General features: G+C 62.4%; 37 protein-coding genes (1 of these 37 only partly in view). 26 read left to right on the plus strand and 11 right to left on the minus strand.

The window, feature by feature from the left end; all coding sequences use genetic code 11:
* Positions 1-270 precede the first annotated feature (270 nt).
* The 7 genes from proS (at position 271) to AA309_RS01415 (ending at position 10,755) form a co-directional block, all read left to right on the plus strand.
* Positions 271-1,599 (plus strand): proline--tRNA ligase, encoded by a 1,329-nt coding sequence (gene proS, locus AA309_RS01385; protein WP_047187188.1) that lies wholly within the window; start codon positions 271-273, stop codon positions 1,597-1,599.
* Positions 1,600-1,605: 6 nt separating this feature from the next.
* Positions 1,606-2,880, plus strand: a complete 1,275-nt coding sequence (locus AA309_RS01390) for a lipoprotein-releasing ABC transporter permease subunit (protein ID WP_047187189.1) — start codon at positions 1,606-1,608, stop codon at positions 2,878-2,880.
* Positions 2,881-2,882: 2 nt separating this feature from the next.
* The gene (locus AA309_RS01395) at positions 2,883-3,578 is read left to right on the plus strand and encodes an ABC transporter ATP-binding protein (protein WP_047187190.1); all 696 of its coding nucleotides are present in this window, start codon (positions 2,883-2,885) and stop codon (positions 3,576-3,578) included.
* Positions 3,579-3,968: 390 nt separating this feature from the next.
* A complete protein-coding gene (gene dnaE / locus AA309_RS01400) occupies positions 3,969-7,442 on the plus strand; it encodes a DNA polymerase III subunit alpha (RefSeq protein WP_047187191.1) in 3,474 nt (1,157 codons plus the stop codon).
* A 196-nt stretch (positions 7,443-7,638) separates the two neighbouring features.
* Positions 7,639-8,691, plus strand: coding sequence for a type III polyketide synthase (locus AA309_RS01405; RefSeq protein WP_047187192.1), 1,053 nt, complete (start codon positions 7,639-7,641; stop codon positions 8,689-8,691).
* Positions 8,688-9,194, plus strand: coding sequence for an isoprenylcysteine carboxyl methyltransferase family protein (locus AA309_RS01410; protein WP_047187193.1), 507 nt, complete (start codon positions 8,688-8,690; stop codon positions 9,192-9,194). Before AA309_RS01405 ends, AA309_RS01410 begins: the two co-directional genes overlap by 4 nt.
* Before the next feature lie 19 nt (positions 9,195-9,213).
* Entirely contained in the window at positions 9,214-10,755 is a 1,542-nt protein-coding gene (locus AA309_RS01415; RefSeq protein ID WP_342027920.1) for a DHA2 family efflux MFS transporter permease subunit, read from the plus strand.
* A gap of 66 nt (positions 10,756-10,821) precedes the next feature.
* Here AA309_RS01415 and AA309_RS01420 read toward each other — a convergent pair whose 3' ends face one another.
* On the minus strand, positions 10,822-12,105 hold the full coding sequence (locus AA309_RS01420) for an MFS transporter (RefSeq protein ID WP_084730789.1): 1,284 nt from the start codon (positions 12,103-12,105) through the stop codon (positions 10,822-10,824).
* 116 nt (positions 12,106-12,221) lie between these two features.
* Here AA309_RS01420 and AA309_RS01425 point away from each other — a divergent pair, with 116 nt between their 5' ends.
* From AA309_RS01425 to AA309_RS01500, 16 genes are all read left to right on the plus strand, one after another.
* Positions 12,222-13,184 (plus strand): LysR family transcriptional regulator, encoded by a 963-nt coding sequence (locus AA309_RS01425; protein ID WP_047187195.1) that lies wholly within the window; start codon positions 12,222-12,224, stop codon positions 13,182-13,184.
* Between the two features lie 226 nt (positions 13,185-13,410).
* The gene (locus tag AA309_RS01430; protein ID WP_047187196.1) at positions 13,411-14,427 is read left to right on the plus strand and encodes a 30S ribosomal protein S2; all 1,017 of its coding nucleotides are present in this window, start codon (positions 13,411-13,413) and stop codon (positions 14,425-14,427) included.
* Positions 14,428-14,534: 107 nt separating this feature from the next.
* Positions 14,535-15,464, plus strand: a complete 930-nt coding sequence (gene tsf, locus AA309_RS01435) for a translation elongation factor Ts (RefSeq protein ID WP_047187197.1) — start codon at positions 14,535-14,537, stop codon at positions 15,462-15,464.
* Positions 15,465-15,633: 169 nt separating this feature from the next.
* Entirely contained in the window at positions 15,634-16,347 is a 714-nt protein-coding gene (gene pyrH, locus AA309_RS01440) for a UMP kinase (RefSeq protein ID WP_084730790.1), read from the plus strand.
* Positions 16,348-16,421: 74 nt separating this feature from the next.
* Complete coding sequence (gene frr, locus AA309_RS01445) at positions 16,422-16,982, plus strand: ribosome recycling factor (protein ID WP_047187198.1); 561 nt, start codon at positions 16,422-16,424, stop codon at positions 16,980-16,982.
* Positions 16,983-17,028: 46 nt separating this feature from the next.
* Complete coding sequence (locus tag AA309_RS01450; RefSeq protein ID WP_047187199.1) at positions 17,029-17,796, plus strand: isoprenyl transferase; 768 nt, start codon at positions 17,029-17,031, stop codon at positions 17,794-17,796.
* 26 nt (positions 17,797-17,822) lie between these two features.
* Positions 17,823-18,656, plus strand: a complete 834-nt coding sequence (locus AA309_RS01455) for a phosphatidate cytidylyltransferase (RefSeq protein ID WP_244470214.1) — start codon at positions 17,823-17,825, stop codon at positions 18,654-18,656.
* Between the two features lie 6 nt (positions 18,657-18,662).
* Positions 18,663-19,829 carry a 1-deoxy-D-xylulose-5-phosphate reductoisomerase gene (gene dxr / locus AA309_RS01460; RefSeq protein ID WP_047187201.1) on the plus strand — a complete coding sequence of 389 codons (1,167 nt, stop codon included), beginning with the start codon at positions 18,663-18,665 and terminating at the stop codon, positions 19,827-19,829.
* Between the two features lie 32 nt (positions 19,830-19,861).
* Positions 19,862-21,004: an RIP metalloprotease RseP gene (gene rseP / locus AA309_RS01465; protein ID WP_047187246.1), complete on the plus strand. Its 1,143-nt coding sequence runs from the start codon at positions 19,862-19,864 to the stop codon at positions 21,002-21,004.
* Between the two features lie 211 nt (positions 21,005-21,215).
* Entirely contained in the window at positions 21,216-23,576 is a 2,361-nt protein-coding gene (gene bamA, locus AA309_RS01470; protein WP_150117350.1) for an outer membrane protein assembly factor BamA, read from the plus strand.
* A 45-nt stretch (positions 23,577-23,621) separates the two neighbouring features.
* Positions 23,622-24,686, plus strand: coding sequence for a UDP-3-O-(3-hydroxymyristoyl)glucosamine N-acyltransferase (gene lpxD / locus AA309_RS01475; RefSeq protein ID WP_047187203.1), 1,065 nt, complete (start codon positions 23,622-23,624; stop codon positions 24,684-24,686).
* A 37-nt stretch (positions 24,687-24,723) separates the two neighbouring features.
* A complete protein-coding gene (gene fabZ / locus AA309_RS01480) occupies positions 24,724-25,188 on the plus strand; it encodes a 3-hydroxyacyl-ACP dehydratase FabZ (RefSeq protein WP_047187204.1) in 465 nt (154 codons plus the stop codon).
* Positions 25,188-25,997: an acyl-ACP--UDP-N-acetylglucosamine O-acyltransferase gene (lpxA, locus tag AA309_RS01485; protein ID WP_047187205.1), complete on the plus strand. Its 810-nt coding sequence runs from the start codon at positions 25,188-25,190 to the stop codon at positions 25,995-25,997. The genes fabZ and lpxA overlap by 1 nt, the downstream gene beginning before the upstream one ends.
* A 6-nt stretch (positions 25,998-26,003) precedes the next feature.
* The gene (locus tag AA309_RS01490; protein ID WP_052954415.1) at positions 26,004-26,921 is read left to right on the plus strand and encodes an LpxI family protein; all 918 of its coding nucleotides are present in this window, start codon (positions 26,004-26,006) and stop codon (positions 26,919-26,921) included.
* The gene (gene lpxB, locus AA309_RS01495) at positions 26,914-28,104 is read left to right on the plus strand and encodes a lipid-A-disaccharide synthase (protein ID WP_047187206.1); all 1,191 of its coding nucleotides are present in this window, start codon (positions 26,914-26,916) and stop codon (positions 28,102-28,104) included. Before AA309_RS01490 ends, lpxB begins: the two co-directional genes overlap by 8 nt.
* A gap of 413 nt (positions 28,105-28,517) precedes the next feature.
* A complete protein-coding gene (locus AA309_RS01500; RefSeq protein WP_047187207.1) occupies positions 28,518-28,766 on the plus strand; it encodes a hypothetical protein in 249 nt (82 codons plus the stop codon).
* A 51-nt stretch (positions 28,767-28,817) separates the two neighbouring features.
* Here the strand turns inward: AA309_RS01500 and gltA are convergent, their stop codons facing one another.
* Both gltA and gltX read right to left on the minus strand, forming a co-directional pair.
* The gene (gene gltA, locus AA309_RS01505) at positions 28,818-30,107 is read right to left on the minus strand and encodes a citrate synthase (RefSeq protein ID WP_047187208.1); all 1,290 of its coding nucleotides are present in this window, start codon (positions 30,105-30,107) and stop codon (positions 28,818-28,820) included.
* A 175-nt stretch (positions 30,108-30,282) separates the two neighbouring features.
* Positions 30,283-31,713 carry a glutamate--tRNA ligase gene (gene gltX / locus AA309_RS01510; RefSeq protein ID WP_047187209.1) on the minus strand — a complete coding sequence of 477 codons (1,431 nt, stop codon included), beginning with the start codon at positions 31,711-31,713 and terminating at the stop codon, positions 30,283-30,285.
* Between the two features lie 142 nt (positions 31,714-31,855).
* On the opposite strand from gltX, the gene AA309_RS01515 reads away from it, so the two are divergent.
* Positions 31,856-34,126 (plus strand): ComEC/Rec2 family competence protein, encoded by a 2,271-nt coding sequence (locus AA309_RS01515; RefSeq protein ID WP_052954416.1) that lies wholly within the window; start codon positions 31,856-31,858, stop codon positions 34,124-34,126.
* Here the strand turns inward: AA309_RS01515 and lexA are convergent.
* Complete coding sequence (lexA, locus tag AA309_RS01520; protein ID WP_047187210.1) at positions 34,104-34,808, minus strand: transcriptional repressor LexA; 705 nt, start codon at positions 34,806-34,808, stop codon at positions 34,104-34,106. The two genes, AA309_RS01515 and lexA, sit on opposite strands and share 23 nt — an antisense overlap.
* Positions 34,809-35,514: 706 nt before the next feature.
* Between lexA and AA309_RS01525 the strand changes: the two genes are divergently transcribed.
* Both AA309_RS01525 and AA309_RS35710 read left to right on the plus strand, forming a co-directional pair.
* The gene (locus AA309_RS01525) at positions 35,515-46,791 is read left to right on the plus strand and encodes a cadherin domain-containing protein (protein WP_047187211.1); all 11,277 of its coding nucleotides are present in this window, start codon (positions 35,515-35,517) and stop codon (positions 46,789-46,791) included.
* A gap of 83 nt (positions 46,792-46,874) precedes the next feature.
* A complete protein-coding gene (locus tag AA309_RS35710) occupies positions 46,875-49,892 on the plus strand; it encodes a Calx-beta domain-containing protein (protein WP_052954417.1) in 3,018 nt (1,005 codons plus the stop codon).
* Positions 49,893-50,236: 344 nt separating this feature from the next.
* Here AA309_RS35710 and AA309_RS01535 read toward each other — a convergent pair whose 3' ends face one another.
* The 7 genes in view from AA309_RS01535 to AA309_RS01565 are tightly spaced (at most 55 nt apart) and all read right to left on the minus strand, a layout consistent with a single transcriptional unit that may run on beyond the window.
* Complete coding sequence (locus AA309_RS01535; protein WP_047187212.1) at positions 50,237-51,493, minus strand: molybdopterin molybdotransferase MoeA; 1,257 nt, start codon at positions 51,491-51,493, stop codon at positions 50,237-50,239.
* Positions 51,490-51,966: a cyclic pyranopterin monophosphate synthase MoaC gene (gene moaC / locus AA309_RS01540; RefSeq protein WP_047187213.1), complete on the minus strand. Its 477-nt coding sequence runs from the start codon at positions 51,964-51,966 to the stop codon at positions 51,490-51,492. The genes AA309_RS01535 and moaC overlap by 4 nt, the downstream gene beginning before the upstream one ends.
* Entirely contained in the window at positions 51,963-52,763 is an 801-nt protein-coding gene (gene trpC, locus AA309_RS01545) for an indole-3-glycerol phosphate synthase TrpC (RefSeq protein ID WP_047187214.1), read from the minus strand. The genes moaC and trpC overlap by 4 nt, the downstream gene beginning before the upstream one ends.
* A gap of 10 nt (positions 52,764-52,773) precedes the next feature.
* Positions 52,774-53,787 (minus strand): anthranilate phosphoribosyltransferase, encoded by a 1,014-nt coding sequence (gene trpD, locus AA309_RS01550; RefSeq protein WP_047187215.1) that lies wholly within the window; start codon positions 53,785-53,787, stop codon positions 52,774-52,776.
* Positions 53,788-53,805: 18 nt separating this feature from the next.
* Positions 53,806-54,423 carry an anthranilate synthase component II gene (locus tag AA309_RS01555; RefSeq protein ID WP_047187216.1) on the minus strand — a complete coding sequence of 206 codons (618 nt, stop codon included), beginning with the start codon at positions 54,421-54,423 and terminating at the stop codon, positions 53,806-53,808.
* A 55-nt stretch (positions 54,424-54,478) separates the two neighbouring features.
* On the minus strand, positions 54,479-55,999 hold the full coding sequence (trpE, locus tag AA309_RS01560) for an anthranilate synthase component I (RefSeq protein WP_047187217.1): 1,521 nt from the start codon (positions 55,997-55,999) through the stop codon (positions 54,479-54,481).
* A 3-nt stretch (positions 56,000-56,002) separates the two neighbouring features.
* Positions 56,003-57,671, minus strand: the 3' portion of a protein-coding gene (locus AA309_RS01565; RefSeq protein WP_244470215.1) for a SurA N-terminal domain-containing protein. It continues 218 nt past the right edge of the window; the window shows 1,669 of its 1,887 coding nt (coding positions 219-1,887); its start codon lies off the right edge, out of view — the gene reads right to left on this strand; its stop codon occupies positions 56,003-56,005.

Raw genomic sequence — 57,671 nt, forward strand, 5'->3', positions numbered from 1 at the left:
TCCTCCCGAAACTCGGACCGCAGCCTCTGCCTCTTTGAAGGTCTGAGACGTTAGCTGCTCGTTTATAAGTGACTTACCTTACGTTGTCATCTTTTTTAGGCACCCTGTGATGCATTTTGCGACACTTGTTGTATCAATCTTTGGTCTAATCCATTGCGTCGCAGGCCAGGACAGGCAATGGCCGCTTGTCTTTTCGCCATGGCCTGTGTTGTGTGCTGGAAACGAGTCGTGACTCACTGTCCCATTCCTGACCGAGACTGAAGGCGTCCTATGCGTTTGAGCCGCTATTTCCTCCCCATTCTCCGCGAGACGCCGAAAGAGGCGGAGATCGTCTCCCACCGCCTGATGCTGCGGGCTGGCCTGATCCGCCAGGAGGCCGCAGGCATCTATGCCTGGCTGCCGCTAGGTCTGAAAGTGCTCAACAAGGTCAACGCCATTGTTCGCGAGGAGCAGAACCGCTCCGGTGCCATCGAACTGTTGATGCCCACAATTCAGTCGGCGGACCTGTGGCGTGAGTCGGGCCGCTACGATGCCTATGGCAAGGAGATGCTGCGCATCCAGGACCGCCACGAGCGCGAGATGCTCTTCGGTCCAACGAATGAGGAAATGATCACCGAGATCTTCCGGGGCTACGTGCGTTCCTACAAGGACCTGCCGCTGAACCTTTATCACATCCAGTGGAAGTTCCGTGACGAGGTGCGCCCGCGCTTCGGCGTCATGCGCTCGCGCGAGTTCCTGATGAAGGACGCATACTCCTTCGACCTGGATCAGGCCGGAGCCGTCCATTCCTACAACAAGATGTTCGTCGCCTATCTTCGCACCTTCGCCCGCATGGGCCTGAAGGCGATTCCGATGCGCGCCGATACCGGCCCTATCGGCGGCAACCTGAGTCACGAGTTCATCATTCTCGCCTCCACCGGCGAGAGCGAGGTGTTCTGCCACTCGGATTATCTCAACTACGAGATCCCGCCGGCCGACACGAATTTCGACGACATTCCGGGTCTCCAGAGCACCGTCGACAAGTGGACGTCGCTCTATGCCGCGACTTCGGAAATGCACGATGCGGCGGCCTTCGATGCCGTTCCCGCTGACAAGAAGATGTCCGCGCGCGGCATCGAGGTGGGCCACATCTTCTATTTCGGCACCAAGTATTCCGAGCCAATGGGCGCGAAGGTGATGGGGCCGGACGGGCAGGAGAAGTCGGTCCATATGGGTTCATACGGCATCGGCCCGAGCCGTCTCATCGCCGCCATCATCGAGGCGAGCCACGACGAGAACGGCATCATCTGGCCGGAGGCCGTGGCGCCGTTCGATGTGGCGATCCTGAACCTGAAGGTCGGCGATTCCGGCACGGATGCGGCAAGCGAGCGGCTCTACCGCGAACTCTCCGCCGCCGGTCGCGACGTCCTCTACGATGATCGCGACGAGCGTCCGGGCGGAAAGTTCGCCACCGCCGACCTCATCGGCGTTCCGTGGCAGGTGCTGATCGGCCCGAAGAGCCTCGCCGAGGGCAAGGTGGAGCTGAAAAACCGCGCTACCGGCGAGCGTGAGCTTTTGTCAGTCGATGATGTGGCGGCGCGGCTGACGGCACATAAATAAGCGTCCATGGCCAAAGAAGCACCGACCGGAACCAAGCCTTTCTCGCTCTTCGAGTGGATGCTCGCCGGGCGTTACCTACGCACGCGGCGGCGGGAAGGGTTTGTTTCGGTTATCGCGGGCTTCTCGTTCCTCGGCATCATGCTGGGTGTCGCGACGCTCATCGTGGTGCTCTCGGTCATGAACGGGTTCCGCAAGGAGCTGCTCGACAAGATCGTGGGCATCAACGGCCACATCTTCGTGGCGCCCATCGAAAGGCCGTTGACCGATTATCCGGAAGTGTCGGCGCGTATTGCCGCCGTTCCCGGCGTGAAGCGGGCGATCCCGCTCGTGGAAGGCCAGGCCTTCGGCTCCTCGCAATACAACGGCAGCGGTGTGCTGGTGCGCGGCATTCGCTCGAACGACCTGCGCCAGATCGAGCATATCGCCGGCAATCTCCGCCAGGGCTCGCTCGACAATTTCGACGAAGGCGAGGGCGTCGCTATCGGCCGTCGCCTTGCGGAGGCCTTGTCCATCCAGGCGGGCGATACGCTGACGCTGATCACCCCGCGGGGCGCCGCGACGCCTTTCGGCACCGCGCCACGCGTGAAGGGCTATCCGGTCAAGGCCGTGTTCGAGATCGGCATGTCGGAGTTCGACTCCACCTTCGTCTTCATGCCGCTCACCGAGGCGCAGAATTACTTCAACCGCCAGGGCGACGTGCAGCTGATCGAGGTCTATCTCAACGACGCCGACAAGGTGGACGAAGCTCGCGCCGCCATCGAAGAGGCCGCAGGCCGGCCTGTTCTGATGACCGATTGGCGGCAGCGCAACCGCACCTTCTTCGGCGCGCTGGAGGTGGAGCGGAACGTGATGTTCCTGATCCTTACGCTGATCGTGCTGGTGGCGGCGCTGAACATCATCTCCGGGCTCATCATGCTCGTGAAGGACAAGTCGAGCGACATCGCGATCCTGCGCACCATGGGTGCGACACGCGGCGCGATCATGCGCATCTTCCTGATCACGGGCGCATCGATCGGTATTGTCGGCACGATTGCGGGTTTCGGGCTGGGACTGCTTCTGGCACTCAATGTCGAGACCATCCGCGATTTCATCTCGACGCTCACGAACACCAATCTCTTCCCTGCGGAACTCTATTTCCTGAGCCGCCTGCCGGCCGAAGTGAATCCGACCGAAGTCGCCACCATTCTCATCATGGCGATGGTTCTATCGCTCTTGGCGACCCTCTATCCCTCATGGCGGGCTGCGAAGCTCGATCCCGTCGAAGCGTTGCGTTACGGTTAGATATGGCGTCCGGACAAACTCAGCCCGCTCTCCACCTGTCCCAAGTCGAACGTCGCTATCCCCAGGGAGACACCTTCCTGGAGGTGCTGCGCGGGGCGGAGCTTGCCATCTGGCCGGGCGAAATCGTGGCCCTCATCGCGCCTTCCGGCACGGGTAAATCGACGCTTCTGCATGTGGCGGGCCTTCTCGAGAAGCCTGATGGCGGCGAGGTCTATGTGGGCGGCAAGCCCACATCGCACATGAACGATCAGGAGCGCACGCGCATCCGCCGTGAGGAGCTCGGCTTCGTTTATCAGTTCCATCACCTGCTGCCCGAGCTGTCGGCCCTCGAGAATGTGGTGATCCCACAGCTCATTCGCGGCCTGTCGAAGCCGGAGGCCGAAGACCGGGCGAGCCAGCTCCTGACCTTCCTTGGATTGGGCAAGCGCCTCAAGCACCGTCCTGGTGAACTTTCAGGCGGTGAGCAGCAGCGCGTGGCGATTGCCCGTGCGGTTGCCAATGCGCCGCGCCTCCTTCTGGCCGACGAGCCCACCGGCAATCTCGACCCGCACACCTCGGATCGGGTGTTCCAGACGCTCGTCGCCATCGTGCGGGCTTCACGACTGGCGGCACTCATCGCCACGCACAACATGGACTTGGCCGCCCGCATGGACCGGCGCGTGACCATCCGCGACGGGCTGATCGTCCAGCTCCCTTAAGCGGTTCTTCACAGCTTCCCACAGCCTGACGGACCCTAGGCCATCCGAGGGCACGCCTTCGCGTGCCTTAAGGCTTTGTTGACTCCGTCCTAACGGACCTATTCACAGCCGCTTTACAGGGAACAACCAACGAACATAATTGAACACATAGAGAACACGGAGATCAAACATGCTTCGCATCATCCTCGAAACCGCCGCTGAAATCACCTCTCTCGTCATGTTCGGATCGGCCGTGGCAATCTGGGCTCTGGTTCTCGCACCGGTCGCCTGATACCCCGCAATCCACAAAGATCCACGGGATTCACAGGAAGGTAGTCCTTCCCAAGCCCCGTTAGACATCCAGGGGCAAGAATCGTGGCAGTATGCGCGCCATTCGTTGAGTAGAGTTTCATGGCGCGCATTCTTCAAGACATCGGCTTCGTCCACCTTCACGTGCACTCCTCGTACTCGCTGCTTGAGGGAGCGCTGAAGATCGCGCAGTTGCAGAAGCTCGCCGCTGCCGACAAGCAGCCCGCGCTGGCGCTCACGGACACCAACAACCTTTTCGGCGCGCTCGAGTTCTCGGAGAAGATGGCCGGTTCCGGCATTCAACCGATTGCCGGCGTGCAGCTCTCGGTCTGCTTCGAGGAGGCCGACCCCGTCGCCCGAGTGGTGCCGGTGCCTTCCAATATCGTGCTGCTCGCGCAGACGGAGGAGGGCTACCGCAACCTCATGCGCTTGGTGAGCCAGGCCTATTTCGGCGTGCCGCTCGGCGAAGAGCCGCGCGTCGCCGCGCCCATTCTTGAAAAGCATAGCGAGGGCCTCATCGCGCTCACCGGCGGCTTCACAGGGCCGCTCGATTGCGCGCTTCGCAACGGCGGTCGCCAAGAATTGGCGCAGGCGCGCCTCAATATTCTGAAGAACGCCTTCGGCCACCAGCTTTATGTGGAGATCCAGCGCCACGACCTTGATGAGCAGCGGATGGTGGAGGGCGAGCTGATTGGGCTTGCCGACCGCAACGGTCTGCCGATCGTCGCCGCCAACGAGCCGTTCTTCGCCTCGCCGAAAGATTACGAGGCGCATGACGCGCTGCTCGCCATTGCGGAAGGCCAGATCGTCTCCAACGATGACCGCCGCCGTCTCTCGCCGGACCATTACTTCAAAACACGTCAGCAGATGATGGAGCTGTTCTTCGATCTGCCGGATGCGCTGAATGCCAGTGTTGAAATCGCCATGCGTTGCGCAACGCGCGTACGAACCCGCAAGCCCATCCTGCCGAATTTCGGCACGGGTCCCGATGCTGCGGCTCTCGACGAAGGTGCGGAGCTGCAGCGTCAGGCCGAGGAGGGGCTCGCCAAGCGCCTCGCCGCGCACGGCCCCGCGCCGGGCCTGACCGAGCAGGACTATCACGACCGTCTTGCGTTCGAAATCAGCATCATCCGCAAGATGAAGTTCCCCGGCTACTTCCTGATCGTGTCGGACTTCATCAAATGGGCGAAGGATCACGACATTCCGGTTGGCCCGGGCCGTGGCTCGGGCGCGGGCTCATTGGTCGCTTACGCGCTCACCATCACCGATCTCGATCCGCTGCGATTCAGCCTGCTGTTCGAGCGTTTCCTGAATCCCGAACGCGTGTCGATGCCCGACTTCGATATCGACTTCTGCGTCGATAACCGCGAACGCGTGATCGAGTACGTGCAGAAGCGCTACGGTGAGGAGCAGGTCGCGCAGATCATCACCTTCGGTACGCTTCTCGCGCGCGGCGTCATGCGCGACGTGGGCCGCGTGCTCGAAATGCCCTACGGCCAGGTGGACAAGCTCACGAAGCTCGTGCCGCAGAATCCAGCCAATCCCGTCACACTGGCGCAGGCCATCGAAGGCGAGCCGAAGCTGCAGGCCGCCATCGAGGAAGAGCCCGTCGTCAAGCGCATGCTTGACATCGCGCAGAAGCTCGAAGGCCTCCACCGCCATGCGTCGACACACGCCGCAGGCGTCGTGATCGGCGATCGCCCGCTGCAGGAGCTGGTGCCGCTCTACCGAGACCCGAAAACCGGCATGCGCGTGACCCAGTTCAACATGAAGTGGGTCGAGCAGGCCGGCCTTGTGAAGTTCGACTTCCTGGGTCTGAAAACGCTCACCGTGCTGCGCACGGCGGTTGATCTAATCAAGCGCAAAGGCATCCACATCGATCTGTCGGCGCTGCCGCTCGATGACCGTAAAACCTACGAGATGCTCCGGCGCGGCGAAACGGTCGGCGTGTTCCAGGTGGAATCGGTCGGCATGCGAAAAGCGCTCGTCGAAATGGAAACTGACCGTTTCGAGGACATCATCGCCCTCGTGGCGCTCTACCGGCCGGGCCCGATGGCGAACATCCCGGTCTATTGCGCGCGCAAGCTCGGTAAGGACGAGCACAACAAGAAGGATTGGTATCCCCACGACAAGCTGGAGCCGATCTTACGCGAAACCTTCGGCATCATCGTCTACCAAGAGCAGGTGATGGAGGTGGCCAAAGTCCTCGCCGGCTACTCGCTTGGCGATGCAGATCTTCTGCGCCGTGCCATGGGTAAGAAGATCAAGGCCGAGATGGACGCGCAGCGCGAGCGCTTCGTATCGGGCGCGGCTAAGGGCGGCCTTGAGAAGGCGAAGGCCAACGAGATCTTCGACCTGCTCGCGAAGTTCGCGGATTACGGCTTCAACAAGAGTCACGCGGCGGCCTACGCTCTCGTCGCGTTCCAGACCGCTTATCTGAAGGCGAACTTCCCGGTCGAGTTCATCGCCGCGTCAATGACGCTTGATCTTGACAACACCGACAAGCTCTCCGAATTCCGCCGCGAGGCCCAGCGCCTCGGCTTCAAGGTGATCCCGCCTTCCATCAACCGCTCGGGCGTGGTGTTCGACGTGGTCTACGACGAGGAGGGCAAGGGCTCGATCCTTTATGCGCTCGCCGCCGTGAAAGGTGTGGGCCGCCAAGCCATCGAGGCTGTGGTGGAGGCGCGGGGGGATGAGCCCTTCAAGGACCTCGCGGATTTCGCGCGCCGCATCAATCCGCGAGCGCTGAACAAGCGTACCATCGAAAACCTGATCGCCGCCGGTGCTTTTGACGAACTGGAGCCGGACCGGGCGAAGGCCTGCGCCTCCATCGACGCCATGATGAGCCTCGCCCAGCAGGCTCATGAGGCGGCCAACGGCGGCATGATCGATATGTTCGGCGGCATGAACGCGGCGGATGTGCAGCTGCGCATTCCCGCTTACGAGCCCTGGCCCTCGGCCGAGCGCCTGCAGCGGGAATACGATGCCGTCGGCTTCTTCCTCTCCGGTCATCCGCTCGATGAGTACGGCGATCTTCTGCAGAAACTGCGCGTGCAGACCTGGGTCGATTTCTGCCGCTCCGTGAAGGCGGGCAACTCGGTCGGTAAGGTCGCGGCCACCGTGCTCGACCGGCAGGAGCGGCGCACCAAGACCGGCAACAAGATGGGCATTCTCACCCTCTCCGATCAGACCGGGCAGTTCGAGGCCATCATCTTCTCCGAGGGCTTGATGCGCTATCGCGATACGCTCGAGCCCGGCACCGCCGTGTTGCTCATGCTCCAGGCGGGTGTCGAGGGCGAAGAGGTGAGGGCGCGCATCGGCACTGCCGAGCCCTTGGAAGAGGCCATCGCCAAGCACCAGAAGGGCATGCGCATCTTCCTGCGCGACGAGCGCCCCATCTCCAGCGTCTACGAGCGCCTGAGGGCGAAAGGCGAGGGCGAGGTCTCGCTGGTCCTCATCCTTGACCAGGGCGACCGAGAGGTTGAGGTGAAGCTCCCCGGCAAGTACATGGCGACCCCGCAGATCGCAGGCGCTCTCCGCGCCGTTCCTGGGGTGGTGGATGTGCAGATGAGCTAGCGCCAAACCCGATCCGGCAGGAGCCGGATCGGCGGACCTCAAAGCGAAAGTTCCAAGGCAATCTGCTCAATCGGCCCAACGTCTTGCGCGGTTCCTCTCGCTGGAATTCTTGGTATATTGTTGGTATAATGATAGAAATCGGTTTGTTGAACTTCCGAGGATAGCGATCGCTGCCGCGGAAGCGTGAGAATGCCCTATGGCACCTCGCCCCGCCCTTCTGTCGCTCGCGACCGCCGTTCCGCCTTATATCCTGACACAGAGGGATATCGCAGTGGCTGCCCGGCAGGTTTTTGGCGACCAATTCGGCGATTTCGATAAAGTTGTGCAGGTCTTTGAAACGGCGGGTGTCGTTCAGCGCCACGCCGTACGACCGCTCGAATGGTACCTGGAGCCGCATGGCTGGCCTGATCGGACGGAGGTCTACCTGCAGAGCGGTGCGGATCTCTTCGAGGAGGCTGCGCGCAAGGCTCTCGCCGCCGCCGGATTGAATGGCTCCGATGTCGACACGGTCATCACCGCATCCTCGACGGGGGTCGCAACACCAAGTCTCGATGCATATCTGCTCGACCGTCTCGGCTTTCGTGAAGATGTGACGCGCATCCCCCTCTTCGGTCTCGGCTGCGCTGCTGGCGTGACCGGGCTGGCGGTCGCTACACGCCTGGCGGCAGCCTCACCGGGAACCGTCATTCTGTTCGTCACCGTCGAGTTGTCCACGCTGGCGGTCAGACCCGACAAGCTGACCGCTGCGAACGTGGTCTCCACGGCTCTCTTCGCCGATGGCGCCGCAGCCCTCGTCGTCAGGGCGGGAGTGGGCGGCTTCGCCACGGCGCAGGGTTCCGGCGAGCATACCTGGCGCGACACCCTCGACATCATGGGGTGGGATATCGACCCGGACGGGTTCGGCGTCGTCCTCGCGCGGGCGCTGCCGCCATTCGCTGAAACCCATCTCGGGCCCGCCATCACCGGCATCCTCCAACGGCTCGGCACCCCGATGTCGTCCATCGACCGCTTCGTGTGCCATCCCGGCGGACCAAAAATCATTACCGCGCTTGAGCAGGTCCTCCGTCTTAATCAAGGCACGCTCGACCATGAGCGGGAAATTCTCGCGACGCATGGCAACATGTCCGCCCCGACAGTTCTGTTCGTGCTGGAGAGGGTCCTGCGCGCTGGTCTGCCGCAGCGTTGCCTCCTGATTGCCATGGGACCGGGATTCACGGCCTCATGCCTTGTCCTGGAACGCTGCTCATGAGTCTGGGCCTTGCTCTCCTGATCCTGGTAACGCTGCAAAGGGTGGGCGAGCTTGCTTGGGCGCGACGCAATACGCGGCGTCTCAAGGCGCGCGGGGCTGTCGAGGTCGCGTCGAGGCATTACTGTCTGATCGTCCTCATGCACGCTGCATGGCTTCTTGGCCTCTGGATCCTGGCCTGGGATCGTCCTTTGGTGCTTGGGTGGGCGGGAGTGTATGTCGCCCTGCAGGTCGCGCGTATCTGGGTTCTGGTATCCCTGGGCGAGCGCTGGACCACACGGATCATCGTCCTGCCGAGGACCCCGCTGGTTCGTACGGGACCATACCGGTTCATGAACCACCCGAATTATCTCCTCGTCGCCGCTGAGATCGCCGTTCTGCCGCTCGCCTTCGGGCTTGTCGGATATGCCATCCTGTTTTCCCTTTTGAACGCTACCGTGCTGGCAATCCGGATTCGCGCAGAGACGCGGGCCCTCAATGAACTCTCTCAACCTCAGGCCACGTAGGGCGATGACGGCGGGCATCGTGTCAGACCAATTCGTTTCTTCTCGCACCTGGGCAGGTTTCTGCGCCATGGGGCTCGGCATGTTCATGGCAATCCTGGACATCCAGGTGGTGACCACGTCCTTGCCCGAAATCCGTTCTGCCCTCGATATTCCGCCAGACCAGATGAGCTGGGTGCAGACTGCCTATCTCATTGCCGAGGTGATCTCGATTCCGCTGACCGGTTGGCTGACCCGTATGCTGACGATGCGCGGTCTGTTCACGATTGCCGTCGCCATCTTCACGACGGCGTCTGTCGGCTGTGCCGCCAGCACCGGTTTCGCTTCGCTGACGACATGGCGGGTGTTGCAAGGATTCGCGGGAGGGACGTTGATCCCTTTGGTCTTCTCGGCGGTCTTCCTGCTGTTTCCGAAAAACGTCGAGCCGGTTGCGACCACCATCGCGGGCGTTCTTGCCGTGCTGGCGCCGACACTGGGTCCCGTTGTCGGCGGCTGGATTACGCAGACCTATTCCTGGCATTGGCTGTTCCTGATCAACGTCGTTCCAGGTCTTGCCGCCGGCTTGGTCGGCCTGTTCTGCCTGCCGCGGGACCATTCGAACTTTGGCTTGGCACGTGCATTCGACTGGATCGCATTGGTCAGCATCGCTTTATGCCTTGCCGCCTTGGAGATCGGGTTGAAGGAGGCTCCCCATCGTGGATGGCTGTCGCCGAGTGTCTTTGCGGTCTTCGCCCTCTGCGTCGCTTCAGGAGGCCTTTTTATTTCTCGTACATCGCGGGCATCAGAGCCTATTGTGGACCTGTCGGCTCTCCTCGATCGGCGTCTTGTCGTCGGGTGCACATTGAGCTTTCTCACCGGCATCGGGCTTTATGGTTCTGTCTATCTCATGCCGGTCTTTCTCTCCTTCGTACGCGGCCATGGGGCGCTGCGTATCGGTGAGATCATGTTGGTCACCGGCGTCGCACAGCTCGTGACCGCCCCTCTCGTCATTCGGGCAGAACGCCGGATCAACGCAGTCGTCCTCACGGTCATCGGATTCATTCTCTTCGGGCTCGGCCTCGGCCTGAGCGCGTTTCAGCCGCGCGATGCCGATTTCGATGAGATGTTCTGGCCGCAGGTGGTCCGCGGCATTGCGATCATGCTCTGCCTTCTGCCGCCGACGCGCGTCGCGCTGGGGCATCTTCCTCCAGAGCGCGTGCCCAATGCGAGCAGCCTGTTCAATCTCATGCGCAATCTTGGCGGTGCGATTGGTCTTGCCCTGATCGACACGGTGATCTGGACCCGTGCTCCCGAGCATTCGCGGATCCTGCTGGCTCGTCTCATGAGAGGAGATCTTGATGCGGCACGTGCTATCGGCATCCCCGAAACCTTCCTGTCCGGACCGTTGCCGTCTCCCGACAGTCCTATGGTTCAGGCCTATGTGCGACCGCTGCTCGAGCGCGCGGGACTGGCCGCGGCAACGAACGAGACCTGGGCGATGATTGCCTCCTTCGTTCTTCTGGGCCCGATCATTCTCATTCTGTCAGGTCTGGGGAGAGAAACTGCCTCTATCACTAAGTCATAGTTCCGCGACTGCCGGTGATGGAAGTGGAAACGAGGCAGGACGGCAGGGAGGCGGTCGAGTTGAAGATCACGGCTTGCTCTGCTCGATCTTTCGCAGGCGGAGTGCGGTGATGAACGCAACGGCGAGCATAAGCACGACGAACCCTGCGACTGCGCTCCAACCACCGCCCGCCCAGAACCAGCCTCCAGCCGAGCCCAACACGCTCGAGCCGACATAGTAGGCGAGGAGGTAAAGGGACGAGGCATGGCCTTTGGATCCGGCGGCCATGCGTCCGACCCAACCGCTCGCCACGGAGTGAGTGACGAAGAAACCGACTGTACTGGCGATCACTCCGGCGATCACGCCAGCAAGCGTCGAGAAGAGTGTCAGGGCGATCCCGACGGCCATCATGACAAGTCCCGCGAACAGAACAGGAGAGCGCCCGAGCCGATCCGCCAGATTTCCTGCGACCGTCGATGCGATCGCACCGAGCAGGTAAACCAGAAAGATCGCACCGATTTGCGCAGGCGTGAGGTTGAAGGGAGCGGCGCTCAATCGGAACGTCAGATAATTGAACATGGTGACGTTGATCCCGAGCCCAAGAAAACCCATCAAGAAGAGCAGCGGCAGGCCTGGCGTGCGCAGATGCCTGAACCAGGCATCCCGGTGATGAGCCATTGTTCCTCTGGACCGTGGAAAGAAGTTTCGCGACGGCGGCAGGAGAACAAAAAATCCCAGTGAAGCCATGAGCCCCAAGACTCCGATGCCGCCGGATGCAGCGCGCCAGGAGAAATACTCGGTCACCACTCCGGCACTGATCCGCCCGAGCATGGCACCGAAGGCTGTTCCGCCGACATAGAGGCCCATGGCCGTGCCGAGCGCCTTCGGATGGATCTCTTCGGCGAGGTATGCCATGGCAACGGCTGGCACTCCTCCGAGCACAAGGCCTTCAAGAGCACGGAGGACCAGCAGCACATGCCAGTCCGGTGCAACGGCGCTCCCGATATGAAGAACCGCTGCGCCGCACATTGAGGCGAACATCAGTCCGCGCCGGCTCATCGCTTCCGACAGGGCTCCCGCGCACAGAATAGCAAAAGCCAAAAAGCCTGTTGTGAGAGACAGAGCGAGCGAACTAGCGGAGGGGCTGACACCAAACTCGTCCACCAAATGAGGCAGGAGCGGCTGTATCGCGTAAATCAAGGAGAAGGTCGCAAAGCCTGCCAAAAAGAGGGCCAGGCTGATCCGCCGGTAAGCCGACGTCCCACGCTTTGTCCATTGCGGAACGTGAGGTCCAGCATCTCCGGCCGTGCGAATGTCCGGAGGGGCACTCGCGTCACGGTCTGACCTGGGACGGGTCTGTGCGACGGTCATAGCGGGGCTCGAAGAGACAGGTCTGAGATTTCAACGCTGAAAATTCCTACCGCCTTGCTGGCTATTCAACATCAGCAATTTACTTGGATCAGCTATATCGAAATTATATAGGCGCTATGGAAATCGCACAGCTTCGGACTTTCACCCACGTGGCCGAACTCGGCAGCCTCAGCAAGGCGGCGGGACGGCTCCGCATCGCGCAACCCGCTCTCAGCCGTCAGATTCGAATGCTGGAGGAGGAGCTTGGTGTTCGCCTCTTCGAACGTCATGGCCGAGGCATGATCATCACGGAGCAGGGGCGGGGCGTGCTCCAGCATGCAACTCGTGTCCTTGCCGAACTGGACGAACTCAAAGCCAGCGCTGCCGGCTCCGAGGCTCCCTTGAGCGGGCATGTGGCCATCGGAATTTCGCCGACTGTGGCTGACGTGATTTCGGTCCCGTTCGTGACAGCCTTCCGGACGCAATATCCCGGCATCATGGTGCAGTTGGTCAGCGCGTATACGGGGTATCTCCTGGACTCGCTGTACCGAGGCGAGATCGATCTGGCAGTGCTCTATGATCCCAAGGTGACCCGCTCGCTCCGATCCGAGCCGCTGATGCAGGAGAGTCTCTTCCTGATAGGGCCCGCCGACATGGAAGCGTTTGGCGAGAGCGGCGTGTCCTTCGCCGAGATGGCGCGCATGCCGCTCCTGCTGCCGAGCCGACGGCATGGGTTGCGCAGCATCCTGGACCGGTTTGCCGACGAGGCCGGCGTCTCCCTCAACGTGACGGTGGAGATGGACAGCTATGCGGCCATGAAGGATCTCGTGCGCCACGGCCACGGTTATACGATCCTGCCTCTCGCTCCCATCTATGAGGACGTCACTGCCGGTCGTCTTGTTCCCGTGCCGATCTCCAATCCTTCGCCAACCCGCCAGCTTGTGCTGTCGTATCCAACCGACCGGCCGGTCTCTCGGGCGGCGCAGCTTGCGGGCGAATCTCTCACCGGCATCATGGTGGAGCATGTGAGTCGGGGCATCTGGAGAGGGGAGCTGCTGACGAGATCCCCGAAGGATGGGGGCCAAAACGCAAGGCTCTAGGGGCGGCAGAGCCTTAAGAACCCAGGAATAGGCCAGACATTCGGGGCCTTCCGCAGACCTTTGTCCCGTCGGCTCGTACCCTGCCATTTCAGCTTGCGTTTTGAGCCGTTTACCCCTATATGCGCCCCCATTCCACACGCGGAAACCGCCTCGTGAGTCCATGAGGTATCCCGGTGGCCGGCAGGGCCGGTTCACTGTTCCGCGGAGGCTTAACCGGAGAAAAACTATGGCGCTTCCTGATTTCTCGATGCGTCAGCTGCTGGAAGCTGGCGCTCACTTTGGCCACCAGGCCCACCGTTGGAACCCGAAGATGGGTCAATACATCTTCGGCACCCGCAACAACATCCACATCATCGACCTCGCTCAGTCGGTCCCGATGCTGCACCGCGCCCTCCAGGCCGTCAGCGACACGGTGGCCAAGGGCGGTCGCGTGCTCTTCGTCGGCACCAAGCGTCAGGCTGCCGATGCCGTTGCCGATGCTGCCAAGCGCTCGGCTCAGTACTATGTGAACTCCCGCTGGCTCGGCGGCATGCTCACCAACTGGAAGACGATCTCCGGCTCGATCCAGCGCCTGCGCAAGGTCGACGAGATCCTTGCCGGCGGCGGCCAGGGCCTCACGAAGAAAGAGCGCCTCATGCTCGCTCGTGAGAAGGAGAAGCTCGAGCGCGCTCTCGGCGGCATCAAGGACATGGGCGGCACGCCCGACCTGATCTTCGTCATCGACACCAACAAGGAACAGCTGGCGATCAAGGAGGCTAACCGCCTCGGTATCCCGGTTGCCGCCATCGTCGACACGAACTGCGATCCGGACGGCATTGCGTTCCCGGTCCCGGCTAACGACGACGCCGGCCGCGCGATCTCGCTCTACTGCGACCTCGTTGCCCGCGCCGCTCTGGACGGCATCTCCCGTGGCGCTGGCGCCATGGGCATCGACATCGGCGAGTCCGAGCATCCGCTCGCTGAAGAGCTCCCGGCGAACGACACCGCCGCCTATGAAGGCGAGCAGTTCGAGCGTCTGGCCGCTCCCCGCGGCGCTCCGGACGATCTGACCAAGCTCAACGGCGTTGGCCCGCAGCTCGAGAAGAAGCTGAACGAAGCCGGCATCTTCCACTACTGGCAGCTGGCCGCCATGCAGCCGGGCGACATCGCCCAGCTCGACAAGGACCTGAAGCTCAACGGCCGCCTCGAGCGTGACGGCTGGATCGATCAGGCCCGCGCGATGATCGAAGCCGCTGCGGCGTAACTCTCTCGGCGCCGCCTAAAAAGCGGCGGCGCTTGAACGAATGATTGAGCCCGGCGTTCCATGAGCGCCGGGCTCCCTCTATGCAAGAACCTGTGAAAGGATAAGCCATGGCGAATATCACCGCTGCGATGGTGAAGGAGCTGCGCGAGACGACCAGCGCGGGCATGATGGACTGCAAGGCTGCTCTCGCCGAGACCAACGGCGACATGGAAGCCGCCATCGACTGGCTCCGCAAGAAGGGCCTGTCCAAGGCTGCCAAGAAGGCTGGCCGCGTCGCTGCCGAGGGCCTCGTCGCCGTCGAGTCGTCCGGTCACACCGCCACCATCCTCGAGGTCAACTCGGAGACGGACTTCGTTGCCCGCAACGATCAGTTCCAGGCTTTCGTCCGCGAGGCCGCCAAGATCGGCCTGAACGGCAACGGCACCATCGAGTCGCTTGAAGCCGCTACGTTCCCCGGTTCGTCCACAACCGTGAAGGATCGCCTGCAGGAGCTCATCGCCACCATCGGCGAGAACATGACCCTGCGCCGCGTCGCGAAGCTCGAAGTCTCGAAGGGCGTGATCGCAACTTACGTGCACAACGCTGTCACCGAAGGCCTCGGCAAGATCGGCGTGCTCGTTGCGCTTGAGTCCGAGGGCGACGTTGAGGCTCTGAGCACGCTCGGCCGTCAGATCGCCATGCACGTGGCTGCGACCAACCCGGTTGCTCTCGACGCTTCGGGCGTCGACAAGGCCACCATTGACCGCGAGACCGCGATCCTGCGCGACAAGAACGCCGGCAAGCCGGACAACGTCATGCAGAAGATCGTCGAGAGCGGCCTGAAGAGCTACTTCAAGGAAGTCACGCTCCTCGAGCAGCCGTTCGTGCACGATCCGTCCAAGACCGTGACGCAGGTGCTCAAGGAAGCCGAATCCAAGGCCGGCAAGCCGGTGGCTCTGAAAGCCTTCGTCCGTTACGCTCTCGGAGAAGGCATCGAGAAGGAAGAGGCCCCTGACTTCGCGGCGGAAGTCGCGGCACAGGCCGGTCTCAAGGCCTAAAACAAGAAATACAAAAACGGCGGCTTCTCAGCCGCCGTTTTCATGAGAAGGCTATAAATCCGGGCAACTCTCCTGAATCCTATCCTTTGAGACGGCTCGGAGCCCTCATCAGGATAATGGCTTCCGGTGAGCCATGCTGAAATGATCGCGAAAAGAAGGGAGACCAACAGTGGCACAATTCCGGCGCATTCTGGTGAAGCTCTCGGGAGAGGCCTTGATGGCTCCCGACGGGTATTGGCTCGATTCCGAAGTCCTCTCCCGCTTGGCCCGGGATCTCGCGAGAGCCACCAAAGCCGGATTCGAGATCGCTGTCGTGATCGGCGGCGGCAACATCATTCGCGGCGCGCGCATGAGCGCTGCCGGCTGGATCGACCGTCCCACCGCCGATTCCATGGGCATGCTCGGCACGGTCATGAACTCCCTCGCCATCGAGACGGCCCTGAACGCTGCCGGCGTTCCGGCCCGCACCATGTCGGCGGTATCCATGCCGACGATCTGTGAAACCTATGCCCGCCAGCCTGCTCTACATCACTTGGATAAGGGACAGGTGATCGTGCTCGCGGGCGGCACCGGCAACCCGTTCTTCACCACCGACACCTCGGCGGTGCTGCGTGCGGCGGAACTCAGGTGTGATGCGGTGCTGAAAGCCACCCAGGTGGATGGTGTCTATTCCGCTGACCCGAAGAAGGATCCCAGCGCCGTCCGTTTTGATCGCCTCACCCATGACGAGGCCATCGCCAAGGATCTGAAGGTGATGGACACGGCTGCCTTCGCCCTGGCGCGGGAGAGCAAGCTCTCGATCATCGTCGGCTCGGTTCATGCGCCGAGCTCCGTAACCGATCTCTTGCTCGGAAATGTACCGTCGACAATTGTGGTCCCGTAAGGCAAGGGCCTTGATGCGGGACCTTGGGCAGCGTAAGCCCGTTTCTAGAGAGTTCGCGTAAGGAAAAGATCTCCATGGCTACGACCTTTGACCTCGCCGATGTGAAGCGCCGCATGCAGGGCGCCATCAATGCTTTCAAGAACGACCTCGCCAGCCTGCGTACGGGCCGCGCTTCGCCGAACCTTCTCGATCCGATTCAGGTCGATGCCTACGGCTCGCTGCTGCCGATCTCGCAGGTCGCCACCGTCAACGTGCCGGAGCCGCGCCTGCTCAGCGTGCAGGTGTGGGATCGCGGCATGGTCTCCGCAGTGGAAAAGGCGATCCGCGAGTCGGATCTCGGCCTCAATCCGCAGACCGAAGGCCAGGTCATCCGCCTGCGCATCCCCGAGATGAACGAGCAGCGCCGCAAAGAGATGGTGAAGGTCGCGCACAAATATGCCGAGGAGGCGCGCATTGCCGTCCGCCACGTGCGCCGCGACGGTCTCGACCTGCTCAAGAAGCTCGAGAAGGACTCGGTCATCAGCGAGGACGATGCCAAGCGCGATGGTGACCAAGTCCAGAAGGCCACGGATCAGTTCGTTGCCGAAATCGACCACCTCCTGGTGGCCAAGGAAAAGGAAATCATGCAAGTCTGATCCACTTCAGATCTGATCCACTTCAGACTTGCATTGGAAACGCATCATGAGCGGCGAAGCCAAGCGGTCGGCTCCCATTCTTGCCCGTGAAGGAACGGGCGAGGGGATGCCGACCCATATTGCCATCATCATGGATGGAAACGGCCGTTGGGCCGCTCAGAGGGGCCTGCCACGCTTCGAGGGCCACAGAAAAGGCATTGAGGCGATCCGCCGTGCCGTGCGCACAGCCACCGATCTCGGCATTCGGTATCTGACCGTCTACAGCTTCTCCGCTGAGAATTGGCGCCGCCCCGAGGAGGAGGTTTCCTTTCTCATGGGGCTTCTCAAGCGCTTCGTGCGCCACGACTTGGCCGAGCTCCACTCCAGCAATGTGTGCGTTCGGATCATCGGCGAACGAGAGGGCTTGCCCTCCGACATCCGCCTTCTGCTGGATGAGGCCGAGCAGCTGACCCGCAACAATACGGGTCTGACCCTGGTGATCGCCTTCAATTACGGAGGCCGCCAGGAGATCGTGAGCGCAGTGCGCGCTCTGGCCCGGAAGGTCAAGGAGGGCACGCTTGATCCGTCCGCCATCGACATGGACATAATCAGCGAGGCGCTCGACACGCGCGGCATCCCCGATCCGGATCTCGTCATCCGCACGTCCGGCGAGCAGCGGGTATCGAACTTCCTTACGTGGCAAACGGCCTATTCCGAGTTCGTTTTCCTGCCTGACTTCTGGCCGGATTTCGACGAGGCGATCTTCAGGGCCGCCATCGACGAATATTCCCGCCGTGACCGGCGCTTTGGCGGCCTGAGCGCCAAGGCCAGCTGACGATGGCTTCTCACGAAGGCCCTGCCTTGACGCCGAGCACGAGCAAGCCCCCGAGGAGCGAGTTGAAGATCCGGGTTCTGTCCGCGATCGTGATGATCGTGCTGGCCCTGGGAACCGCCTATTGGGGCGGCTGGCCTTTTGCCCTGTTCTGGCTGGCAGCGGGCATCGCCATCATGGTCGAGTGGACGGACATGACCGGGGTCGAGCCGCGCCGGGCTGTGCAGACGGTTTTCGGTTTGGGAGCTCTGGCTCTGACGGTGCTCTTTCTGTCCGGCGCGAGCTTCGCGGTCGGAGCCCTGACAGCAGTCACCGCCCTGGTTCTCGGCACGCTGCTCACGAAGGGTTCCGACAGCAAGCTCTGGGCAGCCTCTGGCTTTGCCTATGCCATTGTAATTGTCCTCGTGCCGCCCATGATCCGGGCCTATCCGGGCGTCGGCGTCCTTGGGCTCATCTGGATGTTCGCGGTGGTCTGGGCGACGGATATCACCGCTTATTTCACCGGCCGCGCTATTGGAGGACCGAAGCTGTGCCCGGCCATCAGCCCGAAGAAAACTTGGTCGGGGTTCTTTGGGGGGCTCTTTGCTGCGACTCTTGCCGGCTTTCTGGTCGTGTGGGTAGGCGAGCGCTTCGGCGTGACGCATTCCTTTCATCCGTGGGGTACGATAGCACTTTCCATGGTCGCTTCCATTGCAAGCCAGATCGGTGACCTGGGCGAGTCGGCGCTCAAGCGCCATTGCGATGTGAAGGATTCGAGCCATCTCATTCCTGGGCACGGCGGCGTGATGGACCGCCTCGACGGCTTCTGGGCCGTCGCCCTCATTGCCGGTCTTGTTCTTCTCGTTGCGTCCGGAGTTGCATAGTCTTTCATGGTCCGCTCCCTCACGATCCTCGGGGCCACAGGCTCCATTGGCCGCTCCACGGCGGATGTGGTTCTGGCGCATCGGGATGCGTTTCGTGTCGAGGCCGTTGTCGGTGGACGCAACGCGCTGGGGCTGGCGGAAACGGCCAAGCGCTTGGGGGCCAAGTTCGCAGCTTTGTCCGACGAGAGTGGGGCCGGGGCCTTAAGAGACGCGCTCGCCGGGTCGGGGATCCAGAGCGGGGCAGGCCGCTCCGCGGTGCTTGAGGCGGTGGACCGTCCCTCCGAGATCGTCCTTGCGGCCATCAGCGGAACCGCTGGCCTGGAGCCGACCCATGCCGCCCTGAAGCCGGGCAGGCGAATTGCTCTTGCCAACAAGGAGAGCCTCGTTTGCGCGGGTGCTGCCTTCATGACGGATGCGCGCCGGATCGGCGCCGAAATCATGCCTGTGGATTCCGAGCACAATGCCCTGGAGCATGCTCTAGCGGCTGGGCGGAATGGCGATGTGGAAAAGGCGGTGATAACCGCAAGCGGCGGCCCGTTCCGCACATGGTCGCGGGAGCAGATCGCCAAGGCCGGCGCCAGGGAGGCCTCGGCTCATCCGGTCTGGTCCATGGGCTCCAAGATCAACATCGATTCCGCCACCTTGATGAACAAGGGGCTTGAGTTGATCGAGGCGCACCACCTGTTCGATCTGGAGGCCGAGCGCCTCGATGTGCTCGTTCATCCCGAGGCCATTGTTCATGGCCTCGTTCAATGGGGCGACGGCGCTGTGACTGCAGGGCTTGCGCTGCCGGACATGAAGGTACCGATCGCCAATGCCCTGCAGAATCGCGAACGGCTGTTCATGGACTTGCCCCGTCTCGATCTTGCCGCGATTGGCCGTTTAACCTTCGAAAGGGCAGATGAGGCGCGGTTCCCGTGCCTGGCACTCGCCAAGGCCGCACTTCAGGCAGGAGGGGCAATGCCCACGATTCTGAATGCCGCCAACGAGATCGCGGTCGAGGCCTATATGGCAGATCAAATAGGATTCTATGCAATATCTGAGATAGTTGAGGGTGTTTGCTCAACCTTCTCTGGAGGCGGGAGAGCTCCTGCGACGGTCGCGGAAGCCTTGGCCATCGATGGCGAGGCCCGAGACATGGCGCGGCGTTTCATTCCCGCCAAGCAGCTTTGATGCGCTCTTGAAGGAGCGTGAAAGGGACGATGATGGATTGGCTTTCAACAATTGGCGGGGCGACAGGATCTTTCGCTCTGACCATCTTCGCCTTCCTCGTAGTGCTGACGGTGGTGGTCTTCATCCACGAGTATGGCCATTACTGGGTCGGACGCCGGTGCGGAATTGGCGTGACGGCTTTCTCCATTGGCTTCGGACGTGAGCTGATCGGCTGGACGGATAAGCACGGCACCCGCTGGAAGATCTCCGCGATTCCCCTCGGCGGCTACGTGAAGTTCGTCGGTGACGTGAATGCGGCGAGCGTTCCGGACGCGCAGGGCCTCCAGCAGATGTCACCCGAGCAGCGGGCTATCAGTTTTCCCCATCAAAATGTCGCCAAGCGCGCGGCCACCGTCGCGGCAGGGCCGATTGCCAATTTCATCCTGGCGATCGCCATCTTCGCGGGCTTCAACTACTTCAGCGGGAAGATGGTCCTGGAGCCGGTGATCGAGAGGGTTATTCCCGGCAGCGCGGCCGAAGAGGCAGGCTTCCAGCCCCATGACGTCATCCGTTTCATTGACGGCACCCGCATCGAGACCTTCGCCGACATGCAGATGATCGTTAGCTCGAGTTCGGGCGAGGCGCTCAATTTCGTCGTCGAGCGCGACGGTCAGGCCGTGAACCTGACTGCTACTCCCAAGGTGGAGGAGCGGGAGACGCCCTTCGGCAAGCAACGCATCGGCCTCCTGGGCGTTCAGGCACCCCAGGACCGCTCGGCCATCAAGCGGATCTCCTATTCCCCTTGGGGGGCTCTGAAGGCTGGCGCGACCGATACCTGGAATCAGGTGGATCGGACCTTCAACTTCCTGCGCCGCCTGATTCTCGGTCGCGAGTCGATCGACCAGCTCTCCGGGCCGGTGGGCATCGCTCGAATCGCGGGAACTGCCTATGAGGTCGGCGGGCTCTACAGCCTAGTGAACCTGATCGGCTTCATGTCCGTCTCGATCGGGCTCATTAACCTTTTCCCCATTCCGCTGCTCGATGGCGGGCACCTTTTGTTTTATGCCATTGAAGCCGTTCGCGGTCGGCCTTTGAGTGAAAGGGCCCAGGAAATCGGCTTCCGGATCGGATTTGCCTTCGTGGCGATGCTGATGCTTCTGGCGACCTGGAGCGACCTGACCCGCTCGTTCGGATGAGAACTCGTTCACCTTGCCACAAGATTTGTGGCGGGCAGAACGTGACAAGGGCGCAACGCCGGTTAAAAATTGCTACTCTGTTTGTATGTGCCGTTTGCAATAGCGGCGAAAGTTTGTACAAGCGGGGCAGCACCAATAAGGCTGGGGCACCTGTCACCAGCCCGCGGGCCTGCCCCGCGACAGACAAAGTATAAAAGAAACGGGCCAGTTGATGATGTCGACGACCACGCCACGCCGGAAGAAGCCGGCCGCCACCGCAGTGATCGCCATGAGCGCGCTGATGGCTGGCCTTACCGTTGCGGACAGCGCTCTCGCTCAACGCGCACCGCAGACGAGCCGCCGAGCTTCCGCTGCTCAGGGTCCCCTTATCAACCGCGTAGCCATCGAGGGTAACAGCAAGGTCGAGAAGGCGCTCATTGAGGGTGAGCTGCAGACTCGGGCTCGGACGCCCGTGAATCAGGCTGCCATCGACGCCGACGTGCAGCGCATCCTTGAGATCTACCGCCGCACGGGTCGTGGTCTGGCCCAGGTCACGCCGCGCATCGTGGATCTGCCGAACGGCCGTGTCGACGTGGTCTATACCATCGTCGAGGGCGACAAGACGGGCGTGAAAGAGATTCGCTTCGTCGGTAACAACGAGATTTCCGCTGGCCGTCTGCGTGGCGTCATGCAGACTACGGAAACCAACATCCTCAGCTTCCTGAAGAGCAGCGACGTCTATGACCCGGATCGTCTCGCCAACGATCTGGAGCTGATCCGCCGTTACTACCTGAAGAACGGTTATGCCGATTTCCGCATCGTCTCCAGCGATGTGACCTTCGACGCCAGTGCCGGCGGCTACATCGTCACCATCGCCGTCGAGGAAGGTCCGCAGTACCGGGTTGGCAGTGTCAGCATCGATTCCCGCATTCCCGCGGTGAATGCTGAGGCTCTACGCAGCGACCTCTCGATTTCCTCCGGTTCGGTCTACAATGCCGATGCCGTGGAGAAGTCGGTTCAGGCCGTCAGCAGAACTGTGGCTCGTCAGGGCAATCCCTTCGTTCAGGTTCGTCCCGTCGGCACCCGCGATCCTTCCACCCGCACGGTCAATCTCGGCTATGTGGTCGAGGAAGGCCCGCGCATCTACATCGAGCGCATCAACATCCGCGGTAACACTCGCACCCGCGACTACGTCATCCGTCGCGAGTTCGATCTGGGCGAGGGCGATGCCTACAACCAGGTGTTCGTCGACCGCGCCGAGCGCCGCCTGAACAACCTCGGCTACTTCAAGCGCGTCCGCATTTCCAATGAGCCGGGCTCTTCGGCCGACCGCGTGGTCGTGAACGTGGATGTGGAAGATCAGTCCACCGGCGCATTCTCGGTCTCGGGCGGTTACTCAACGGCTGACGGCTTCATCGGCGAAGTCTCGGTCAGCGAGACGAACTTCCTGGGTCGTGGTCAGTTCGTTCGCCTGGCGGGCCAGCTGGGCCAGCGTGCACATGGCATCGACTTCTCCTTCACGGAGCCGTATTTCCTCGGCTACCGTGTGGCTGCAGGTATCGACCTGTTCTCGAAGTTCAGCGACCAGACCCGCTATTCCCGTTATGAGAACCGCATGACGGGTGGCCAGCTCCGCCTCGGCCTGCCGATGACGGAAGAGTTTACGCTCACGGCCCGTTATTCGCTGTATCAGCAAGAGCTGACGATCCCGAACGACGAGGACAAGCCGTACAACGACTGCTCGTTCCCGATTCCCGGAGTCACGACGAGCACTAACTGTCTGACAAATGGCGAGGCGTCGCTGGCGATCAAGGAATCGCAGGGCGAGACGATCACGTCGCTTGCCGGCTTGACCTTCAATTATAACACCCTCGACAGCACCCGTGATCCGCGCAACGGTTTCTATGCCGAAGTGAAGACTGACTTCGCTGGTCTCGGCGGTGACTCGCGCTACTTCCGCGCCACCGGCGATGCTCGTTACTATTACGAGATTCTTGAGGATGTGGTTGGTATCGCCCGCGTCCAGGGTGGTCACATCATTGGCTTGGGGGATAACGGTGGTGAAGGTGCCGACCTGCGCATCATCGATCACTTCTTCATGGGCCCGTCGCTGGTTCGCGGCTTCGCCACGAATGGACTTGGTCCGCGCGATATATCGAGCCCTGACGCCAATGCCAACGCTATCGGTGGCACCACCTATTTCGGCGGCTCGCTCGAAGTACAGTTCCCGATCTTCGGCTTGCCGCGTGATCTGGGTCTGAAGGGGGCTGTCTTCGCCGATGCTGGTACGCTCTACGGCTATAAGGGCCCGACCCAGTTCGATATCGGCGGCGGGAGCATTCTCGACCCTGACGGCGGCGGAGTCTGCGAGCGGGTTGCTGGGGAACCGCAGGACTGCATCAGAGTCCTCGACAGCGACAAGATTCGTTCCTCGGTCGGTGCTTCAATCCTCTGGAGCTCGCCCCTCGGCCCGATCCGCTTCGACTACGCGGTGGCTCTCTCGAAGGAAGAGGGCGAGGTTCAGGCGGATGGCACGCGGATCGGTGGCGACCGCACTCAGGCCTTCCGCTTCTCCGGCGGTACACGCTTCTAACCGGGTAATCGGGGAGGGCGCCTTGATGGCGCCCTCACGTTTTTCATGACAGAATCAATTTTCTTTCCGCAAACCCAGACGCTGAACCTGCGTCAGGTGGCGGAGATGGCGCAGACAACGCTCCCCGACGGTGCCGACGGGGAGTTTTTGCTTAAAGGCGTCGCTCCGCTCGAGAGCGCGGGCCCGACTGACCTGGCCTATATGGACAACCCGGCCTATGCAGGCGCCTTGGGTGCCACTCGCGCCGGAGCTTGCCTCGTCACGCCCCGTTTCGCGTCGAAGGTGCCCTCTCACACCGTCGCGATCGTGACTCCGCTGGCTTATCGGGTTTTCGCGCAGGTGATGGGCAAGATGTTCCCCTCTGCCATGCGGCCGGAATCCTCCTTTGCCGCCACGGGCATCTCGCCAGGATCCTTTGTTCACCCGACAGCGCGCCTGGAGTATGGCGTCACCGTCGATCCCGGCGCGGTCGTCGGCCCCTATGCCGAAATCGGTGCGGGAACCATCATTGGCGCCCATACGGTCATCGGCCCGCAAGTGAAGATCGGCCGGGATTGTTCTTTGGCGCCGAGTGTGACCGTGTCCAACGCTTTCATCGGAAACCGCGTCATCCTGCATCCGGGCGTGCGCATCGGCCAGGACGGATTCGGCTTCGCCATGGGGCCGCAGGGACACCTCAAGGTGCCGCAGATTGGGCGGGTCATCATCCAGGATGACGTTGAGATCGGCGCGAATACCACCGTGGACCGCGGCGCGAGCCGCGATACGGTGATCGGCGAGGGCACCAAGATCGATAATCTTGTCCAGATAGGTCATAACGTTGTCATCGGCCGTCATTGCGTGATCGTGGCTCAGGTCGGCATTGCCGGCTCCACCACGCTCGAGGATTATGTGGCTCTCGGCGGCCAAGTTGCCGTCAAAGGCCATGTGCGGATCGGCATGGGCGCCCAAATTGCCGCCACGAGCGGCGTCAATAGCGACGTTCCTGCCGGCGCACGCTGGGGCGGCATTCCCGCCCGGCCTCTGCGCGAATGGTTCCGAGAAATCACCGCCCTGAAAAAGCTTGCATCCACGGGCGATTCCGACAAAGACGACGGCGCATCGTCTTAAAATATCGATACGCCAGGCGTATCCGGAGAATTCAGTCATGTCAGAAGCGCCCACCACGCTTCAAACCGCCGATATTCTCGAGATCCTCGAGCTGTTGCCGCACCGCTATCCTTTCCTGTTGGTCGACAAGATCATCGATATCGACGGCGACAATTCGTGCATCGGCATCAAGAACGTCACCTTCAATGAGCCACAATTCACGGGCCATTTCCCGTCGCGCCCGATTTTCCCGGGCGTGTTCCTCATTGAGGCCATGGCTCAGACGGCGGGTGCGATCTGCGTGAAGGCCAAAATGGCCGAGCAGGCGAAGCCGAAGCAGGTGTTCTTCATGACGATCGACAAGGTGAAGTTCCGCAAGCCCGTGGAGCCCGGCGACCGAGTCGAGTTCCATATGAAGAAGCTCAACAACCGCCGCAACATGTGGTGGTACAAGGGCGAGGCCAAGGTTGACGGCGTACTTGTCTGCGAGGCTGAAGTCAGCGCCATGCTGGTGACCGACTGATGGAAACCGTGATTCATCCGACTGCCATCATCGAGGACGGCGCCAAGATCGGAGCTGGCGTCAAGGTCGGCCCGTTCTGCACCGTCGGCTCGGAGGTCGAGCTCGGCGAGGGCTGCCAGCTCATGAGCCACGTGGCACTCGCCGGCAAGACCAAGATCGGCCCCCGCACGCGTATCTTCCCCTTCGCGTCGATCGGTCATATCCCGCAGGACCTGAAATATCGCGGCGAGGCATCGACGCTGGAGATCGGTGCCGATTGCATGATCCGCGAAGGCGTGACCATAAATCCCGGAACCGAAGGCGGCGGACTGCGCACAATCATCGGCGACCGCTGCGCCTTCCTTGCCGGCTCCCACGTGGGTCATGACACGAAGGTCGGCAGCGACTGCATCCTGTCCAACAACGTGATGCTGGCGGGCCACGTCACGGTCGGCAATTTCGTGATCTTCGGCGGCGGTTCCGCGGTGATCCAGTTTGCCCGTGTGGGCAGCCACGCCTTTGTGGGCGGCATGTCGGGCCTGGAGAACGACCTCATTCCCTATGGCATGGCCATGGGCAACCGCGCGCATCTCGCTGGCCTCAACATCATCGGCATGCGCCGCCGCAACTTCACTCGCGAGCAGATCCACGACATCCGCCGCGCCTATCGCCTGCTGTTCGCGGACGAAGGCACGCTTGCGGAGCGTGTCGAGGATGTGGCGGCCGAGTTCGACAGCCATCCCTTCGTGCACGAGATCCTGGACTTCATCCGTGAGGGCAAGGATCGCTCGATCTGCACGCCCCGGGATCCGGTCAGCTCCTCCGGTTGAGGCTGAATGCAGCCCGTGCATGAGATAAAAGCAGGAGCCGGCTCCCATGAGCTGGCTTCTTCTGCAAACGGCCCGATTGCCATTGTTGCCGGGAGCGGACGCCTTCCCATTCAACTGGTCGAGCACCTCGAACAGACGGGGCAGGATTACCGCGTGCTTGCTTTCCGGGGCTTTGCTGCGCCGGAGCTGCGAAAGAAAGCCCACGCGAGTGTGGATCTTCTGGATCTCAAGACCATTCTGCACACCTTGGAAGGCTGGAAGCCGCGCGCGGTTTCCCTCGTCGGCGCCGTGCGTCGCCCCGGCTTCTCCACATTGCTCGGAGCCTATTCGGCCCTGCGCAACATGCAGGAAGTGAAAGAGGTCATCGCCCGTGGTGACGATCAGGTTCTGCGCGGCGCCGTGATGCTCATCGAGGAACGCGGCCATCGCGTCGTAGGCGCGCACGAGCTTGCTCCGAATCTCGTTGCAGCACGCTCCTTAAGCGGATCTCTTAAACCGAACGAGGATGATCTGCAGGCTATCGCGGTCGGCCTCGATCTTCTCGCTTCTCTCTCCGCTTTCGATATCGGTCAGGGTGCCGTAATCGCGCGCAAGCATGTGCTCGCCATCGAAGGGCCCGAGGGTACGGACCGCATGCTGCGCCGGGTTGCGGGCCTTCGCCAGTCCTGGTTCGGGCTTCGCCGTCGAAAAGAGGGCGGGGTGCTGATCAAGGCCGCCAAGCGCGGGCAGGATCTGCGCGTCGACATGCCGACCATCGGCCCGCGCACTGTCGCTGAAGCCGCGAAAGCAGGTCTCTCCGGAATCGCCATCGGCGCGGGCTCCACCTTCGTATTGGAGCAGGAGGAGACCTTGCGCACGGCCGACCGTCTTGGCCTGTTCCTGATCGCCGTCGATCTGCCCTGGATGGAGAGCACTCGTGACTGATCCGGAGCGGCTGAACATCTGGATCGTTTCGGGCGAGGAATCTGGCGATCAACTCGGCGCGAAGCTCATGCGCGCCCTGAAAACCCGGCTCGGAGCAGAACGCCTGCACTTCGGCGGTGTCGGTGGGCATGCCATGGAAGCGGAGGGGTTGAAAAGCCTCTTTCCGCTCGAGGACATCGCCGTCATGGGCATCGTCGCCGTCATCGGCCGCCTACCGACGGTATTGAACAGGATCAAGTTGACTACAGATGCGGTCGTGGCCGCCGATCCGGATTTGCTCGTCATCATCGACAGCCCCGATTTCACCCACCGTGTCGCCAAGGCCGTGCGCAAGCGCGCGCCGCATATTCCAGTTGTCGATTATGTGAGCCCCTCCGTCTGGGCTTGGCGCCCGGGCCGGGCCGCCAAGATGCGCGCTTATGTAGATCACATTCTCGCGCTGCTGCCCTTTGAGCCGGAGGCTCACAAGCGCCTCGGCGGTCCGCCGACCACCTATGTGGGTCATCCGCTGATCGAGCGGGTGATGGAGTTTCGACCGGCACCAGGCGAGCGCAATCTTCACAAGGACGGCCCCATCAATCTTCTCGTCCTGCCCGGCAGCCGCCGCTCCGAGGTGAGCCGTCTCCTGGATACCTTTGGCGAGACGTTGACGCTGCTTCAGCAGCGCTCGCTGCGTCGCTTCGAGGTGACGATCCCCGCCGTGCCGCATCTGGTGCAAGCCATCCGAGAGGGCACAGCCTCCTGGAGCGTCAAGCCGCGCATCGTGGAAGGCGAGGCAGCCAAGTGGCAGGCCTTCCGCAGCGCTGATGCGGCGCTTGCCGCTTCCGGCACCGTGACTCTTGAACTCGGCCTCTCCGGCATTCCGATGGTGGTGGCTTACAAGGTGTCGAAGATCGAGGCAATGATCCTGCGTCCGCTCATCAAGGCGCAGTCCATCGTCCTCACCAATCTCGTGCTCGGGGAGAACGCGATTCCCGAACTCATCCAGGAGGATTGCACGCCCGAAAGCCTGGCAGCGGCGCTTCTGCCGCTTCTGTCGGATACGAAGGAGCGTCGCGCGCAGGAGGCGGCTCTCCGGCGCCTCGACGAACTGATGCGGATCGGCGACGAGAGGCCGAGCGAAAGGGCGGCGCGGGTCGTGACGGGGGTTGTTCGAGGCAAATTGGAAAGCCCGGACTCCTAGCTTTTGCTACTTCGTTCTTTAATCTTGCCGTTCACCAGCATTGGGGCGACGGCAATGAGGAAAAGGCGAGTGCATTTCGCAAGCACGATCGGCGCTTGTGCGATCGGTCTTGCAGCGCAGGGTGCACAGGCCGATGAGCTCAAATGCGAAGGGCCTTTTGCCCGAGATTCGGATCACAAGAGGCTTATTGCGGCATTCGGCCCATCGAATGTCGAGAGATATCATCTACCAGGAAGGCGAGCCACTAAATGCAAGCATCGTGTTCCCAAAAGATGCTGCCCGTCATGTCGATATCGTGTGGTGGAATGTAAAGGCGCACAGGTGACCATCGTCAATACAAACCGGAGGCAATGGCTGGTTCGGCCCAAAGGGCATTCGCATCGGTATGACACTGAAGGAGGTGGAGAGCCTCAATGGAGGGCCTTTCACCCTTTACGGTTTTGACTGGGATTACGGCGGAACGGTGTCGGATTGGAAATGGGGCTTTTGCCAATCTCTCAGGCGGCTGCAATCTGATCGTTGTTTTTTCACCGGATGAGAATTCCGACGAAGCCGCACAGCTGAAAGTCGCAAGCGACAATGAGTTCGGCTCGAACCAGGAAGAGATCAACGCTGTGAGCCCGAAGGTGGCGCGGATCGGTTTGGCCTATCCGCAACGATGACGGCAAAAAGGGACCTCTCGGCCCCTTTCTTGTGTCGGTTTCCGGATGATCTTACCCGCGCTGGGCGACCGTCACGTAATCGCGCTGCGGCGCGCCCGTGTAGAGCTGGCGCGGACGGCCGATGCGCTGGGATGGATCCTCGATCATCTCGCTCCACTGGGCAATCCAGCCGACCGTGCGGGCCAGCGCGAAGAGCACCGTGAACATGGAGGTGGGGAAGCCCATCGCCTTGAGGGTGATGCCCGAATAGAAGTCGATGTTCGGGTAGAGCTTCTTCTCGATGAAGTACTCGTCCTTCAGCGCGATCTGCTCGAGTTCCATGGCGACGTCGAGGAGCGGATCGTCCTTGATGCCGAGCTCGTTGAGCACCTCGTGAGTGGTCTTCTGCATGATGCGGGCGCGCGGGTCGTAGTTCTTGTAGACCCGGTGGCCGAAGCCCATGAGGCGGAACGGATCGTTCTTGTCCTTCGCCTTGGCGATGTACTCAGGAATGCGGTCGGGCGTGCCGATTTCTTCCAGCATCTTGAGGGCCGCTTCGTTCGCGCCGCCGTGGGCAGGGCCCCAGAGGCAGGCGATGCCGGCGGCGATGCAGGCGAAGGGGTTGGCACCCGAGGAGCCGGCGAGACGCACCGTCGAGGTCGAGGCGTTCTGCTCGTGGTCGGCGTGCAGGATGAAGATGCGGTCCAGAGCGCGCGCAAGGACCGGGTTCACCTTGTACTCCTCGGCGGGCACGGCGAAGCACATGCGCAGGAAGTTCGAGGTGTAGTCGAGGTCGTTCTGCGGATACACGAAGGGCTGGCCGATGGAGTACTTGTAGGCCATGGCCGCCAGCGTCGGCATCTTCGCGATCATGCGCATGGAAGCGATCATGCGCTGGTGCGGATCGGAGATGTCGGTGGAGTCATGATAGAAGGCCGAGAGTGCGCCGACGCATCCGACCATGATCGACATCGGGTGGGCGTCTCGGCGGAAGCCGGTGAAGAACCGGTTCATCTGGTCGTGCACCATGGTGTGGCGCGTGACGCGGTAGTCGAAGTCAGCCTTCTGGGCTGCCGTCGGCAGCTCTCCATAGAGCAGCAGATAGCAGGTCTCCAGGAAGTCGCCGTGCTCGGCGAGCTGGTCGATGGGATAGCCCCGGTAGAGGAGGATGCCCTTGTCACCGTCGATATAGGTGATCTTCGACTCGCATGCCGCGGTCGAGGTGAAGCCGGGATCGTAGGTGAACATCCCGGTCTGACCGTAGAGCTTCGAGATATCGATGACGCTCGGGCCGATCGTGCCCTCTTTCACCGCTAGTTCCACGGCCTTGTTGTCGACTGAGAGTGTGGAGTTGGAACTCATGGGTCTTCGCCCTTTCAGCAGGAGGCCGGGCATAACCTAGAGCAACAAAGTTTTCGGAGGAGGCCTCCGGGCTTCGGTTGCCGGACCGAGGTCAGCCGGTCAGGTAGGAGAATGGTGCCTTCGGTAGCTTATCCGTTGAAGCCGGGCAAGCACATCTAAAGGTGGGGTGCGCCTGCTATGCAGCAGGCGCGTCCTTCAATTGATCTTGAAGGCGCAACAGGGTTTCGTCCTTTCCGAGAACTGCCATCACGTCGAAGAGGCCCGGGGAGGTGGCCCGGCCCGTCAGGGCAGCCCGCAGGGGTTGCGCCACCTGTCCGAGCTTGGCTCCGATGGCCTCCGCATGCTCGCGGATCACCGCCTCTACGCTCTGAGCGTTCCAGTCGGAGACGGTCTGCAGCTTCTCGGTGATGCCGGCCAGACGCGCGCGGCCGTCAGCAAGGAGGCCTGCTGCCTTCTCATCCAGCCTCAAGGGGCGCTGGGCGTAGAGGTAATAGGCGCTGTCGAGCAGCTCCACGAGGGTCTTGGCGCGCTCCTTCAGGCCCGGCATGGCGGCGATCAGCTTGTCACGCAGGGCAGGGGTGAACTTGCGACCCAGATGGTGCTCGTCGCCGCCGAGTTCGGGCAGCAGATCCTCTAGCGCATTCACCAGCCGCTCGTCGTCGGCTTGGCGCATGTAATAGCCGTTGAGGTTTTCCAGCTTCGCGAAATCGAAGCGGGCCGGGGATCGGCCGATGCTTTCGAGATCGAAGGCGTCGATCATCTCCTGGGTGGAGAAGATCTCCTGGTCGCCATGGCTCCAGCCGAGGCGCACGAGGTAGTTGCGCAGCGCCTCGGGCAGATAGCCCATGCTGCGATAGGCCTCGACGCCAAGTGCGCCGTGGCGCTTCGAGAGCTTCGCACCATCCGGGCCATGGATGAGCGGAATGTGCGCCATCTTCGGTACATCCCAGCCCATGGCCTGATAGATCTGCGTCTGGCGGGCGGCGTTCGTCAGATGATCGTCGCCGCGGATCACATGGGTGACTCCCATATCGTGATCGTCCACCACCACGGCGAGCATATAGGTGGGCGTGCCGTCCGAGCGCAGCAGCACAAGATCATCGAGATCCTTGTTCTGCCACACCACGCGGCCCTGCACCTCGTCTTCCACCACGGTCTCGCCCTCGGCGGGGGCCTTGAGGCGGATCACGGGCTTCACGTCCTTGGGCGCCTCGGACGGGTCGCGGTCGCGCCAGCGACCGTCATAGCGCAGGGGGCGGCCCTCCTTCCGGGCGGTCTCGCGCATCTCCTCCAGCTCCTGCTGCGTCGCGTAGCAGTAATAGGCACGGCCCTGGGCAAGCAGGGTCTCGGCCACCTCCCGATGGCGGGCAGCGCGGGAAAACTGATAGACCACGTCGCCGTCCCAATCGAGGCCGAGCCATGTCAGGCCGTCGAGGATCGCCGCGATGGCGGCTTCCGTGGAGCGTTCCCGGTCAGTGTCCTCGATGCGCAGCAGCATCTTGCCCCCATGCCGCTTGGCATAGAGCCAGTTGAACAGGGCCGTGCGTCCCCCGCCGATGTGCAGGAAGCCAGTAGGCGAGGGAGCGAAGCGGGTGACAACGGTCATCGCAGGGAACCTTACGTAAAATTCTCAAAAGATTGCGCGGCTTGGACAGCAAGCTCGCATGTGTCCGGCTCATCCACAGGGCGGTTTGGGCCGAAGCGTGGCCTCGTCTACCATGCAACCGACCCCGCGTTAAGCCAAAGCCATGACCGTAGACAACAAAGGAGAGCCAAACCGGATCCCGCGCAGCCTCGCGCGGGCCGCGGCGCTGCCTCGCTCGTCCGGCTTGGCCCTGGATTGGGAAGCCTTCGACTGGCGCGGTTGGCTGAAACGCAACCTTGCGTGCGAAATCGAGCAGCGGCGGCTGTTTCCGTGGCTTGCCGTGTGCTTCGGCCTCGGGATCATCCTGTTCTTCCGGGCCGAACGACCTGCGCTTTGGGCTCCTCTGGGAGCCTTCGCGGTCTTGACTGCTGCGGCAGTGTGGCTGCGCCACAATCTCCTGATGCTTTCTGTTTGTGTCGGCCTCGCCGCCGTTTTTGCTGGATTCTCAGCGGGCGTGATCCGCACGCGCAGCATTGCGGCTCCGGTTTTGACCCGAACCGTGATTGCGCCGATTTCCGGCTTCATCGAAGCGGTGGAGGATCGGGAGGAGGGCAAGCGCATTCTGCTGCGGGTCTCCAGCCTGCAGGGGGTGAGCGAGGCCGAGCGGCCGCTTATTGTGCGTGCTTCCATCCGTAACGGAGATCATCTCTCGGCAGGCCAGTTCATTGCGGGCACTGTCCGCCTGTTGCCACCACCACAGCCAGCTTGGCCGGGCGGATACAATTTCGCGCGCGATGCCTATTACCGGGGGATTGGCGCAGTCGGTTCGTTCACGGGAGCCGTACGTCAGCTCGAGCCGCCATCCGCTCCCGACTGGTCGCTGTGGTTGGCAGCGCGTGTCGATGAGGCCCGCAATACGCTCACGCAACGCATCGCCGTATCCATCGGTGGCGCAGCCGGTGGCGTGGGCGCCGCGCTCGTCACCGGCAAGCGTGGGCTGATCAGCGAACGGACAAACGATGTGCTGCGAGCGGCAGGCATTTATCACATCGTTTCCATCTCCGGCCTGCACATGGTTCTGGCCGCAGGCACGTTCTTCTGGCTCGTGCGTGCATCTTTGGCGCTCAGTCCGAATCTCGCTTTGCGCTGGCCGGTGAAGAAGATCGCGGCCGTCACGGCGATCGCGGGGGCGACGGCCTATTGCGTCTTCTCGGGCTCGGATGTCGCGACCGAGCGCTCGCTCATCATGACGCTTGTGATGTTCGGCGCGGCTCTGGTCGATCGGCCCGCGCTGAGCATACGCAACCTCTCGATCGCCGCCCTCATCGTGCTCGCCCGTGAGCCTGAAGCGCTGCTGGGTCCGAGCTTCCAGATGTCGTTCGGCGCCGTGGCGGCGATGATGACGCTCGTGCCGTTGATGCAATGGCGAAGAGCTGAAGTCGGGTCTGCAATGCTGATCGATAAGGTGCTCTCCTGGGCCGGTCGGTCAGCCTTCGGCCTCGTGACGACAACGCTTGTTGCGAGCCTCGCCACGGCTCCTTTCGCGGCCTATCACTTCCAGAGTCTCAATTCTTACGGCCTCATCGGCAATGCGCTCGCTTTGCCGCTCGTGTCTCTCGTGGTGATGCCTGCCGCCGTTCTCGGCGTGCTCGCCTATCCCTTCGGCCTCGATGCGCCGATCTGGAACGTCATGGGCATCGCTGTCGCAAAGGTACTCGATATCTCCGCCTGGGTCGGTAGCTTCAGCGGCTCGACCGTCGTGGTGCCGGCGCTCGGCGTCGGCGCGCTGGTGTTGCTCAGCGTGGGGCTTCTCGTGCTGACGATCCCAGCCTCGCACCTGCGGTGGTTCGCGCTTGTTCCCGCAGGTGCTGGATTGGCCTTCGCCGCAACGCAGCATCGCTATGACATCTATGTCGACCGCGACGGGGCAGGGGCTGCAATCCGCAACGGGCTTCGGGAGCTGACGCTCGTCGGAAAGCCTTCCGATTTCGTCGTGGAACAATGGCTAAGGGCCGACGGAGACGGGCGTAGTTCCGATGATGCTTCACTCAGACAAGCAGCGCGATGCGACAGGCTCGGCTGCGTTGTGGAGACGGGAGCGCAGCGTGCCACTGCCTTCGTTCAGGAGTTTTCGGCGTTCGAGGATGATTGCCGCCGTGCGGCGATCATCATCACCCGACTCGATGCGCCTTCGAACTGCGGAGCACCTGTGGTTCTTGACCGCAAGGCACTCGCCGAGCGGGGCGCGACCGCCATCCGCCTGACGCCCGAGTCAGCGGAAGTTCAATCGGTGAAGAAGGGGCGGGAGGTTTTGCCATGGACAGCCGTGGCAAAAGCATCACTGCCTCCCGCTCAGGAGAGGCCGCGCTCGGCGCGGCCCGTTCCCGAGCAGGATTTACCTGAGGACGAGATCAGTACCGGCGAACTAGACTGACGAGCTTGCCCTGAATCTTGACCCGATCGGGGCCAAGCACGCGGGTCTCGTAGGCTTGGTTGGCGGCTTCCAGCGCGATCGAGGAGCCGCGGCGGCGGAAGCGCTTGAGGGTTGCTTCCTCCTCGTCGATCAGCGCCACGATGATGTCGCCGGTATTCGCCGTGTCCTGCCTGCGGATCACCACGAGATCGCCATCGAGAATGCCGGCTTCCACCATCGAGTCGCCGCGCACTTCCAGGGCGAAGTGGTCCCCTTGAGAGAGGAAGTCGCCCGAAAGGGTGATGGAGTGGCTGCGGTTCTGGATCGCGGAGATCGGCGTACCGGCGGCGATCCGGCCCATGACCGGGATCGTGGCCGTATCGCGATAGCGCTCCTCGGCGACCGGCTGCGGTGCGGGCTTCTTCTCCGTGAGGCCGCCCTCGACCACGCTCGGCGTGAAGCGGCGCTGGCCTGCCGCTGCGCCGACGGATTCGGGCAGGCGGATCACCTCGAGCGCACGGGCGCGGTTCGGCAGGCGGCGGATGAAGCCGCGCTCCTCGAGCGCCGTGATGAGGCGGTGGATGCCGGATTTCGACTTGAGGTCGAGCGCGTCCTTCATCTCATCGAAGGACGGCGGAACCCCGGTTTCACGCAGCCGCTCATGAATGAAGCGGAGCAATTCGTGCTGCTTGCGCGTGAGCATGACAGACCCTTACTGCTCCAGGAGAGGAGCGATTCTAGAAAACAAAGCAAGAACAAGGTAGCCGTTCCCGCTGTGTTCTGCAAGTCCATGCTCAAGGTGCCGTGGCGATGGAGCAGAAATCGTCATCTGAGAGGGCCCAGTAGCTGCGCTATCGTTCGCGGAAGACATGACGCGTCTTCGACGGTCGTCGGCGCTCAACCGCATTCGTCACCCCGGCTGAGGCTCCCTCGCAAACATATCTCCAATACGGCTGTGATCTCTGAATCAGGAGCAGGATGCCAGTTTTTGCACATCAGCGTTTGTAGAGCGGCCTAAACATTGCATTTGAGCAAGGTCGACTTGCAAATCTGTATGACCCTCCAGCATAAAGCTGTCCAGGTGTGGCTCATCTCCAGATTGCTGAGCAGGCCATTTGCCATGATGCCAAGCTTTAAAACCTGAGAGAATCAAGCTGCCTCCGCTGTCACGGCGGGGAAGTAGCCCGGCGCATGAACGTCAAGTTTCGTTCCTTGTACATGCTTCGCGACAACTACCGGCAGACGGTAGAAATCGACGCGCCACAACCAGCAGTCGATTAAATATTGCTCTTTTATATCATTGCCTTATTCCCAGGGTCTTTATATGTTACGTAATATTAAATCATTTCCGCCTGGGCCTGCTCGGCTTTGGCGAAGGTGCGTAGCGGCAAAGGCGAGGGGACGTCACCATGAACAAGCCTGTTTTCGAGAACGTCATCGGCGAAAAGATCGACATCGGCAATGTGCTGGAGGATACGCTCTCCGGCGGAGCGGCTGAGGCGGTCGTCAAAGATCGTCAGGCGCAGAGCCAAGCTGCAGCCGATATGACGCGCGCGCCTGTTTTCGACTTGGCGCAAGATCCGACCGAGGGAAGGCGGTCGGTTCAGGCTTTCCAGGCTGATGAGACCAATAGGGGCGGCAAGATCCAGGAAAGCCCGGATCCGTCCGATGTCCGCACATCGAATGTCGAAACGACCAATGTCGAAGCGTCTTCCGACGAGGTTGAGCTCACGGATGTTTCGAGCATTTCGAGCACGGCTGAAACGACCTCGATCTTTGATGCGGCAGCAGCCTCCGATCTCGAGCAGGCGGATTCCGCGCCTCGTGGCGATGAGAGCCCGGCTGCGTCCTCGAGCACCTCGTCCGCGACGGTAGATGAGCCGGTCGTGACCGCGGCTCCTCCGCCCCCCGGAGGGGAGCCGGAAGAGGATCCGCCGACGAATATCAGCTTCGCCGGCCCCACGACGATTCAGGAAAACTCCTACGCGACTGGCGCTTCACTCGGCGGATTGTCGGCCACTGACGCAAGTGGCCCCATCACATACGCGGTCAGCGGAGGAAATGGCGCTTTCGGCGCTCGGAAGATCGGCGCGACGAATAATTGGGAATTATACGTCATAGACGCTTCCAAGCTGAATTACGAGGCCTATCCCACCCACCAGTTCACCGTGAACGTGTCGGCGACTGACAGCTGGGGCAATACCGGCGTGCAGACGTTCACGTTCACGCTGACGGATGCTTCGGAAGCGCCGACGAATCTTGGTCTCTCGGCGACGAGCATCAATGAGAAAGCGCCAGAACACACGGTGGTCGGAAACCTGACGGGACAATCCAACGAAGGTGGCGCGCTCGTTTGGGAGTTCATAGACTTTGCAGGCGGGGACGCGTTCCGTATTGTCAACAACGGAACGTCGAATGCTTACCTTGAGGTCAGGAATCCGGCTGCGCTCAACTACGAAAACGGTACCGGCTCCTACACGTTCCAAATGCGCGCGCGGAGCGCGGATGGGGCAGCCTACGCCTATAAAGCGTTCACCCTCGCGATCAACGATCAGGCGGAGAATCCATCGAACCTTCGGCTTACCGCATCCACGGTCTCAGAGAACGCTCAGCCGGGTGAGAGAATCGCTAGCATCGTCATCGAAGACGATTATGCAGACCTGCCCAATCTTGAGTATACGATTACAGGTCAAGGGGCTGAGTATTTCGAGATCGACTACTCTTCCTCAATTCGTGGCCTGAAGATCAAGCAAGGCGTCGATATCGACTTTGCGACGCTCCAGTTCATCTCTCTGACGGTGACCGTTCGTGATCCGAACACGAACGCGTCGGTATCCAACGGTTTCGGCCTGTTCGTTCAGGACGACAACGAGGCGCCGACGATCACGGTGGCGCCGTGGACCGAGACCACGAACGCCTCGGTTTTCGATCAGGTCGTCAAACCCTTCACGGGCGTTAGCCTGGCGGATCCTGACGGTTTGGACTCTCCCAATTCTCCCCAGACCCAGATCTTGAAGATTTCATTCGCTCAACTGCGGGGCGATCTGGTGAACGCGGCAGCGGCTACCGGCATGAGTGTCGATCCGAGCACCGGGATCAAGACCTACACGTTCCAGGGCACGGCGAGCCAGCTGCAGGCCGTCTTGCGCGACATCGGCTTCGATCCAGCCGACGACATGCCCGGAACGACCAATTTCACTCTTTCGCTCAAGGACGTTTTCCACGCGACGGTCACCAACACGCAGATCAATGTCGTGGCGGTCGCAAACCACCAACCGACCCTGACCATCTTCCCGTGGGACGAGATCGTGTATGCGTCCGATGACGGCCCTGCCGTCAATGCGTTCGACGGCGTCCTCGTCGGCGACGCCGAGAACGACAGTCTCACCCTCACGATCTCGTTCCTGGACGACCAGGGCGTGCTGGGCAACACCGGCGATGTCGATGGCGTTCTGTCTACCGATGGCCTCACGCGGACCTTCACGTTCAGCGGCAATGCGACCGATCTTCAGACCATTCTGTCCCAGCTTACCTGGAACCAGACGGACGGGGTGCTCAGCAATACCCGTTTCCACATGACCTTGTCGGATGGGATTACCCCGACAGTCACAAACGATGTTCTTCAGGTTGCGATCAATGTGGCTCCCACCATCGCGGTCGAGCCCGGCACCGAGATCACTCAGGCCGTCGACAATGGCCCCAGGGTCAGTCCGTTCAGGGGAATCGATTTTTCGGACCGCGAAGACGACTTCCTGACGGTGACGATCTCCTTTGCCCTCGATCACGGTGTTCTCTATGTACCAAGCAATACGCACTATACGGTCGTTAATGGCATTCGGACCTACACATTCGAGGGAAAGGCGTCCGACCTGGATTCCCTGGTGCGCCAGCTGACCTTCGATCCGAAGAACGGCGTCGCCAACACCACCTCGTTCCACATCACCGTAACCGATCACAAGCACGAGACTGTTCTGAACGACCAGATCACGGTGGTCACCTCGACCAGTGACTCTGGCACCAATGCAGCTCCCACCATCACCGTCGCGCCCGGGACCGAGATCACAAGCGCAACGGATACCGGTCCGGCCGTTTCGCCCTTCACGGGCGTGAGCCTGCATGACGCGGAGAACGACATTCTGACGGTGACGGTCTCCTTTAACTCTGTTGATGGCGCTTTATTGAACTCGCCGGTTCAAGGCGTTGGTGGGGCGAACGGCATCATAACGTATACCTACGCCGGCACAGCCTCCGACGTTCAGCAGATCCTGCACGACCTGACCTTCAACCCAACTGACGGGGTCGCCAACACGACGAACTTCACCATCACGGTGAAGGACCCCTTGCATCAGGCGACAAGCAACAACGAGATCAGCGTCATCACGACGGTCAGTGGCGGCGGTGGTGGTTCGAACACCGCTCCGACAATCACCGTCGCGCCGGGAACGGCAGTCTCGAACGCCACGGACAATGGCCCTGCGGTATATCCCTTCAGGGGCGTCGACCTGGCTGATGCGGACAACGACACGCTCACGGTCACGATCTCGTTCCTTGATGATCGGGGTGTTCTCGGCAATGCCGAGACCGGCACCAGCACGGTGGCGAATGGTGTCCGGACCTTCACCTTCACGGGCAAGGCCGACTGGCTCGATGCCGTTCTGCACAACCTGACCTTCGACCCGACCGACGGCTCGGCTGCGGCTGGAAATGTAACCACCAATTTCACCATCACGGTGAAGGACCCGCTGCATCAGGCTATCGGTAACAACCAGATCCAGGTTGTCACGAGCCATGGCGACAGCGGCAACCTGGCTCCCTCGATCTCCGTCGCCATTGGCGCCGAGACCACGAACGCGACGGATACCGGCCCGGCCGTATCGCCCTTCACGGGCGTTGATCTGTGGGACAACGAGAACGACACTCTGACGATGACGGTCTCATTTCGCGATGCCGACGGAGCGTTGGGGAATACCGGCGCCGCGACGGGTATCTCGGTTCTGAACGGCGTGCGCACCTATACCTTCACCGGAAAGGCGGACGTCCTTGAGACCACCGTGCGCGGCTTGACCTTCAACCCGACGGATGGGGTGGCCAACACCACCACCTTCACGATCGGTCTGCAGGACTCCGAGCATGCGCCCGTGACGGATACGCGGATCAAGGTGGTGACCGCCGTGGCCGGCGGCGGCACGAATACGGCCCCGACGATCACCGTGGCGGCCGGAACGAAGGTTACGGATGTCGAGGACACGGACCTCGCGCTGCCATTCCGTGGTGTCGATCTCTTCGATGCGGAGAACGACGACCTGACGGTGACGATCTCCTTCCTCAATGCCAACGGTGCCCTGCAGCTTGCTCCCGCCAGCGGCGTGACCGTGATCGACAACGGCGTCCTGAATGGTGTTCGGAGCTTCACCTTTAAGGGCAAGGCCGACGCGTTGGAGGCCGCCCTGCAGCAGTCGACACTCTTCGATCCGGCGGATGGGGTGGTCGCTCAGACCAACTTCACCGTCACAGTGAAGGATGCTCTTCACCAGCCCGTCACGAACCAGGAGATCATTGTCAGGACTTCGGTCGGCGATGCGCCGAATGCGCCTACATGGACCAACGGGCAGACTTCTGTCTCGATCGACGAGAATACGACCATTTTGCCAGTTTCCGTGGTGGCCACGGATCCGAATGGCGACGCCGTCACCTACAGCTTCGTGGCGGAACAGGGCAACAACAACAACTTGTTCCGGATCGACCGGGACACTGGCGAGATCACTCTGGCTCCCAATACGGTACTCGATTACGAGGCCAAGCCGGTTCTCAACATCTATGTGAAGGCGATAGACGCGGACGGTCTTGAAGGTCCGGTGCAGAAGCTCACCATCAACCTCAACAATATCGACGAGGCCCCAAGCACTCCGCTCGCTGAAGGCGGCGCGATTTTTGAAAACGAGCTTGGATTTGCCGGATCGGTAGCCGACTCTGTGGATCCGGAAGGCTGGGGAGTCACTTACGAATGGGCCAGCGATGTTCCGCAGGCTCTCAGGGACCTGTTCCATATCAACGCGGAAACAGGCGTGATTACTGCGGTCGTGGGACTCAATCGCGAGGCAAACGACGGTCTGATCATCAACGATGCGACCGGGACCTATTACCTGCTCAAGGTTGTTGCCAGGGATGGGATCGGCATCATGGTTTCGGAACCTGCTGTCGTGCGGGTCGACGTTCTCGACGTGAACGAGGCTCCGGACCTGTCCACGGCCAATGCGACCGTGTCGATCAGCGAGACCGCCGCCAACGGCGACGTGCTGGCTACCTTCACGGTGGCGGATCCGGACGCGAACGAGCTCTTCGTGTACGAGATCTCGGGCGTGCCGGCCTGGGCGCAGGGCGCTTTCGCGGTCGATGCGGTCAACAAGAAGATCATCGTCGCCGACAAGAGCAAGCTGGCGGTGACGCAGAACGAGACCTTCACGCTCACTCTGACGGTGAAGGACAAGAACGGCGGCACGGGCTTCCGGAGCGACACGCAGACCTTCACCGTCACCATCAATGACGCGAATGAGGCTCCGACCTTCCGGGTGAACGGTCCGGCGTCGTTCACGACGGCCGCCGTCGGTGGCCGGTCGAAAGCGTTTGCCGGCATCGAGCTGAACGATGCCGAGCCGAACGACACGCTTACCTTCACGATCGCCTATAATAGCGGCGACGGTTTTCTGGGCTGGTTCAACGTGCCAGGGGTGACGGGCAGCGGCCCGGTGACGACGCCGGACGGCGGCAAGCTCGTCTACACCTTCACCGGCACGGCGAGCCTGCTGAACAGCTTCCTCGACAACGTGTTCTTCAATCCGACGGACCGGCCGGACGGGGCACCGGATCTGGCCACCAAGTTCACCTTCACCGTCAAGGACCCGGGGCATACGGCCAGCTCGTACTCCGACGCGATCGAAGTCGTGTCGGTCACGACGAATGCGGCGCCGACCTTCCAGGTGAACGGCCCGACCTCGTTCACGACGGCTGCTAATGACGGGGTGGCGAATCCGTTTGCGGGCATCGTGCTGAACGATGCCAACCCCGCCGACGTGCTCACCTTCACGATCACCTACGACGATGGTGCGGGTTCGCTCAACATTCCCACGCCCCCGAATGGGGTAACGGCCAGCGGCCCGGTGACGACGCCGGACGGCGGCAAGCTCGTCTACACCTTCACCGGCACGGCGAGCCTGCTGAACGATTACCTGGACAACGTGGCGTTCGATCCCACGGACCGGCCGGAAGGGCAAGCGGATCAGCACATCAAGTTCTCCTTCTCCCTCAAGGACGACTTGCACGCGGCCACCTCGCACGACAATGCGATCGAGGTCGTGTCGGTCACGACCAATGCGGCGCCGACGTTCCAGGTGAACGGCCCAACCTCGTTCACAACGGTGGCCGTGGGCGGTGTGTCGAAGGCATTTGCCGGCATCGTACTGAACGATAGCAATCCCGACGACTTGCTCACCTTCACGATCGCCTACGACGATGGTGACGGCTACCTCGACCTGCCCGCTCCTCCGGACGGGGTGACGACCGGCGGCCCGGACATACAGGGAAGCAAGCTCGTCTACACCTTCACCGGTACGGCAAGTGCGCTGAACAGCTATCTCGACAATGTGGGGTTCGATCCGACGGACCGGCCCAACGGGGAGCCGGACGTTACCATCAGCTTCACCTTCACGCTGAAGGACGAACTGCACAACGAAGTGTCATATCCGGACCGCATCCAGGTCGTGTCGAAAGCCGTGGACGACCTCGGCCCAGACGAGATCACACTCCTGGGCGACACGATCAGCGAGAATGTCGGCAGAGGCACGGCTGTCGGCGAACTCTCGATCCACGACCCTGAGAACGATGGCATCGCTGCTGTCAGCATTGAGGACAACCCCTTCTTCACGGTGCGAAAGGATGCTGACGGCGCTTGGCGCGTTTTGGTCAACGGTGTGATCAACTTCGAGGATATTCCGGCTGAGCGCCGCACTCCCGACGGAAAGGGCTGGTATGACCTCAAGGTCAAGGCCATGGACGACAAGGGGGTGTGGGGTCCTGAGGATACCATCCGGATCTATGTTGAAGACCAGCCGGATCCCGAGAACCAGGCTCCGGTGATCTCCGTCAACGGACCAACGTCCTGGGAGATCAAGGATACGGAAACGGTTGCTCTCTTCAAGCACCTGAGCTTCTCGGATGCCGAGGAAGGCGACACCGGAACGCTCTGGGTACAGATCTTTTTCGACCCGAGCCAGGGCGACATGATCCTGCCGCCGGCCAGCCAGTTCCCCGGTGTTACCATCTGGCAGCGTCCTGACGACCCAGCGAGCCCGGAATACAGCCCTGGCCAGTTGGTCATCAGTGGCGTGCGGGCCGGTTTGGATGCCTTCATCCATTCCGTCGCCTTCGATCCAAAGAACCGGCCTGACCACCCTGGCGACGTCGCGTCGACGGATTTTACAATCTACCTGAACGACTCTACCTTTACGTCTCCTGCCATAGAGCACGTGACGGTGGCTGCCGAAGCGTCGGGCAATGCATCCAACGATCCGGCGCCGGTCATTACGGTTGGAAAAAAGGTCTGGGACACCACCGATTGGGCGGAGCAGACCGTCAAACCCTTCAGCGAGGCCGTTCTCACAGACAACGACAGCACTCTGACGCTGAAGATCTCGTTCCATAAGGACGACGGGACGTTGAACGTTCCGCTGGGTACCCCGGAAAGCTACGATCCGGCGACGGGCAAGATCACCTATACGTTCACCGGCAATGCAGCATTTCTCACCCAGCTGCTGCACAACCTGGAATTCGACGCGACGAACCGCGATGCGCCGAGCTCGACGCCGATCGAGACCCTGTTCACGATCTCGCTCGACGACGGCCACCATGCCTTCCCGACAACCAACGAGCAGGTGAAGGTCGTCACGACAGTGACAGGGCCAAACATCGTTGTTCCCGGGGATATCACGCTCACGGGCGCTCCGGTTGCGGAGAACGGCGGCAGCCAAGTCGTCGGCACGCTTGGTGCGGCGGATCCTGACAGCCCGATCACCGGTTTCACGCTGGTGGACACGGACGGGCCGTTCGAGATCCAGCAGCAGGGCAACGACTGGGTGGTCGTGGCCACGGGCGATCTGAACTACGAGGGCGCTCCGCACCATGACACCACGAGTGGCGAGAGCTGGTACGAGGTGACGGTGACGGCGCAGTCGGGCAGCCAGACCTCGGCTTCGCAGGTTGTGAAGGTCTACGTCACGGACGTGAACGAGGCTCCGACCGCGTTGTCTGTCGGTGCGCTGGCGACGGTGCGGGTGGGCGACTTGGCAGGCGCTCTGGTTGTGGACGTGGATGCGGCTGATCCGGATACGCTGAACCCGGCGTTCCAGAACAACGTGTTCAAGTTCAAATGGGCGGACAACTCGCTTCACGACACGAGCGAAGACGGCTTCTTCAAGATCGACGCCGACGGGAAGGTGAAGCTGGCCGCGGACGTGACGGCGGAGGGCGACCACAGCTTCACGGTCGTGGCATACATGGAAGGCGACGAGGCGCACTACGTGTCGTCGCAAGCCTACACCGTGACGGTGCAGCCTGAGGGCTCGAATGTCGCTCCGACCTTGTCGATCGCGCCCGGCACGAAGACGACGCAGGCGACGGACAATGGGATGGCGGTATATCCGTTCCGTGGGGTCGACCTCTCGGATGCGGAGAACGATGACCTGACGTTGACGATCTCGTTCGCCGTAGCGGCGGGTGTTCTGGGTGGTACCATCGTAACGGGGGAATTGTCTCAGGACGGTCAGACCATCACCTACCGGTTCGAGAACATGAAGGCGGACGCTCTGGATGCCATCCTGCGTCAGCTGAGCTTCAACCCGAACAACGACTCGGCCGCAAGCGGCCCAGTGGATACTCCGTTCACGATCACCGTGACGGACAACCAGGCGGGCCATACGCCGGTGTCGGATCAGGTTGTGGTGCACACCACCTCGGGCGACGACACTGGGAATGCGGCTCCGGTCCTGGCGATCGCACCGGGCACTGAGACCACGGCAGCGACGAGCGATGGTCCGGCGGTGTATCCGTTCCGGGGCGTGGACATCGCGGACGCGGACAACGACGTACTCACCCTGACGATCTCGTTCGAGGCGGCTGAAGGCGAGCTGGGTGGGGGGGCGGTTGCCAGCACGGTCACGAATGGCATCCGCACCTACGTGTTCACTGGCACGGCGGACACGCTCGACCTGATGTTGCGCGGGCTGACCTTCAACCCGACGAACGGGGTAGCGAACACGACACCGTTCACGATCACGGTGCAGGACTCCACGCATGCGCCGGTGACGGGGCAGGTGACGGTGGACACGACGGTAGGCGACAGCGGCTCGAACGCGGCGCCGACGATCGACGTCGCATCAGGCACGGAGGCGACCTCGGCGACGAGTGACGGACTGGCGGTGTATCCGTTCCGCGGCGTGGACATTGCGGACGCCGACAACGACGTACTCACCCTGACGATCTCGTTCGAGACGAATGAGGGCCAGCTGAGCGGGACGGGTCTGCCCACCACGTCGACGGTGACGAACGGCATCCGCACTTACGTGCTCACCGGCACGGCAGATCAGTTGGACGCGATCCTGCGCGGGCTCTCGTTCGATCCGGCGGATGGGGCGGCGAACACGACGCCGTTCACGATCTCGGTGCAGGACTCCACCCATGCGCCGGTGACGCGTCAGGTCACGGTCGAGACGAGCGCGGGCGGGGCAGGCACCACCAATGCGGCGCCGACGATCGCCATTGCCGACGACTCCACGGATGCGACGGATAATGGCCCTGCAGTGCGGCCGTTCCTCACGGTCGATCTGTCGGATGCGGAGAACGACATCCTCACCTTGACGATCTCGTTCACCGACAGTCACGGCGTCCTCGGGAACACGAACGGCAATCTCGGAACAGTCAGTGGCGACGTGCGAACCTTCGTCTTCACCGGCACCGCGGACGCGCTCGATGCCCTGCTGCGCGGCTTGACCTTCGATCCGGCTCCGGATCTGGCCGCCGCAGGGCAGGTCACGACCACTTTCACGATTGCGGTGCAGGATTCCACGCACGCAGCCGTGACCGACACGGTGAGCGTGGTCACGCACCACGGCAATGGGACGGAAACCGGCTCCGGCAACGACCCGCTCGACGTCACCCTGACGCCGAATTTCGTGGACGAGAACTTGGCCAACCGGGTGGTCGGCACCCTCGCGGCCATCGATCCGGATGTGGGCGACACCTTCACCTACGAGATCGTGGGCGATGAGGCCGGTGGCCGCTTCGTGATTGCTGCCGACGGCATCTCCCTGAAGACTGTCGGAGGCCTCGACTGGGAGAGCACCGATCCGCTGCTGAAGACGGATTTCTTCGGCAAGTACTACGAGGTGGCGGTCCGTGCGACGGACTCCTACACCCGTTCGCTGACGAAGACTCTCAAGGTCTACGTCACCGACACGGCCGACGATCCGTCGAACGTCACACCCACCATTGGCGGGGCCGATAACCCGACATCGTTCCCGGTCGGCGACAACCAGGTCGTCTCCCCCTTCGGGAGCGTGACCTTCACGGATCCAGACAGCGCCAACATCACCGTGACGATCGCACTCGACACGGCCAGTGAAGGCTTTTTCGAGAACCTCGGAATCGGCACCTACGACGCCCAGACCGGCGTCTACACCGTTACGGGGCTGGTGGCCGATGTCCAGAACGCGGTGCAGCATCTGAAATTCCACACCGCGGATCGTCCGAACGACCCGGCCGGGACGCTGCTGACCACGAACTTCAGCATCACCGTCAGTGACGGCAACTCGTCGGTTCGCAACACCAACATCAGCGTGGTGTCGGAGGCGGTCGATGGCGGCGGCAACCAGGCTCCTGGGCCGATCGTGTTCCAGGGCGGTGTGATCTCGGTTCTGGAGCACTTGGGAACGGGTCTGACGGTCGGGTTCCTGCAGGAGACGGACGCGGATGGGGATCACCTCACCTACACCCTGGTTGAAGACGGGGGTGGGCGGATTGATCTGGTCAACGGCAACGAGATCGTGGTGAAGAACCACACCAAGATCGACTTCGAGCAGATGGCGGTCCCGGAATTCTCGTTCACGGTGCTGGTGAGCGATGGGGTCAACCCGGCGGTGGAGCGGACGGTCACGCTGGGCGTTGAAAACCGCATCCTCGAGCGGATCACCGGCACGGCCGGGGACGATCAGATCTGGGCGGGCAGTGGCAACGACACGCTCAATGGCGCAGGCGGCAATGACACGCTGAGCGGCGGCACGGGCCGGGATCAGCTGTCGGGCGGGGCAGGGGCGGATGTGTTCCTGTTCAACTCGCGCCTGTCGACCACGAACTGGGACCTGATCGACTTCAAGCTGGCGGATAACGACCGGATCTGGCTCAAACAGTCGATCTTCACGGCCCTGGGGACAAGCAGCGTCAACCAGCCACTGGATCCCAACGCATTCGCCTTGCTGGACGGCACGATCACGGATCAGACCCGGATCATCTACGACCAGACTACGGGCGACATCTACTACGATGCGAACGGGTCGGCAGCGGGGCAGCGCGTGAAGTTCGCCCAGATCGCCGGTTCGACGCATCCTCTGATCGGCGCCGAACACTTCTTCGTGGTGTGAGGAAAAACAGCAGAGCGCCCCTTTACCTGGGGGCGCTCCTTCTCTAGTCTATGATACGATATATCATTCCAAAGGGGACCGCCATGGCTTTTCAATTGACCCTTACTCCTGTCACCACGAATGGTGGAGGAAGCCTCTCCTCCACCGAGGTAACGATCAACGAGAACATCTCCGAAGGGACCATAGTTGCTAGGGTCAATGGAGTTACGGCCGGAAAGACCGCCGCCGATTACAACATTGTCGTCGACAACGATGCAGAGGGCCGGTTCGAGGTCTGGTACGGCAGCGGCAGCCTGGACGGTGTGACCTTCAGCACCGGGTGGTGGCTCAGGATCAAGGCCGGCGGCGGCGGCGCGCAGCAGATCAATTATGAGGACGAGGCCTGGGGGAGCTTCGGCGCTGCCTATACGGATCTGACGTTCAAGTTCTATCCGGCCGCTGGCGGCACGCTGCAGCATCAGGGCGTTTTCGGCGTCGCGCTCAACGACGATACGGTCGAGACCATCTCGAACATCTCCATCGCGGCAACAGCGCAATCCGTTCAGTCGGAAGGCAACTCCGGAACGAAGGAATTCATCTTCACGGTCACCCGCGACAACGGTACAGACGCGGCGAGTGTCAACTGGTCGATGGCGGGCACCGGTGCCAATCCGGCCAATGCGACCGATTTCCTGAACGGCGTTTTCCCGAGCGGCCGCGTCGACTTCGCCGCCGGTGAGACCTCCAAGCAGATCAAGGTGATCGTCGCCGGCGATACGACAGTCGAGACGAACGAGACCTTCGTCGTGACGCTGGCGAACCCCACGAACGCCAACATCGTCACAACGACCGCCCAGGGCACGATTCAGAATGATGATGGAGCGGTCAACCAGCCGCCTCCGGCGCCGTCGGGCTCGTTCAGCGTGAACGAGCGCTCGGCGGCGAACACGGTGGTGGCGACGCTGGCGGCGACCGATGCCGACGGCCAGGCGGTGAGCTACACCTTCCAGGGCGGCGGCACGACCAGTGCCGACGGCCGCTTCAAGATCGTCGGCAACACGATCCAGGTGGCCAACGGTGCCATCGAGGTGACGGTGAACGACACCCAGAGCTACAATCTGGTGGCCTCCGACGGCTCGCTGACCGCGAGCGGCAGCGTGGCGATCACGGTCAACAACGTCAACCGGGCGCCGGATGCGCCGTCCGGCTCGTTCAACGTGAACGAGGGCACAGCGGTGAACACGGTCGTGACGACCCTGCCGCTGACCGATGCCGACGGCCAGACGGTGACGTACCAGTTCCTGACGGGCGGCACGGTCAGTCAGGACGGCCGCTTCAAGATCGTCGGCAATCAGATCCAGGTGAATCAGGTCACGACGGTGTCGTCGGACAGCACCGTGAACTACGGCGTTCGCGCGTCCGACGGCACGGCCAATGCGGACGGTAGCCTGACGATCACCATCAAGGATGTGCCGCCGTCGGGCCAGACGCTTGGTCTGACGCTGAACGGAGCTGACGACTTCCCGGCGACGGATTCGGGTGCGAGCGTGGCGGCCTTCGGCGGTCTGTCGATCACCGGAGACGGCACGCTCACCCTGAGGATCGCCTTCAACGAAGACCATGGCGTGCTCGAGAACGTCGGGACCGTGGTTCCCAGCTTCAGTGGCGGGCAGATCATCTACCTGTTCACGGGCACGAAGGAATCCCTGGAGCTTCTGCTCGACAATCTGAAGTTCAACCCGTTCAACCGGGCCACGGCGTCGGCCACTCCGGTGACGACGAACTTCGTCATTACCCTGGATGACGGCGATGCGGCCACGAACAATGCGGTGACCAACACCCAGATCGATGTCGTCACCGAGATCGTCGGCAACCATGCGCCGGTCGTGACCGTGTCCGACGGCGCCGATCTGACCAAGGTGGTCGATACCGGACCCGATTGCCATCCGCTGAAGGGGCTCGACTTCTCCGATATCGAGCACGATGTCCTCACGCTGACGGTGAAGTTCCTGAAGGACCATGGCGATCTGGTGATCCCAGACGGCATTAATTGGATCAAGGAGGATGTCACGGATACCTCCGGTGTCCACAATTGGGTCTACACCTTCACCGGCGAGGCGGCGGCGCTCGAGGTGATGATGGACGTGATCAAGTTCGACGCCGCGGCGATGCCCGATGCGGCGCCCGGCACGATCCGGACCACGAACTTCGAGATCGCGGTCAAGGACGACGCGCTCGGCCGCGATCCCGTACTCGAGCAGGTGCAGGTCAGGTCGCTGGCGGGCAAGGCGGCCTTCACCAGCTTCATCGCGCCGCGCGAGCTGGCGGCGGCCGGCACCAAGGTCGGCGACCTCACGGCGGCCGATGGCGACGGCAAGGCCTTTTCGTACCAGCTCGTGCTGGCGAACGGCACGGTGGCGGCCACGGACGGGCGCTTCAAGATCGGCGCCGACGGCAAGTCGATCGAGGTGGCCAACGGCGCCCTGTTCGATTTCGAGCAGGCCCGGAGCTACGGGCTGAAGCTCAAGGTCACGATCGCGGACGGCGACCAGGATGCGAGCAACAATCTGTGGTTCCTGCAGGACGTCACGATCCAGGTCCAGGACTGGGTCAGCGAGAGGGTCACGGGCACGGCCGGCAACGACCGGATCTACGCCAATGCCGGCAACGACATCCTGAGCGGCGGCAACGGTCATGACACCCTCATGGGCGGGGTCGGCACCGACCGGCTGTCCGGCGGCAACCACAACGATTGGCTCTATGGCGGTGCCGGCAACGACCTGCTCTATGGCGGCACGGGCTCGGGGCGTGACGTGTTCGTGTTCAACACCGCCCTGAACAGCAGTTCCAACAAGGACAGGATCCTGGATTGGGACTACCGCTATGACACGATCCGGCTGGAGAACGCGGTGTTCAAGGCGCTCAAGAAGACGGGGACGCTGAGCAGCAAGAGCTTCAAGCTCGGGGCGGCGGCGGGCGATGCCGACGACTTCATCGGCTACAACGGCACGACCGGCGATCTGTGGTACGACGCCAACGGCAGCAAGGCCGGCGGCCAGGTGGTGTTTGCCAATCTCGGCAGAGCCAAGAAGGTCTTCTACAGCGACTTCATCGTCATCTGAGCCCAGACTGAACTCCAAACCACCCCCGGCAGCAACACTGCCGGGGTTTTTCGCCTCATCGTTTCAGGATTATGAGCGCAGTCCACCTTACTCATCATGGCGATCGAGTGCCGGAAGACGCTCGGTAAGAGCGTCCCTGTCCTGATCAACCGTTCCTCTCTCGGCCGGAGTGGAAACGCTGTGGGACTCGCAACAGGCGGGCCGGCGCAAGACCGGCCATAACGGGGAGGGTGTCATCCCCGTCGGCCCGCAAGATTGGGAAGACGATTCACTCTCACGTGTTTCGCGATGGTTTCCCTTTTCGTCCGCTTCACTCCGGCCGGGAAAGATATCGCTTCAAACCATCAGCAAAACCGCTCCAGCCGGATGATCCGGCAGGGCTCTCCCGCTTGGGCGGCGGGCGCGTGAGGCGGCCTGACCAGGAGAGCATCGGAGCGTTCGAGGATGCTCAGCATCGACGAATCCTGGATCAGATGCGGCGTTGCGACGGGCAGCGGCATGCGCTCGGTGCGTTGGGTGAGGGAGGTTTCGAACTCTTCCCATGCGAGCGAGGCGCGCATGTAGTCCTGCCTTGGGCCGTTGGCGGGGAGATCCGCACCGAGGATGGCGGTCTCTGTCGGGTCGGCGTCGGGCTGCGCATCGCCAAGCAGCGCGCGAATAGCGGGGACGAGAAACAGGACGGCGCAAACGAGGGTCGAGACTGGATTGCCGGGCAGACCCAGCAGCAGCATGTCCCCAAGCTTGCCATGCATCAGCGGTTTGCCAGGGCGCAGGGCCACGCGCCAGAAGCCGAGTTCCATGCCCTGGAACTGCAGCGCCTTCTGCACGAGGTCATGCTCGCCGACCGATGCGCCGCCCAGTGTCACGAGAATGTCCGCACCTGCATCGCGCGCGGCCTGGATGCGCTCTTCCAAGGATTCGAGCGTATCGCGGGCGATGCCGAGATCGATGGCTTCGGCGCCGGCTTTCTCTGCCATCACGGCGGTAGCAGGAAGGCTCGAGGCTGTGATCTGATCCGGGCCCGCCAGTTCGCCTGCGCGCACCAGCTCATCCCCGGTTGCGAGAATAGCGACGCGAGGTTTCCTCCGCACGGGCAGCGTTCCGTGTCCCATGGCGGCGGCAAGTGCGATGTGGCGTGCATCGAGGCAAAGGCCTGCCTGGAGCAGCACATCGCCAGCCGCGAAATCGAGGCCGGCTTTGCGAATGTGCTGACCATGGCGCGGGCGCTCCTTGACGATCACGCGGTCCCCGGAAACCTCCGTGTCCTCCTGGATCACGATGGTGTCTGCGCCATCCGGCAAAGGCGCGCCGGTGAAGATGCGCACGGCCTGCTGCGATCCGACAGCGCCGGAGAAACGCTGTCCGGCCGCGCTCGTGCCTATCATCTGAAGACTTGTCGGCACGTGGTCCACATCGACGCTGCGCAGCGCATAGCCATCCATGGCGGAGGCCGGAAAGGGTGGCTGGTCGCGCAGCGCGCTCATGTCCTGGGCCAATGCGCGTCCCGCACACTCGCTCAGCGGCACATGCTCGATGGAGACCGGCCGTTCGACACTTGCCAGCACGCGGGACAGAGCATCTTCGACCGGGATCAAGCTCATGGTGCCTGGTATACTCCTGAGCGCCCGCCGCTCTTCATGCGAAGCCGCACATTTTCGATCCGCATGCCTTTGTCGGCGGCCTTCACCATGTCATAGATCGTCAGACACGCGACGGAGACCGCAGTGAGTGCTTCCATCTCTACGCCGGTCTGGCCCGACACTCTCACCTCCGCCGTCACGCGCACGCCGGGAACGTTGTCATCGAGGGCGCAGTCCACCTTCACCTTGGAAATCAACAGCGGATGGCAGAGTGGGATCAGCTCATGCGTGCGCTTGGAGGCCATGATGCCTGCCAACCGCGCGGTGCCGAGCACGTCGCCCTTCTTGGCGTCACCCTTGCGGATCAGCGCCAGGGTCTCGGGCTGCATCACCACGCATCCTTCGGCAATCGCGGTGCGGCTGGTGATGTCTTTCTCCGAGACATCGACCATGTTGGCCTCGCCGCTCGCGTCGAGATGCGTGAGCTTCGTCATGCCGCTTCGCCGAACAGAAGACGCCTGGTGGCCGCCGTCACATCCGCCTGACGCATCAGGCTTTCGCCCACGAGGAAGGCGCGGATGTCGACTTGCCGGAGACGCATGATGTCCTCAAGCGTGAAGATGCCGCTCTCTCCGACAATGATGCGGTCGGACGGGATGAGTGGCGCAAGCTCTTCGCTCACTGCGAGCGACACTTCGAAGGTGCGAAGATTGCGGTTGTTGATGCCGATCAGCTTCGTGCCAAGTGGGATCGCGCGTTCGAGTTCTGCGCGGTCATGCACCTCGACCAGCACATCCATGCCGAGTTCGTGCGCCGTGTCGATGAGCGCACGCGCTTCATCGTCGGAGACGCTCGCCATAATGACGAGAATGCAATCCGCGCCCCAGGCGCGGGCCTCGTAGACCTGATACGGCTCGAACAGGAAATCCTTGCGCAGCGCAGGCAATCCGGAGGCCTCGCGGGCCTGGTTCAGGTATTCGGGCCTGCCCTGAAACGAGGGCCCGTCCGTGAGCACTGAAAGACAGGTCGCCCCGCCTTCCGCGTAGGCTTTCGCGAGGCTCGGCGGGTCGAAATCGGCGCGGATCAGGCCTTTCGAAGGACTTGCCTTCTTCACCTCTGCGATCAGGGCCGGGCGGCCCTCAGTGAAATGACGCTCGATGGCTTTCGCAAAACCACGCGTGGGTGAGGCTTGAAGGGCGAGGCGCTTCATCTCTTCCAAAGGAACGGCCGCCTTCGCCGCCGCGATTTCCTGGCGCTTATAGGCTTCGATCTTGCTCAACACGTCGCTCATCGAAAAAGCCTCACGCGTTCGAGACTTTGACGAGGCGCTCCAACGTGCCCTTGGCCGCGCCACTGTCGAGCGCCTGCGAGGCGCGCTCGACACCATCGCGAAGGTTCGCCGCGGCATCCGCGATCACGAGGGAGGCGGCAGCGTTGAGGAGCGCCACATCGCGATAGGCATTGCGCGCACCATCGAGAACGGTGCGCAACGCCTTTGCATTGTGCTCAGGATCGCCGCCCTTCAGATCCTCGGGCCTTGCGGTCGGAAGACCCACCTCGTCGGGCGTCACGGTGAAGCGGCGGATCGCGCCGTCCTCGAGCGCCGCCACGAAGGTCGGGCCTGTGGTGGTCATCTCATCGAGACCATCCGAGCCGTGCACGGTCCATACCTTGCGGGAGCCGAGCTCCTTCAGAACCTGGGTCAGCGGATCGAGCCAGGCTTCTGAGAATACCCCTAAAAGCTGATACTTCGCGCTTGCAGGATTGGCGAGGGGGCCGAGCAGGTTGAAGATCGTGCGGGTGCCGAGCTCCACGCGCACCGGTGCGACGTGGCGCATGGCGGCGTGATGCGTCTGGGCGAACATGAAACAGAGACCCACTTCATTGAGGCAGCGCTCCAGGCCTTTCGGGTCGAGACCGAGCTTCACACCCAGAGCCGAGAGCACATCCGCCGTGCCGGATTTCGAGGAGGCCGCGCGGTTGCCGTGCTTGGCGACCGGGATGCCGCAGGACGCGACGATGATCGAGGCGAGAGTCGAGATGTTGTAGCTGCCGGAATGGTCGCCGCCCGTACCGACAATGTCGATGGCATTCTCAGGCGCCTTCACCGGCAGCATGCGCCCGCGCATGGCCGTTACCGCGCCGACGATTTCATCAAGCGCCTCGCCACGGACGCGCAAGGCCATCAGGAATGCACCGGCCTGGGCCGGTGTCACTTCGCCTGAGAGGAGGTCGTCAAATGCCCACCGCGCTTCGTCACGGGTCAGCGATGCGCCGGTAGCGACTTTAGCGAGATAGGATTTGAAGGATTCCATCGGGTCTATGCCTTGGGGTTAAGCGGCGCTTGCGCCGCCGGGGCGATGTTTAGCGTGCCAGACAGCCGCCAGATCGAAGAAATTCCGCATGATCGTCACCCCATGCTCCGACAGGATGCTCTCGGGGTGGAACTGCACGCCGTGGATCGGGAGCGAGCGATGCGACAGGCCCATCACGAGGCCGTCCGCGGTCTCAGCCGTCACGGCGAGGTCTGCCGGGCAGGTTTCCCGGTCCACGATCAGCGAGTGATAACGGGTCGCCTTGAAGGGGCCGTTGATGCCACGAAATACCGCCTGTCCGCTGTGCTCCACCTCGGACACCTTGCCGTGCATCGGCAGAGGGGCGCGGGAAACCGTGCCGCCGAAGACCTGGCCGATGGTCTGCAGGCCGAGGCACACGCCGAAGGTCGGGATCGTGGGCGAGGCGCGCTTCACGAGATCGAGGCAGATGCCGGCCTCGTTCGGCGTGCAGGGGCCCGGCGAGAGCACGATGGCGTCGGGCGAGGAGGCCAGCACCTCGTCCGTGGTGATGGCGTCGTTGCGCACCACCTCGACCGAGGTTGCGAGCGGGCCCAGCAGGTGCACCAGGTTCCAGGTGAAGCTGTCGTAATTGTCGATGACGAGAACGCGGGTCATAGCGCACCGACGTTCGCGTAATGAACGGGCTCGGTCAAGGGAAGCGTTGACGCCTTCATTGGCCGATCCTCGCCTGGCTTGCGAACCGCACGGCCTCTTCGGCCGCCCGGAACAGGGCCTTGGACTTGTTGATGCATTCCTGCTGCTCGGAGGCCGGATCGGAATCGTAGACGATGCCCGCGCCTGCTTGGACCGCCATGCGGGCGTCCTTCACTACGGCGGTGCGCAGCACGATGCAGGTATCCATCTCGCCATTGGCACCGAAATAGCCGATGCAGCCTGCGTAGGGCCCGCGCTTGTCCTTCTCCAGCTCGTCGATGATCTGCATGGCGCGCACCTTCGGCGCGCCGGAGACCGTGCCTGCCGGGAAGCCAGCGATCAGGGCATCGAGCGCATCGAAGGAGGGGTCGAGGCGACCTTCCACGTTCGAGACGATGTGCATCACCTGGCTGTAATATTCGAGGAAGAAGGAATCCGTGACCTGCACGGTGCCCATCTCGGCCACGCGACCCACATCGTTGCGGCCGAGATCGAGGAGCATCAGGTGTTCGGCGCGCTCTTTCTGGTCGGCGAGCAGACTTTCAGCATGCGCGCGGTCCTCGACCGCCGTCGCACCGCGCGGCCGCGTGCCGGCGATCGGGCGGATCGTGACCTTGCCGTCGCGCACCCGCACCAGGATCTCCGGCGAGGAGCAGACGATCTGGAAGTCCTCGAAATCGAGATAGCAGAGGAACGGGGCCGGATTGACCCGACGCAGCGAGCGGTAGAGCGCGAAGGCGGGCAGCGGGAAGGCTGACTCGAAGCGCTGGGAGAGCACCACCTGAAAGATGTCACCGGCGCGGATATATTCCTTTGCCTTCGCCACCATGCCCTCGAACTCCTCCGGCGTGGTGTTCGACACCGGTGGATCGAAATGGATGGACGTGAGATCGTTGCGATCCTCGATGGGCAACGGCTGTTCGAGCGCCTGTGTCACCTCATCGAGGCGCGAGAGCGCTGCCTCATAGGCTGCCTTCGCAGAGATGCCTGATTGCGGACGCACGGGGGTGATGAGCGAAATCTCGTCTTTCACCGCATCGAACACCACCATCATCGTCGGACGGATGAGAATGGCATCCGGCACTTTCAGCACGTCCGGGTTCGGTTCTGGCAATCGCTCCATCAGGCGCACCATGTCGTAGCCGAGATAGCCGAAAAGACCCGCCGCCATAGGGGGCAGATCGTCGGAGAGCGGCAGGGCGCTCTCCTTGATCAGCGCACGCAGGCTCTCGAGGGCAGGGCGCTCATCGGTGACGAAGTGCTTGTCGCGCGTGAGAGCATTGCGATCGATGGAAGCGACGCCGTCCTGGCATCGCCACATGAGATCCGGTTCGAGACCGATCATCGAGAAGCGGCCGCGCGTGGCGCCGCCCTCGACGGATTCCAGCAGAAAGGCCGAGCCTTTCCGGTGGTACCGCAGCTTGATGAAGGCTGCGACGGGGGTGAGAAGATCACCGACGAGAGTGGCGCGCAGGACACCTGCCTCGCCATCCTCATAGGCCTTCACGAAAGTCTCGAAATCGGGCGCAATGCTCATGGACTAGAATTCACCGCTGCCGACGGCCTGCTGCAGTGCCTGCTGGTTGATCGTGACGCCGAGATCCTGGCGGGCCTGCGCAATGTACTGGTTGATCAGATCGTCTCCCATGCCGTTGCGCAGCTGGTTCTCGATGTTCTGCGCCTGCTGCGTCGTGGTGGCGAGCGGCGGCACGGTGGCAGCCGTGACCTTGAATACGGCGCGGGTGTCGGCAGCATTCGCCGCATTGCCTGCCTTGCCCACGGGGATGGCGAAGATACGGTTCACGGCCTCTGCGGAGAGGTCATCCTTGGCGGAGCCGCGCGCGAGATCGGTCACGGTCTTGGCCTGCGCATTCACTTCCTGCGCCACCGCCTCGATGGCCTCGCCCTTCTCGAGACGCTCCGTCAGCTGGCGTGCCTTTTCCGAGAGGCGCTGAGCCACCTGATCCTCACGCCACTGCGTCGCCACCTGATCGCGCACCTCGTCGAGGGTTTTCTCGCGGGAGGGCTCGATCCCGGTCACGTCATACCAGACATAGCCGGAAGCGACCCGCAGGGCTTCGTTGTCGACGCCGATGTCGGAGGCAAAGGCCGCCTTGGACACGGCATCGCGCTCAGGAGCGTTCACAGGATTGCCTGCCTTATCGCGGCCCTGAGCGTCCATGGCCGGGATCTGGACCAGGGTGAGGCCCTTTTCCTTGGCGATATCGGCGAGCGGCTTCGCACCGGCGCGCAGATCCTCGATCTCATCGTGGATCTTCTCGATCTGACTCTGGGCGCGCTCGCGAGCGACCTCCTGGCGGATCTCTGCGGCCACCTCTTCAAAGGCGCGGACGGATTCCGGCTGGATCTGCGTGACGCGCAGGATCACCGGGCCGAACCGGCCCTGAATCGGTTCGCTCACGCCGCCCTGCGGGAGGCTGAAGGCGGCGTCGGCCACGGCGGGGTCGAGCATCTCGGCCTTCGTGAAGGTGCCGAGCTCCAGGCCCGAGGCGGAGACGCCGCGATCGGCGGCAACAGCTGCAAAATCGGCACCTTCCCTGATCCTGGTCGAAGCAGCCTGTGCATCCTCCATCGCGGTGAAAGGGATCTGCTGGATCGTCCGGCGTTCCGGCTGGCCGTATTTCGCCTTCTGTTGCTCGTAGCGCTGACGGGCGTCAGCGTCCGACACCGCGTCGGGCTTGGCGATGGCGGCCGCATCGAGCGCCATCACGTTCACGGCACGGTATTCGGGAGCCCGGTAGGTGCCCTTGCGCTCCTCATAGAAGCTCTGCAGCTGCTCGTTGGTTGGGGCGGGGATATCGCCCGCGACGGCCGGGGTCAGCATGAGATAGGCGGCGCCGCGGCGCTCGTTGGTGTAGCGGTGCAGGGCCTCCTTGGCGGCTGCCGGAACCGGGACGTCGCCGGCAATCGCCTCGGCGAGGTGGAGGCGGGTCATAGCGGCGCGCTGCTCCTGCACGAAGCCGGGCTCGGCGAGGCCTGCATTGCGCAGCGCCTGATCGAACAGGGCACGGTTGAACTGTCCGTCCGCCCCCTTGAAGGCGGGGTTCTCCATGATGGAGCGCGCGACGAGCTCGTCGGAGACGGAGAGCCCCAAGCGCTTGGCCTCCTCGCCCATCACGGCCTCGGTGACGAGGGTGTTGATCACCTGCTGGTCGACGCCGAGCATGCGGGCCTGCTCGGGGGTGATC

The sequence above is a fragment of the Microvirga vignae genome, assembly GCF_001017175.1.
Classification (GTDB): Bacteria; Pseudomonadota; Alphaproteobacteria; order Rhizobiales; family Beijerinckiaceae; genus Microvirga; species Microvirga vignae.

Excerpts from the sequence above, each read along its gene's own strand:
- bamA (WP_150117350.1), top strand. The coding sequence starts at position 21,216 with ATGATGTCGACGACCACGCCACGCCGGAAGAAGCCGGCCGCCACCGCA.
- lpxD (WP_047187203.1), top strand. The coding sequence starts at position 23,622 with ATGACAGAATCAATTTTCTTTCCGCAAACCCAGACGCTGAACCTGCGT.
- AA309_RS01525 (WP_047187211.1), top strand. The coding sequence starts at position 35,515 with ATGAACAAGCCTGTTTTCGAGAACGTCATCGGCGAAAAGATCGACATC.
- AA309_RS01535 (WP_047187212.1), bottom strand. The coding sequence starts at position 51,493 with ATGAGCTTGATCCCGGTCGAAGATGCTCTGTCCCGCGTGCTGGCAAGT.
- AA309_RS35710 (WP_052954417.1), top strand. The coding sequence starts at position 46,875 with ATGGCTTTTCAATTGACCCTTACTCCTGTCACCACGAATGGTGGAGGA.
- rseP (WP_047187246.1), top strand. The coding sequence starts at position 19,862 with ATGGATTGGCTTTCAACAATTGGCGGGGCGACAGGATCTTTCGCTCTG.
- dxr (WP_047187201.1), top strand. The coding sequence starts at position 18,663 with ATGGTCCGCTCCCTCACGATCCTCGGGGCCACAGGCTCCATTGGCCGC.
- AA309_RS01490 (WP_052954415.1), top strand. The coding sequence starts at position 26,004 with ATGCAGCCCGTGCATGAGATAAAAGCAGGAGCCGGCTCCCATGAGCTG.
- lexA (WP_047187210.1), bottom strand. The coding sequence starts at position 34,808 with ATGCTCACGCGCAAGCAGCACGAATTGCTCCGCTTCATTCATGAGCGG.
- fabZ (WP_047187204.1), top strand. The coding sequence starts at position 24,724 with ATGTCAGAAGCGCCCACCACGCTTCAAACCGCCGATATTCTCGAGATC.
- tsf (WP_047187197.1), top strand. The coding sequence starts at position 14,535 with ATGGCGAATATCACCGCTGCGATGGTGAAGGAGCTGCGCGAGACGACC.
- AA309_RS01425 (WP_047187195.1), top strand. The coding sequence starts at position 12,222 with ATGGAAATCGCACAGCTTCGGACTTTCACCCACGTGGCCGAACTCGGC.
- trpE (WP_047187217.1), bottom strand. The coding sequence starts at position 55,999 with ATGAGCATTGCGCCCGATTTCGAGACTTTCGTGAAGGCCTATGAGGAT.
- trpD (WP_047187215.1), bottom strand. The coding sequence starts at position 53,787 with ATGGAATCCTTCAAATCCTATCTCGCTAAAGTCGCTACCGGCGCATCG.
- proS (WP_047187188.1), top strand. The coding sequence starts at position 271 with ATGCGTTTGAGCCGCTATTTCCTCCCCATTCTCCGCGAGACGCCGAAA.
- dnaE (WP_047187191.1), top strand. The coding sequence starts at position 3,969 with ATGGCGCGCATTCTTCAAGACATCGGCTTCGTCCACCTTCACGTGCAC.
- gltX (WP_047187209.1), bottom strand. The coding sequence starts at position 31,713 with ATGACCGTTGTCACCCGCTTCGCTCCCTCGCCTACTGGCTTCCTGCAC.
- AA309_RS01410 (WP_047187193.1), top strand. The coding sequence starts at position 8,688 with ATGAGTCTGGGCCTTGCTCTCCTGATCCTGGTAACGCTGCAAAGGGTG.
- AA309_RS01390 (WP_047187189.1), top strand. The coding sequence starts at position 1,606 with ATGGCCAAAGAAGCACCGACCGGAACCAAGCCTTTCTCGCTCTTCGAG.
- AA309_RS01420 (WP_084730789.1), bottom strand. The coding sequence starts at position 12,105 with ATGACCGTCGCACAGACCCGTCCCAGGTCAGACCGTGACGCGAGTGCC.
- AA309_RS01450 (WP_047187199.1), top strand. The coding sequence starts at position 17,029 with ATGAGCGGCGAAGCCAAGCGGTCGGCTCCCATTCTTGCCCGTGAAGGA.
- AA309_RS01430 (WP_047187196.1), top strand. The coding sequence starts at position 13,411 with ATGGCGCTTCCTGATTTCTCGATGCGTCAGCTGCTGGAAGCTGGCGCT.
- frr (WP_047187198.1), top strand. The coding sequence starts at position 16,422 with ATGGCTACGACCTTTGACCTCGCCGATGTGAAGCGCCGCATGCAGGGC.
- moaC (WP_047187213.1), bottom strand. The coding sequence starts at position 51,966 with ATGACGAAGCTCACGCATCTCGACGCGAGCGGCGAGGCCAACATGGTC.
- AA309_RS01395 (WP_047187190.1), top strand. The coding sequence starts at position 2,883 with ATGGCGTCCGGACAAACTCAGCCCGCTCTCCACCTGTCCCAAGTCGAA.
- lpxA (WP_047187205.1), top strand. The coding sequence starts at position 25,188 with ATGGAAACCGTGATTCATCCGACTGCCATCATCGAGGACGGCGCCAAG.
- gltA (WP_047187208.1), bottom strand. The coding sequence starts at position 30,107 with ATGAGTTCCAACTCCACACTCTCAGTCGACAACAAGGCCGTGGAACTA.
- AA309_RS01555 (WP_047187216.1), bottom strand. The coding sequence starts at position 54,423 with ATGACCCGCGTTCTCGTCATCGACAATTACGACAGCTTCACCTGGAAC.
- AA309_RS01405 (WP_047187192.1), top strand. The coding sequence starts at position 7,639 with ATGGCACCTCGCCCCGCCCTTCTGTCGCTCGCGACCGCCGTTCCGCCT.
- trpC (WP_047187214.1), bottom strand. The coding sequence starts at position 52,763 with ATGAGCGACGTGTTGAGCAAGATCGAAGCCTATAAGCGCCAGGAAATC.
- AA309_RS01515 (WP_052954416.1), top strand. The coding sequence starts at position 31,856 with ATGACCGTAGACAACAAAGGAGAGCCAAACCGGATCCCGCGCAGCCTC.
- AA309_RS01500 (WP_047187207.1), top strand. The coding sequence starts at position 28,518 with ATGGAGGGCCTTTCACCCTTTACGGTTTTGACTGGGATTACGGCGGAA.